The organism is Nocardioides endophyticus (assembly GCF_039543845.1).
Classification (GTDB): domain Bacteria; phylum Actinomycetota; class Actinomycetes; order Propionibacteriales; family Nocardioidaceae; genus Nocardioides; species Nocardioides endophyticus.
Genome location: NZ_BAABKN010000030.1, coordinates 55,052 through 111,948, shown reverse-complemented (window position 1 = coordinate 111,948; position 56,897 = coordinate 55,052). Strand labels below are relative to the sequence as shown.

Sequence of the window (56,897 nt, the reverse complement as noted above, 5' to 3'; positions counted from 1 at the left end):
GACGTCCGCGCCCGGCCGCGCCGGCGCTGCAGCTGGAGCTCGACCACCGGGCGGGGAGCGGCGAGGAGCAGGAACCAGGTGCCGACGTACGCCGCGGCCGACTGCAGCTGCCCGCTCCCCCACCAGCTCACGGCGACGACAGCGATCCCGGCGACCGCGACGACGTACAGGCCGAAGAAGTTGCGGATCTGGAGGAGCAGCAGCGCGAGGAGCAGGACGACGAGCCACAGCACGGCGAGCGCGTGCTGGCGCCCGAGCAGGAACGCCGCGCCGAGGCCGACCAGCGCCGGACCGGGATAGCCGGCGAAAGCGGTCGCGACCATGCCCGGCCCCCGCGGCTTGCCACGCGACACCGTCAGGCCGGACGTGTCGGAGTGCAGCCGGATGCCCTGGAGGGAGCGGCCGGTCATCAGGGCAGCCAGTCCGTGGGCGCCCTCGTGCGCGATCGTGACCACGTGCCGGCTGACGCCCCACACGACTGGGACGGCGACGAGGAGCGCGCCGACCGCCGCGGTCAGCATCACACCGCGTTCGGACAGCGGTTGCTGCGTCCCGCTGACGTCGCCCCAGATCGAGGACAGGACGTCGGAGACACTCACGCGCCAAGCCTGCCGGACGGGCGTGCACCGGAGCCGGAGTGGGTACGCCGACACCATGAGTGACGAGCGAATCGAAGCAGTCCAGGCAGTGGTCGACCGGGTCTCCTCCTACCAGGACGGCGCCCCCGAGCGCACCGTCGAGAAGGAGCTGCGCGCCGGGTTCGCCGAGTCCGGGGTGGAGGTGTCGGACGGCGAGGTCAAGCAGTTGGCGGAGGCGATCGAGGCCGAGCACGGGTCGGTCTCGGCGAGCGACGTCCTGTCGGCATGAGCCAGCGATGAGCGGGCCGGATCCCGCGCACCAGCGACCCGACGGCGTCGACGACGCGACCATCGAGGCGCTGGGCAAGGTGTCGGAGGCGCTTGAGGTCGTCGAGGAGGCACGCGGGCTTCTCTACGCCTTCCACCGACGGTGCGGCACCGCCGACCTGACCCTGGGCGAGGCCGTCGACCAGCTCCGCGAGGCCGGCCACACCGAGCTCGCCGACCGGATCGACCGCGAGCTGGTGGGCCGCAACATCATCGCGGGCCGGTGGAGCTTCCAGGTGGTCGAGGACTACGACGACGGCTACTACACCACCTTCCGCGACCTCGAACGGCAGGCACGCGACGAGCTCGTCGGTGGACGCCGGCACCTCTACGAGGCCGAGATGAAGGAGGACCGGCGCACCGACGGACTTCCCGGCCACGAGGCCACTCCGGAGGACGCAGCCGAGTAGGTACGTTGTGGGACATGGCGATCCCGACCCACACCCTCAACGACGGCTCCGTCCTCCCCGCGATCGGCTTCGGCACCTATCCCCTCAAGGACGACGAGGCCGTGTCCGGGATCGTGTCGGCGATCGAGGCCGGCTACCGGCTCCTCGACACGGCCGTGAACTACGGCAACGAGCGCGAGGTCGGCGAGGCCGTCCGCGTCTGCGGGCTGCCGCGCGAGGAGCTCCTGGTAGCGAGCAAGATCCCGGGCCGCGACCACGAGTACGACGCCGCGATCGCCAGCGTGCACGGGTCGCTCGAGCGACTCGGGCTCGACTACCTCGACCTGCACTTCGTGCACTGGCCGAACCCCAGCGTCGGCAAGTACGCCGAGGCCTGGCGGGCGCTGGTCGACCTGCGGGAGGAAGGACTCGTGCGCAGCATCGGCGTCTCGAACTTCACCGCTGCACACCTGGACCGGGTGATCGCGGAGACCGGCGTGACGCCGGCCGTCAACCAGATCGAGCTGCACCCCTACTTCCCGCAGGTCGAGATGCGCGCCGTCAACGCCGAGCGCGGCATCCAGACGGAGTCGTGGAGCCCGCTGGGCAAACGGCAGGCGCCGTTCGCGGAGCCAGCCGTCGCCGACGCAGCTGAGGTACACGGCGTCACGCCCGGGCAGGTGATCCTGCGCTGGCAGGTGCAGCTCGGGTCGATCCCGATCCCGAAGTCGGCCGCTCCCGATCGCCAGCGGGCCAACCTCGACGTCTTCGGCTTCGAGCTCACCGACGCCGAGATGTCGGCCATCACCGCCCTCGGAAGATCGGACGGCCGGCTCTTCGGCGGTGACCCTGACACGCACGAGGAGATGTGAGTCAGTCACCGGCGACGCCGTACCTCCGGATCGACGTCGCCCGCCTGGGCGCCAACATCGAGCGCACCGCTGCCCGAGCGGCGGCCGCAGGCGTCTCCCTGCGACCGCACGCCAAGACGCACAAGAGCCCGGACATCGCGCGGTTGCAACTGGAGGCCGGGGCGATCGGGCTCACCGTGGCGACGATCGGCGAGGCGGAGGTGTTCGCCGAGCACGGGGTCGAGGATCTCTTCATCGCCTATCCCCTGTGGCTCTCCGACGATGCCGCCCGGCGGCTGCGCGACCTCGCCGGACGGGCGGACCTGGCGATCGGTGTGGACTCCGTGGGCGCTGCGCAACGGACGGGGGCGGCACTCGAGGGCACCGGAGTCGCCGTACTGGTCGAAGTCGACTCCGGCCAGCACCGCACCGGGGTGGCCCCGGGCGATGCCGGTGTCGTCGCCGCTGCGGCGGCCGAGGCGGGGTTGCCGGTACGCGGTGTCTTCACCTTCCCTGGCCACGGGTACTCCCCCGAGCTGATGGGCTCCGCCGCGGACGACGAGGCCGCGGCGCTGGCGGCGGCGGTCGCGTCTTTCCGTGACGTCGGGCTCGAGCCCGATGTCGTCAGTGGCGGCTCGACGCCGACGCTCACGCAGACCCACACCGACGCACTCACCGAGATCCGCCCCGGCGTCTATCTCTTCGGCGACGCCCAGCAGTGGGAGCTCGGGGCGATGCCTCCCGACACGATCGCCCTCACCTGTCGCGCCACCGTCGTCAGCCACGCAGGCGGACGCCTCGTCCTCGACAGCGGAAGCAAGGTGCTCGGCGCCGATCGCGCGCCGTACGCCACCGGCGGCGGGCGACTCCTCGACCACCCCGCGGCACGCATCGTCCAGCTCTCCGAGCACCACGCGGTGGTCGACCTGGCCGGGGAGACGCTGCCCCCGCTCGGGTCAGAGGTGGCGGTCGTCCCCAACCACGTCTGCGCTGCCGTCAACCTCGCGGACACCCTGTGGGCCGACGACGGTACGGCGCTCGTCTCGTGGCCCGTGGCCGCCCGGGGACGCAACGGCTGAGGCCTCTACGATCTGCGCATGCGCTCCCGTCACCTGGCCGGTCTGGCCGGTCTCACGCTCGCCGCCGCCCTCGCCCTCACCGGTTGCTCCGGATCGGACTCCGACTCCGGGACGGCCACCGACCCCGGGCCGTCAGCGAGCTCGTCAGCGAGCTCGTCGACGGGCACACCGTGCGAGTACGTCGACGGCGGCTCGGCCGCGAAGGAGGTCGACCCGCCGCCGGCGGCGGCCACCTCGACCGAGACCGTCTCGGTCACGATCGCGACGAGTGCAGGTGACCTCGCTGCCGAGCTCGACGCCGACGCCGCCCCGTGCACGGTGAACTCGTTCGTCTCGCTGGCACAGCAGGGCTACTTCGACGGCACGAGCTGCCACCGCCTCACGACGGCCGGGATCCTGGTCCTCCAGTGTGGCGACCCGACGGGCACCGGCTCGGGCGGCCCCGGCTACTCCTTCCCCGACGAGCTGTCCGGCAGCGAGACCTACCCGGCCGGCACCCTGGCGATGGCGAATGCGGGCCCCGACACCAACGGATCCCAGTTCTTCGTCGTGTACGGCGACACCCAGCTGCCGCCGAGCTACACCGTGTTCGGCCAGATCGACAAGGCGAGCGTGAAGGTCGTCAAGAAGGTCGCCGACGCCGGCACCGACGACGCGAACGGTCCCGGGGACGGGCACCCCAAGACCCCGGTCGACATCACCAAGGTGACGGTCGCCGGCTGACTCACTCGTTGCGGAAGGACGTCCCCGTCAGCTTCTCCGACACCACCCACAGGTCGTGGGCGAGCTCGGGGTCGGTCGCGTCCCGGCTGCGGCCGACGGCCGTCGGCCAGCCCTTGAACTCCTTGAAGCCATCCGGCCCGATGAAGGTGTTGCCCGGGACGTCCATCGTCGCGGCGTACAGCGTCGTCAGGGCGCCCTTCCAGACCGGCATCCCGGCCAGCTTGTGGCCCCAGCTGCCGACCCAGGTCTTGAACGCGTTCCCGGTGTTGCCGGTGATGGAGGTAGCCGTCGACCCGGGGTGCGAGCCGATGGCCCGCAGCGTCGAACCGGACGCCGTGAGCCGTCGCTGCAGCTCGGCCAGGAAGAGCAGGTTGGCGAGCTTGGACGAGGCATAGGCGGTGAACGGCTTGTAGGTGCGGCGCTCCCAGTTCAGGTCGCTCAGGTCGAGGTCGGCCGACCGGTGCGCGTCGGACGAGATCACCACGACCCGGTCGCGGACCTGCGCCAGCATCAGGTTGGTGAGCACGTAGTGACCGAGGTGGTTGGTGGCCAGGTGCGTCTCGAAGCCGTCGACGGTGAGGGCATACGGCACGGCGAGCACGCCGGCGTTGTTGATCAGGACGTCGACGGGACCGATGTCTGCCGCGAACTCGCGCACCGACGACAGGTCGGCGACGTCGAGGCGGCGCACCTCCACCGAGCCGTGGATCTGGGCCGCGGCCGCTTCGCCCTTGGCGGGGTTGCGGACGGCCATCACCACGTCGGCCCCGCGCTGGGCGAGCACCCGTGCGGTCTCCAGCCCCAGCCCCGCGCTGGCGCCCGTGATCACGATGCGGCGGCCGTCCTGAGGAGGTACGGCGTCCCAGCGTCTGCTCACCCGTCAGGCCTCGACGTACTCGACGGGAGCACCGACCTGGATCGTCCGCCCCACGGTGCACAGCCGGTCCCGGGACTGGGCGATGGAGCGCGGCAGCACCTCGCGTGCCCGGTCGCCGTCCTCGCCATCCGGGAACCGGACCTCGAAGGTCAACCGGAGGTCGGTGAGCCGGTTGCCCTGGTCATCGCGGATCTTCTCGCCCTCGGCGGTCACCGTGAACGTCGTCGCCTCGGCCCGCTTGCCGGTGATCAGGTCGACGTCGATGGCGCCGCACCCGGCCAGCGCGGCCAGCAGCAGCTCGACCGGCGTGAAGTCGGGATCGCTCCCCGAGCCGACGGGGAGCACTCCCCCGCGGGCGTTGGTCGCCTTGTAGCGGCCCTCGCCCATCTTGGTCAGGTCGATGCGGCGCGCGCTGCTGCGCGGTGCGTCGGAGGTCGTCATGCGCACAGCGTGCCAGAACCCCGACACGCCCGGGCTGACCTCCCGACTTGTCTCGCGCCGCCGAATCGGCAACGGTGGTCTGGACCAGCAACGCCCATCGGAAAGGCGAGCATGCTCACCCTCACCGAGAACGCCACTGCCATCGTCAACGAGATCACCACCCAGCCCGGACTCAGCGAGGAGGCGGGCCTGCGGATCACCTCCGCTCCGACCTCCGAGCCGTCGTTCGAGGTCACCGCGGCCGCCCAGGGCGAGCCCGGCGACCAGGTCGTCGAACAGGGCGGCGCGACCGTCTACCTCGACCCATCAGCCGCCGAGCTCCTCGACGACAAGGTGCTCGACGCGGCCGTCGACCCGGCAGGCAAGGTCGAGTTCGCACTCGCCCTGCAGGACTGACCCACAGCACCACCCCCTCGGACGGGCCTCGGCACACACGGAAGCCGGGGCCCGTCGTCCTGTCCGGATGGCTGTCTGGATGCCCGTCGGGGCGCTGTCGGATGTGGCTGGAAGGATCGACACCATGACCACCGCGCGCGAGATCCACCTCGCGGCCCGCCCCCAGGGCTGGCCGACCCCCGCTGACTTCCGGACCGTCGACACCGAGCTGGCCGACCCCGGACCCGGCGAGGTGCTGGTCCGCAACACGTTCATCTCGGTCGACCCCTACATGCGCGGACGGATGAACGACGTGAAGTCCTACGTGCCACCGTTCGCCCTCGACGCGGTGATGGACGGCGGCGCCGTCGGCGAGGTCATCGCCTCCGGCTCGGACACGCTGCAGGTCGGCGACACCGTCCTGCACCACGCTGGCTGGCGCACGCACGCGCTGCTGCCGGACCGCGCCGTACGCAAGGTCGACGTCTCGCAGGTCCCCGCCTCGGCGTACCTCGGCGCCCTCGGCATGCCGGGCCTGACGGCGTACGTCGGGCTCACCCGGATCGCCGAGGTCCACGAGGGCGACACCGTCTTCATCTCGGGCGCCGCAGGTGCGGTCGGCTCGGCCGCGGGCCAGATCGCCAAGCAGCTCGGCGCTGCCAAGGTGATCGGCTCCGCAGGCTCCCCCGAGAAGTGCGCGTGGCTGACCGAGCTGGGCTTCGACGTCGCGCTCAACTACAAGGAAGCCCCCATCGGCCGGCAGCTGCGCGAGCACGGCCCGGTCGACGTGTACTTCGACAACGTCGGCGGCGACCACCTCGAGGCCGCGATCTTCGCGATGGCCGACCACGGGCGCATCGCCGCCTGCGGCGCGATCGCCGACTACAACGCCGACGCGCCCTCCCCCGGACCGCGCAACATGATGATGCTCGTGAGCAAGCGCCTCACCCTGCGCGGCTTCATCGTCACCGATCACGGCGACGCCGCGTCAGAGTTCTACCGCCGGGCCGGTGGCTGGGTCGCCGACGGCTCGCTCCAGTGGCGCGAGACGGTCGTCGACGGGATCGACCACGCGGTCGACGCGTTCCTCGGCCTGCACCGCGGCGACAACACCGGCAAGATGCTCGTGCGTCTCCAGCCCACTCCATGAGCGCCGGCAGCCGGAGCTGCCCGTCGTCCGCGCCGCGCGCAGCCAGTGGCGCGACGTGCAGGTCACCGGGCGTCTCGGGTCCGTGGAGGCCCACGAGGCGCAGTGGCGCTCGGTCCACTTCGTCGGCTGCAAGCTCAGCTTCGTCGACCTGCGCGGTGCCGAGCTGATCGACGTCGCCTTCACCGACTGCATCACCCACGAGCTCGGTCTCAACTTCGAGGACTGAGGCGGCCAGACCGCTACCCGATCGGAGGCAGGGTCACGACCTGGCCGGCATAGCTGAGCCCCGCACCGAACGCGATCAGCAGCGCCAGGTCTCCGGCCTTGGCTTCGCCGGACCGCAGCATCGCCTCGATCGCGAGCGGCACCGAGGCCGCCGAGGTGTTGCCGGAGTCGACGACATCCGTGGCGATCGCCACGGACTCGGGCAGCTTGATGTTGCGCGCCAGCGTCTGCGTGATGCGCAGGTTGGCCTGGTGCGGGATGAACGCGTCGAGCTCGTCGACCGACACCCCCGCGCGGTCGAGCGCCTGGTGGGCCACGTCGGCCATCGCGAAGGGCGCCCATCGGAAGACCGCCGTGCCCTCCATCTGTACGACCGGGTGGTGCGACTGGTGGCTGTCGAGGCAGCTGGGCGTCTGCGTGACGACCTGTGACTGCGAACCGTCCGACCCCCAGGCCGTCGGGCCGATGCCGGCCTCGGACGCCGAACCCACGACGACTGCTCCTGCTCCGTCGGCGAAGATGAAGGCCGTACCCCGGTCCGTCGGGTCCATGAAGCGGCTCAGCTGCTCCACCCCGATCACCAACACGTGGGTGCTGTCGCCGGAGCGCACGAGCGATGAGGCGAGGTTGAGACCGTGGCAGAAGCCCGCGCACCCCGCCGAGACGTCGAACGCGGCAGCCTTCGACCCCAGACGGTCGGCGATCTGGGGTGCGGAGGCAGGCGTGTGCTCCGGGTACGTCGAGGTCGCCACGATGACGCAGCCGAGCTGGTCTGCCGTGACGCCCGCGACGTCGAGGGCCCGCGCGGCCGCGGTGGTCGCCATCGTGATCAGGTCCTCGTCAGGGCCGGCGAAGCGTCGGGTCCTGATGCCCGAACGGGTCTGGATCCACTCGTCCGAGGAGTCGAGCACCTCGCAGACCTCGTCGTTCGTGACGATCCGCTCGGGACGGTAGACCCCCAGGCCCAACATGGCCGTGCTCTCCACGTTCGTCGTCTGCTGAATCGTCATCCTCGGCTCCGCTCTTCTCTCCCATGACGCCATGCACCCGTGCCCGGGCATCGTCGTCCGCGAGCATAGGCGCGCGGGGCTGAGCATCGCGGGCGGCGACCTGCCAGCCCGGCTACATCGTGATGGGCATGTCGGCCGAGACCTCCTGGGGCGGCGTACGACGAGCAGGTCGTCGCCTGCCGGAAGCCGACGACGCGGACGTGCGGGTCGCCACGGCATGAGGCCGGAGCGTCATGCTTCGATCGCGGCACCGGGCTTCCCGGCGTCGGCGTACGACCGCACCGTCGAGATGTTGAGCGGGAAGTCGATCGTCAGATCGCGGAAGAGCAGGCCGGCTGCGGTCGCGGCCGCCTCCGCGGCCTCCGCCGCGACCAGGTCGGCGAGCGCGGCCGGGGTGTGGATGACAACCTCGTCGTGGAGGAAGAAGACGAGGTGCGGTCGAGCGTCGAGCGGCCCGCTGTCGCCGAGGCGCCAGAGCCGGTTGCGCAGGTCGGCGATCCAGCACAGCGCCCACTCGGCGCCGGTGCCCTGGACGACGAAGTTGCGGGTGAACCGGCCGTATGCGCGCCGGTAGCGGGCCTGGCTGTCCGCGTCCGGCGGCGGGTCGTCGGGGTCGCGTTCCCACGCCTCGCCGAGCGCAGGTGAGCCGCGGCCGAGGAGGGTGCGCACGACCTGTCCGCGCTCCCCGGCACGGGCCGCCTCCTCGACCAGGCCGAAGGCGTCGGGATAGCGCCGGGTGAGCCCAGGGACCATGCGACCGCTCTCTCCGCTGGTGGCGCCGTACATCGCGCCGAGGAGGCCGAGCTTGGCGTCGGTGCGACTCGCCACTGCGCCGTCGTCGACCATCCCCTGGTAGAGGTCGGCACCGCGCGCCGACCTGGCCAGGGCACGGTCACCGCTCATCCCGGCGAGCACGCGTGGCTCGAGCTGGGCGACGTCGGCGACGACGAGCATCCAGCCGTCGTCGGCCACGGCCGCGGGGCGGACGATCGCCGGGAACGACAGCGCACCTCCCCCGTTGGACGACCACCGGCCGGTGGTAGAGCCCGCCGGCTGGTACGCCGGCCGGAACCGGTCGCCCTTCACCCACTCGTCGGTCCATGCCCAGCCGTTGGTCTGGAAGAGGTGCGCGAGCTGCTTGTAACGCAGCAGCGGAGCGATACCCGGGTGCTTGAGGGCACGCAGTGAGGACTTGCGGGTGTCCGTGGCCTCCAGCCCGGCCCGGCGCAGCGCCGCCAACAGGTCCGGCCGCGAGTCGGGGTTGAGACCGGGAGCGTCGAAGGCGCCGCGCACCTCCGCGACCAGCGCCTCGAGCTTCTGCGGACGGGCGCCACGCGGCGGGCGTGGGCCGAGCAGGTCCGTGAGCAGCCGTTCGTGGACGTCGGTGCGCCACGGCAGGCCGGCGTACGTCATCTCGACCGCGACCAGGGCACCCGCGGACTCTGCCGCGAGCAGCAGCCCGAGCTTGGGGGCATCGCTCGACGCGGCAACGGCAGCGAGCTGGCGCGCGTCCTCGAGGTCGGTGCGCAGGTGCTCGGCGGTGTCGTCGATCGAGAACAGCGCCGGATCAGACGGCACGCTCGGACCCAGACGGTCCCAGTGCGTCGACTGGTCCCCGACCAGCAGCTGTGCGTCGACCGCGGGCGCCCGCCGGAGCAGCTGGTGGCCGAGGCGCAGATCGTGGCACCGCTGCACCCGCACCCCGGCCGCCAGCAGCGAGGGGTACCAACGGACGGTGTCGTCCCACACCCACCGCGGCTCATCGGCCTCGCGCTCGCCGACGTACGACGCCAGGTCGGTCATCGGCAGCTCCCGTTGCCCATCGCCCTCGACGACCAGCACGCGGTCGCCCGGCAGACGCGAGAGCGAGACCCGGGTCATGAGGACACCTTGGCATCCGGCGGCGACAGCGCCGTCACCCGTGTCGGTCCTGTCTCGATACGCCGGTCGGCTACTCGACCTGACCTCCTAGTCGGCCTCGAGCAAGCTCGAAGCGGGGAGATCGAACCACCGCAGGTGCTCGAAGTCGGCGCTCACGTTGGCGGGATGGCCGGACAGGTCTGGGCCTTCGGTCGCGGCCAGCAGCGCGATGCCGTCACGGAGGTGCTCGGCGAGCAGCTCCTCTCCCCCGGTCGCCTCGTTGCTGGGCATCGAGACCCGCCCGCCGGCGTACGAGATGTCGCGTAGCGAGAGCGGCGGGGTGACGACGCCCTTGCGGTGCCGCCACAGGCCGGTGGCCGGGTCGAACCGGTAGTCGCCCAGCAGCCTCCAGCCGTCGCGGGCAGTCACCCGGACCGCCTCGATCAGGTAGTCGACGACGGCGTCGGAGACGAAGTAGTTGAAGTTGATCCGCACCCAACCCGGCTTGATGCCTTCACAGCCGCCGGCGATCTCGCGCTCGAACTCGTGCGAGCGCTCGAGGTCGATGCCGAGCAGGCGGTGGCCGTACGGGCCGGCGCACGAGCAGCCACCGCGCGACTGGATGCCGAAGAGGTCGTTGAGCAGCGCGACGACGTAGTTGTGGTGCAGGTAGCGGCCCGATGGCGAGCGCAGGACGAAGGAGACGATCGAGAGGCGATCGGCGTCGATGTTGCCGAGCAGCTCGATGCCGGGCTCAGCGCGCCAGGCCTCGACGGCGCGGCGCAGGTGTCGCTCCTCCTGCCGGCGGATGGTGTCGGTGCCGACCGCCTCCTTGAGCTGGAAGACCAGTCCCGCGCGGATCGACTCGATGATCGCCGGCGTGCCACCCTCCTCGCGCTGGGTGACGTCGTCGAGGTAGCGGTGGTCGTCGTCGTTCACGTACGCGACCGTGCCGCCGCCCGGCACGTCCGGCACCCGGTTGGCGAAGAGCTCGCGACGCGCGACCAGCACCCCGGGCGTCGAGGGCCCGCCGATGAACTTGTGCGCCGAGATGAAGACGGCGTCCTTGTAGGACAGCGGCTGACCCTCGGCGGCCTGCATCTCGACCGCGACGTACGGCGCGGCCGCGGCGAAGTCCCAGAGGCTCAGCGCGGCGTGCTCGTGCAGGAGCGTGGCGATCGCGCGTGTGTCGGAGACGATGCCGGTGACGTTGGAGGCAGCCGAGAACGAGCCGATCTTGATCGGACGGGCGGCGTACCGCTCCAGCTGCGCGCGCAGGTCGCCCTGGTCGACGCCGCCGTCGGCGTCCTGGCGGATCGTCACCACGTCGGCGATCGACTCGCGCCACGGGATCTCGTTGGAGTGGTGCTCGTAAGGACCGATGAAGACGACCGGTCGCTGCGCCGGCGGGATGTGGTCGGTCAGGGCCTGGGCGTCGTCGAGAGCGGACGGGATCCGCAGGCCCAGGACGCCGATGAGCTTCGCAATGGCGCCGGTGCAGCCGGATCCGGCGAACAGCACGATCGTCTTGTCGTCCCCGCCGACCGCCTCGCGGATGATCGCGCGGGACTCCTCGCGCAGGCGGGTGGTCTGCAGACCGGTGCCGCTGGACTCGGTGTGGGTGTTGGCATAGCTGGGCAGCACCTCGTCGCGGATGAAGTCCTCGATGAAGCTCAGCGCACGACCCGACGCGGTGTAGTCGGCGTACGTCACCCGGCGGGCGCCGTACGGCGTCTCCATCACGTGGTCCTCACCGATCACGGACTCCCGGATCAGGGCCAGAAGTGCTTCCTTCTCCTCCGCCACGAACCCACGATAGGGCTCGACATAGGGTGACCCGGTGAACAGCCCGTCCCAGAGTCTCCAGCGCGCCGAGGCGGTCGCCCGCCACGAGTGCCTGGCGGTGCACGACTACGACCTGCGCCTCGACCTGGCCAGCGACGAGAAGACCTTCGGATCGGTCACCACGATCCGCTTCGGCAGCCGGGGAGGCGAGACGTTCCTGGACCTGAAGCCGGTGCGCGTCAACGAGATCCGGCTGAACGGCGAGGTCGTGGATCCGGACCTGCTCGAGCGGGGTCGGCTGCCGATCCACACGGTTGCGGGCGACAACGAGCTCGTCGTGGACGCGGTGATGCCGTTCCGCAACGACGGCGAGGGGCTGCACCGCAGCACCGATCCGGCGGACGGCAGGTCGTACGTCTACGGGATGATGTTCATGGACGCCGCGCCATCGGTCTTCGCGTGCTTCGACCAGCCGGACCTGAAGGCGCCGTACACGCTGCACGTGCTGGCTCCTGCGGATTGGACCGTGGTCGCCAACGCCCCCGGGAAGTGTGTGGAGACGGGCCTGGGAAGTTCGGCGCTGTGGGAGTTCGAGCGCAGCCAGCCGCTCTCGACGTACTTCGTCACCGTGGTCGCCGGGCCCTACCACCTGATCAGCGACCATCACGACGGCATCCCGCTCGGGTTGTCGGTGCGCGCGAGCATGGCCGGCGCGCTCGACGCCGACGCGGACGAGCTGTTCACGATGACCAAGCAGTGCTTCGACGAGTTCCACCGGCTCTTCGGCATCCGCTACCCGTTCGGCAACTACCACCAGGCGTTCGTCCCCGAGTTCAACGCGGGTGCGATGGAGAACCCCGGGTGCGTCACCTTCCGCGACCCACTCGTCTTCACCAGCAGGGTGACGCGTGGGATGCGGATCCAGCGGGCGACGACCCTCGCCCACGAGATGGCGCACCAGTGGTTCGGCAACATCGTCACGCCCCAGTGGTGGGACGACCTGTGGCTCAACGAGTCCTTCGCGGAGTACATGGGCAACCGGGTCACCGCAGACGTCACGGAGTACGCCGACGCGTGGGTCGACAACGCCTACGCCCGCCGGCAGTGGGGTCTCAACGCCGACCAGCGCCCGAGCACCCATCCGGTCGCCGGCAACGGTGCCAAGGACGCGAGCGCGGCGCTCCAGGACTTCGACGGCATCTCGTACGCCAAGGGCTCGAGCATCCTCAAGCAGCTCAACACGAGCATGGGCGACGACGTGTTCTTCGCCGGGGTGATCGACCACTTCACCCGGCACCGCTTCGGCAACGCGACGATGCACGACCTCTTCGAGTCGTGGGAGCGCGCGGGCGCCGGCGACCTGTCGTCGTTCACCACCAACTGGCTGCGCACCGCCGGGCCCGACCGGATCGTGGTCGACCGCGCCGCCGGCGTGATCCGTCGTACGCCGCCGGCAGACCACCCGGCCGACCGGTCACACTCGTTCCGGATCGCTGTCGCCACCGACGCTGGCTGGAGCACCGAGTCGGTGACGCTCGACGGCTCCGAGACGCCGTACGAGCTCGACGGCCGGACGGTCGTGCTGGACCCGTACGAGGACACCTGGGCGGTCCTGGAGGCCGACCCGGTCAGCGCCGATCGGCTGGAGGCGTTGCTGCCGGCGATCGAGGATCCGGCCCTGCGGGCCGGCGTCTGGAACAACGTCCGCAGCGCCTTCCACAACGTCGCGCTCTCCCCCGGCGACGTGATCGACCTGGTCGTCGCGAGCGCGCCCGTGGAGTCGACCGAGGACGGCAAGCGCCGCCTCGGCACCTGGCTGCTCGGCGACGTGCTCCCGCTCGCGCCCGAGGGGTCCCTGGAGCGGGTCCACACAGCCGCGCTCGGGAAGCTCGAGACCACCGACGCGGGTTCGGAGCACCAGCTGTCGGCGTTCCGGATGGCGATCTCCACGGCGACCGACCCCGCCGACCTGCGCGGTTGGCTGGCTGTGACCCCCGGCGGGATCGATCTCGATCTCGACCTGCGCTGGCGGGTGCTCGTCCGGCTCGCGGCCCTGGGCGCGACCGATGCCGAGGAGCTGCGCGCCGCGCTCGACGCCGAGCCGACGGGCGAGTCCCGCGTCGCGCACATGCGTGCCGCGGTGTCGCTGCCCACTGCGGAGGCCAAGGCTCTGGCCTGGGGTGTCTTCACCGGCAAGCTCGACGTGCCCAACTACGAGCTCGAGGCGGCTGGCCTCGGCATGTGGCGCGGCGGCCAGGAGGAGCTGACGGCGCCGTACGTCGACCGCTACTTCGACGAGCTGCCCGACACCGTCCGGGTGCGGAGCGGCTGGGTGCTGGCCGACGCGACCGAGTTCTTCTTCCCCGTGACGTCCCTGTCCGAGACGACGCTCGATCGGGCCCGCCTGCTCGCCTCCGACACCGCGCTGGACCTGTCCGTACGCCGTCGCCTCGGCGACGCCGCCGACGACCTCGCCCGCAAGCTCGCCATCCGCAAGGCCTACCCGACGTCATGAGCCTCGACCGCGCCCGCCGACCCGGACCGACCGTCCGGACGCGCGTGCATGAGATCAGCGATGCGGGCGAACGCCGCCGCGAGGACCGGTTGGCGACCGAGGAGCCGCTGGAGATCCGGCTCACCTGGCCCGGCGCCCCGGCGCGGCGGGTGTGGGTGACGATGCGGACGCCCGGCCACGACTTCGAGCTCGCCGCCGGGTGGCTGGTGCACGAGGGGCTGGCCGGGCCTGGGACGATCCACGGAGTCGCCTACTGCACCGATGCCGACCTCGCGCCGGAGCAGGAGTTCAACGTCGTCACGGTGACGCTCGCCGCCCCTCCCCTGCGCGATCCCGGGCATCGGCACGTCGGGCAGTCGTCCGGGTCGTCGGCGTGCGGCGTGTGCGGGAAGGACAGCATCGCCGAGGCGCTGGCGGCTCCAGCGGCCGGACGCTGGCCCGGCGCCCTGCCCTCGTCTGAGGTCGTACGCCGGCTGCCAGACCTGGTCCGCGAACGGCAGTCCGTCTTCGATCGGACCGGCGGGGTGCATGCAGCCGCCCTGGCCACCGCGGATGGCGACCTGCTCGTCGTACGCGAGGACGTGGGGCGGCACAACGCCGTCGACAAGGTCACCGGTGCGCGCGTGCTGGCGGGCGCCGTACCAGCCGAGGCGTGCCTGGTCGTGAGCGGCCGGGCGGGGTTCGAGCTCGTGCAGAAGGCGATTGCCGCCGGTGTCGGCTCCCTCGTCGCCGTCGGCGCGCCCACCTCGCTGTCGGCGCGGCTGGCGGCGGAGTCCGGGCTGGTGCTCTATGGCTTCACTCGGCCCGATCGGTGTGTGCGGTACAGCTGAGGTCGTCGGCTGTGGGATCGCCGTTTGGTCACCAACCGCAGATTTCGGGCCGGATTTCTGCGGTTGGTGACCAATCCGCGCCCCCGACCGGCCCGCACCCGGCGTGGGGTCGAGCCACTGTCGGTGCCGCCTCATAGCGTTGCGGCATGCGCATCCTTCACACCTCCGACTGGCACCTGGGCCGGTCGTTCCACCGTGAAGGCATGCTCACGCACCAAGCGGCCTACGTCGACCACCTGCTCGACGTGGTCGAGCGCGAGCAGGTCGACCTGGTGGTCGTCGCCGGGGACATCTACGATCGCGCGCTCCCCCAGGTCGACGCCGTACGCCTGGCGGACGAGACGCTCGCCCGGCTGGCCGCCAGTCGCGCCCAGGTGGTGCTCACGAGCGGCAACCACGACTCCGCGCAGCGGCTCGGGTTCAGCTCGCGGCTGATCGACGCCGCCGGAGTCTTCATCCGCACCGACGCCGGCACCGTCGGCACGCCCGTCCTGCTCGGTGACGAGCACGGTGACGTCGCCGTCTACGGGATCCCCTACCTCGACCCCGACGCCGTCCGCGAGCCGTGGGGGCTGCCGGCCCGGTCCCACGAGGCGGCCCTCGACGAGGCCATGCGGCGGGTCCGCGCCGACCTGGGCGGCCGCGGCAAGAGCACCCGGTCGATCGTCCTCGCGCACGCCTTCGTGGCCGGCGCACAGCCGAGCGAGTCCGAGCGCGACATCAGCGTGGGCGGTGTCTCCCTGGTCCCGACCAGCACCTTCACCGGCGTCGACTACACCGCGCTCGGCCACCTCCACGGCCGGCACACGCTGACCGACGCCGTCCGCTACTCCGGCTCGCCGCTCGCCTACTCATTCTCCGAGGCCGATCAGCGCAAGGGCTCCTGGCTGGTCGAGATGGGTGCCAACGGCCTGAGCACCGCGGAGTTCGTGGAGGCGCCGGTCCCCCGGCCGCTCGCCCGACTGCGGGGCACGCTCGCCGACCTCCTCGAGGACCGGAGTCTCAAGGCTCACCAGGGAGCGTGGGTCCAGGCCACCCTCACCGACGTCGTACGCCCGCTCCAGGCGATGGAGCAGCTGCGCGCCCGGTTCCCGCACACCCTCGTCATCGCCTTCGAGCCGGTGGGCGCCAGCGCACCCTCGGTGCCGCTCGCGCGCCCCCAGGGACGATCCGACCACGACATCGCGCTCGACTTCGTCGCCGAGCTCCGGGGTGCTGCCGCGACCGACGACGAGTCGGCTCTGCTCCAGGCCGCGTGCGACGCCTGCTGCGAGGATCCGGAGGCCGACGTGCTCGTCTCCGCGGCAGGCACGGAGGGTCTCTGGTGAGGCTCCACCGGCTCCAGGCCACCGCGTTCGGGCCGTTCGCCGACACGATCGACGTCGACTTCGACCAGCTGTCCGCAGCGGGCCTCTTCCTGCTCTCCGGGCCCACCGGGGCCGGCAAGACCAGCGTCCTCGACGCCGTCTGCTTCGCGCTGTACGGCGACGTCCCCGGCGACCGCAACGCCGCCAAGCGGCTGCGCTCCGACCTCGCCGCCCCCGGCGTACGCCCCCAGGTGATCCTGGAGGCCACCCTGTCCGGCCGACGCTTCCGGATCACCCGCTCGCCCTCGTGGGAGCGAGCCAAGAAGCGCGGCGACGGCGTCACCACCGAGCAGGCGTCGGTCCTGATCGCCGAACGAGTCAGCGGCGCGTGGGTCACCCACTCCACCCGGCTCGACGAGACCGGCTACCTGGTCTCGCGCCTGCTGGGGATGAACGTCGCGCAGTTCACCCAGGTCGCGATGCTGCCCCAGGGCCGGTTCCAGGCGTTCCTCCGGGCCAAGTCCGACGAGCGGCACCGGCTGCTCCAGCAGCTCTTCCGCACCGGCCGCTTCGAGGACGTCGAGCGCTGGCTGCGGGACCGCCGACTGGACCTCCGGCGACGGGCAGACGCGGCCCGCGAGGTCGTCTCCGACCTGGTCAGCCGGGTCAGTGAGACCACCGGCACCGAGGCTCCCGAGGAGACCGCTCCCGACGAGTGGGCCCGCTCGATGCGCGACGCCGCTGCCACGGCCTGCGCCGAGACGGCCTCCGCGGCCGCCGAGGCGGCCGCTGCCGAGGCGGCTGAGCGGACCGATCTCGAGGCCGCCCGAGACCTCCACCAGCGGCACGCGCGCCTGGCCGCGGCTGCCGCCGAACGGGTCCGGCTCGAGGCAGCGGCCCCTCAGCACGCCGACGCACAGGACCGTCTCGAGGCCGCCCGCCGCGCGACCGCCGTCGTCCCGCTGCACCAGGTCGCCGTACGAGCCCGTCGTGCTCGCTCCGCGGCCGCCACCGGCGTCCAGAGCCTCGAGGTCGTGGACCGGGCAGCTCTGGACGCTGCCCTGCAGGAGGCGGTCAACGGAGCGGCCCGCGCCCGGGCGCTGCAGCCACGTGTGGACCGCCTCCGCGCGCTCCGCCGAGAGGAGCAGACCCTCGTCACCCGCCGGACCCGCCTCGCCGCATCCGCCGAGAGCGCGCTGGCCGACGCTCGCGCGCTCGTCGCGTCGCTCACCGAGCAGGTGGCGGCGGCCCGGACGGCCCACGATGTCGCCCGGGAGGCCACGCTCCAGGCCAGGACCCACGCCCTCGACGTCCGCGAGGCGCGCCTGCACGGCATGGCCGCCGAGATGGCCGGATCACTTGCCGTCGGCGGCTCCTGCCCGGTGTGCGGCTCCTGCGACCACCCGCACAAGGCCGCGGCCGCAGATGGCGCTCCGGACGAGTCGGTAGAGCGGGCCGCCCAGAAGGCTGCAGACGACGCGGCCGCCACCCAGCACCTGCGCGACGTGGAGGTGCGCACGCTGTCGGCGGAGCTCGTCGCCGCGACGGCTCGCATCGACGTGGTCCCGCCCGACATCGCCACCGAGACCGGCTCGGTCGAGGCCTCGCTCGCTGCCCTGAGCGCCGAGGCGGCCGCGCTCGACGCCGAGCTCGCTGACCACGATGAGACCCTCGTTGCGTCGTACGCCGCCCAGGAGCGCGCCGCCCGCGCCGGGCTGTCGGCACTCGACGCGCTGGCCGCGGCCGAGGCCGCACTCATCGAAGCCGAGCAGACCCTGACGACGGCCGTCGTCGAGGCCGGCTTCGCCACGCCCGACGACGCCATGGCTGCCGCGCTCGACCGCCGGGCGTACGACGAGCTAGCCGGCCGGATCGCCGAGCACGAGCGGCGGCTCGCTGCGGTCGCCGCAGTCCTCGCCGAGCCCGGCGCCGACGAGATCGGCGGCGCTGCGCTGCCGGACCTGCCGGCGCTCACCGCGTCCCATGCCCAGGCCTTGCGCGGGCTCGGCGACGCTCGGGCGCGGGAGGACGCGTGGGCCAAGCGAGCGAGCCGGCTCAGCCGTCTCGTCAGCGATCTCGACACCGCCGTCGCCGCCTGGCGCCCGCTCAGCGAAGAGCTCGACGTCGTGACCCGGCTGTCGGCCTTCGTCGAGGGGAAGTCCGCGGACAACCCGCTCCAGATGCGGCTCTCGGCCTACGTCCTCGCCTACCGACTCGCCCAGGTCGTCGCCGCCGCCAACGAGCGCCTCGATCGGATGAGCGACCGCCGCTACACGCTCGAGCACACCGGCAAGCGGGGTGCAGGCGAGACCCGGGGTGGCCTGAGCCTGCTCGTGCGCGACGACTGGTCTGGCGAGGCACGCGACCCCGCGACCCTGTCCGGCGGCGAGACGTTCGTGGTGTCCCTCGCCCTCGCACTCGGGCTCGCCGACGTGGTGACCCAGGAGGCGGGCGGCGCCGACCTCGACACCCTGTTCGTCGACGAGGGCTTCGGTGCCCTGGATGCCGACACCCTCGACGACGTGATGGACACCCTCGACTCCCTGCGCGACGGCGGCCGGGTCGTCGGCGTCGTCAGCCACGTCGCCGAGATGCGCGACCGGATCCCCACCCAGCTGCTGGTGACCAAGTCCCGCCTCGGCTCGGCCGTGTCGATCAGCCGATGACGCTCGAGATCCGGGCCGCGTCGGGTCTGGAAGCTCCACGTGGGCCGGACTGCTCGAGACGGTGTGGATGGAGCGTGCGGCCGATCGGGTCTAGCGTGGCCGGGTGACCTTCGACGTCCCGGCCGACGCGTATGCCCGCTTCATGGGCCGCTTCTCCGAGCCGCTGGGTGTCAGCTTCGCCGACTTCGCGGGTGTCGCCCCCGGGATGTCGGTCCTCGATGTCGGCTCCGGGCCGGGCGCACTGACCACCGAGCTCGTCGAGCGCGTGGGCGCGTCGTCGGTGTCGGCGATCGACCCCTCGCCCCCGTTCGTGGCGTCGCTGCTGGAGCGGTTGCCCGAGGTCGACGTACGAGCGGGCGCCGCCGAGCGCCTGCCGTACGACGACGACGTGTTCGACGCAACCCTCGCCCAGCTGGTCGTGCACTTCATGAGCGACCCGGTCGGCGGCCTGCGCGAGATGGGCCGGGTGACCCGGCCGGGCGGCGTCGTGGCGGCGTGCGTCTGGGACCACGACGGCGGCGACACCCCGCTCAGCCTCTGCTGGACCGTCGCCCGTGAGCTCGACCCGTCGGCAGTGGACGAGTCCGGCCTTGCCGGTGCCCGTCAGGGGCACCTCGAGCAGCTCTGCGCCGAAGCCGGGCTCACCGACGTCCAGGCGACCAAGCTCCACGTGGACGTGGAGTTCGCGTCCTTCGACGAGTGGTGGGAGCCCTACACGTTCGGCATCGGCCCGCTCGGTGCCTACATCGGCAGCCTCGACCACGACGGTCGTACGGCGCTGCGGACGGGCTGTGCCGAGCGCCTGCCCGCGGCACCGTTCACCGTACGCGCGTCGGCCTGGGCCGCACGCGCCCGCGCCTGAACCCTCAGACGTCGACCGATCCGTGGTCGGCGTCGTACGTGTCGCCGGTCAGCTTCGTCTTCGCAAAGCTGATCAGCGATGCCACCTTCCCGCCCGGGGTGTCCCAGTACTCCCCGTGATCCAGGTCCACCCGCAGCAGCGTCGCGTTCGGGTCCTCGGGGCCACCGGGCAGCCAGGCCTCGGCGAAGGTCGTCCAGAGCTCACCGAGCTTGTCGCGGTCTTCCACGACCTCGGCCCGGCCGTACGCCGCCACCCAGGAGTCCCGCGACGAGAACGTCAACGACACCTGGGGGGCCGCCTGGATCGCGCGGACGTGCGCCGTCTCGCGAGCAGTGATGAACCACAGCTCCGCGGACGGCTCGACCTCCTGGCGGGCCATGGGCACGCTCCGCGGCCCGTCCCCGCCGAAGGTGGTGAGCATGGCGATCGGGATGTCGTCGATCAGCTCGAGCAGCTTCTTCTGGTCTCCGTTGTCCGTCATGGTCGCGCGGTACCCAGGCTGTCGCCGCGAAACCCTCTGGACGCCATCCGATAGGTTCGCGCCATGGGCGATCGCGCGCTGGATCCGACGTTCACCTCACTCCCCTACCGCGGTCTCGGCGACGCGGCCCTGGCCCGCGCGGCGGACCTCGGGGCCACGCATGCCGACTTCCGGTTCGAGCGGGTGCGCTACCAGGAGCTGGTCGCCCGCGACGGCGTCCTCCAGGGGGCGAGTGACACCGAGGACCTCGGCTTCGCCGTCCGGGTGGTTCACGGTGGCGCCTGGGGCTTCGCCTCCGGGGTGGTGCTGACGACCGAGGAGGCGGTTCGGGTCGCCGAGACCGCTGTCGCGGTCGCGAAGGTCGCCGCCGAGATGACCAGCAGGCCCGTCGTGCTCGCCCCCGAGCCTGTGTACGCCGACGTCGAATGGGTCTCCACGTACGAGATCGACCCGTTCGAGGTGTCGGTGGCCGAGAAGTCCGCCGTCCTGATCGACTGGACCACCCGACTGCGCACCGGTGCCGCCGTCGACCACGCCTCGGCCCACCTGCTGCAGGTGCACGAGTGCAAGTACTACTCCGACCTCAACGGCACCCGCACGACCCAGCAGCGGGTCCGCCTGCACCCCGGCTTCGAGGCGATGGGCGCCGGCGCGGACACGTTCGACTCGATGGCGAGCATCGCCCCGCCGGTCGGTCGCGGCTGGGAGTACCTCACCGGCGGCCAGCACAGCTGGGACTGGGACGCCGAGCTCGACGAGGTCCCCGAGCTGCTCGCGCAGAAGCTCAAGGCACCCAGCGTCGAGGCAGGCACCTACGACCTCGTGATCCACCCGTCCAATCTCTGGCTGACCATCCACGAGTCGATCGGCCACGCCACCGAGCTCGACCGTGCACTCGGCTACGAGGCCAACTACGCGGGCACGTCGTTCGCGACGATCGACAAGCTCAACTCGCTGCAGTACGGCTCCCCGGTCATGAACGTCACCGGCGACCGCACCATCGAGCACGGACTCGCGACGGTCGGGTACGACGACGAGGGCGTCGCCACCCAGAGCTGGGACATCGTCACGGACGGACTGTTCACCGGCTACCAGCTGGACCGGTCGATGGGCGCGATGCACCCCGACCTCGCTGGGCCCGACTTTCCTGCTGGCCGCTCCAACGGGTGCGCGTACGCCGACTCCCCCGGCCACATCCCGATCCAGCGGATGGCCAACGTGTCGCTGCAACCCGCACCCGACGGGCCGAGCACGGAGGAGCTCATCGGGCGGGTCGAGCGCGGGCTCTATGTCGTGGGCGACAAGTCCTGGAGCATCGACATGCAGCGCTTCAACTTCCAGTTCACCGGGCAGCGGTTCTACAAGATCGCCGACGGCGAGCTGGTCGGCCAGGTCCGCGACGCGGCGTACCAGGCGACGACCACCGAGTTCTGGAACTCCATGGAAGCGGTCGGCGGCCCGGACACCTGGGTCCTGGGCGGCGCGTTCAACTGCGGCAAGGCCCAACCGGGGCAGGTGGCCGCGGTCAGCCACGGCTGTCCGACGTCGCTCTTCCGTGACGTCCGCATCCTCAACACGGTCGCCGAGGGAGGCAACTGAGATGGCCTCCCAGAAAGTCCGACTGAGCCCGCAGTCCTTCGTGGAGCATGCGCTGGCGACGTCGATCGCCGACGACTGCATCGTGATCGTCCACGACAAGACCAGCGCCAACCTGCGCTGGGCCAACAACACGCTGACCACCAACGGCGTGATGCACGGCGTCGAGGTCACGGTGATCTCGTTCGTGCGCACCAGCGACGGCGTGGCAACGGGTTCGATGGCCGGTACGGCGACCGACCAGGCCGGCGTGACCGCGCTCGTCGAGGCCGCCGACGCGGCGGCACGCGCCGGCTCCCCCGCCGAGGATGCCGCCGAGCTGGTCCGCGACGCCGTCTCCCCCGACTGGGCCGAAGCGCCGGTCCCGACAGACATCCACGTGTACGACGCATTCGCGCCGGCGCTGGGCGAGGCGTTCGGCCGAGCCTCCGCCGAGGACCGGGTGCTCTACGGCTTCGTCAACCACGAGATGACCACGACGTACGTCGGCTCGACCACCGGGCTGCGGCTCCGCCACGTCCAGCCGACCGGTCACTACGGGTGCACCGGCAAACCGACCGACCTCTCGACCAGCGCCTGGGTCGGCGGGGCCACCCGCGACTTCGTCGGGGTCGACCCGCTCGCCCTGGACGCCGAGCTGGCCCGCCGGCTCGGCTGGGCGCAGCGTCGGGTCGACCTCCCTGCTGGCCGCTACGACACGATCCTGCCGCCGAGCACCGTCGCCGACCTGATGATCGACGCCTACTGGAGCGCCGGCGCGCGCGTCGCGCACGAGGGGCAATCCGTCTACAGCCGCCGCGGCGGCGGGACCCGCGTGGGCGAGCGGATCGCGTCCGCCGGCGTCAACCTCTTCTCGGACCCGGCGTACGACGGACTCCAGTGCGAGCCGTTCGCCGTGGCCTCGCGATCGGGCAACGAGTCCTCCGTCTTCGACAACGGGCTGCCGCTCGGGCGCACCGACTGGATCCGTGACGGCGAGCTCACGTCGCTGATCCAGACCCGGCAGTCCGCCGCGATGACCGGGCTGCCGGTGACACCGGCCATCGACAACCTGGTGCTGTCCGTCGACAGCGGCAGCGGCACGGAGGACGACCTGATCGCCGGCACCGAGCGCGGGCTGCTGCTCACGTGTCTCTGGTACATCCGCGAAGTCGACCCGCAGTCGCTGCTCCTCACCGGCCTGACCCGCGACGGTGTCTACCTCGTCGAGGGCGGCGAGATCACCGGCGTCGTCAACAACTTCCGGTTCAACGACAGCCCGGTCGACCTGCTCCGACGGTTCACGCACGCCTCGGAGACGGTGCCGAGCTTCAGCCGCGAGTGGGGCGACGACTACTTCTCTCGTACGGCGACCCCCGCGCTGCGGGTGCCGGACTTCAACATGTCGAGCGTCTCCCAAGCGCAGTAGGAATCTCTCGCTCTCGGATGCAACCGGACCTCCGGCCCGGGCGTATCCCGTGTGTTCGTCAACCGACGACCGACCACACACAGAAAGCGACTCCGTCATGCGCAGCACCCAGCTCGTCACGGGCGCCCTGGCCGTCGCCGCGACCTCCGCCCTCATCGGGCTGGGCGCGGCACCGGGCAATGCCCAGATCCTCGATGGTCAGCTCCCCGACCCGATGACCCCCGGCGTCACGCACGAGAGCGGCATCATGTTCGACTGCACCGGCAGGCTCGGCAAGCAGCCGATCCGCGTCAACCTCTACCAGAACCGGACCTACGGCAACTACATCGAGGCGCAGTACGGCGAGGGCGACCGGCACGAGGTCAGCATCGCCAAACAGGTCAAGCGCCCGTTCCTGCGCGACGGCAGGATCCGTGGCAAGGTCACCCTTGCCGGCAAGCCGCTGGCCGTCACCGGTACGGCCACCCCGACCAAGAGCGTCAAGAGGATCCACGACGTGGTCGAGGACGCCGGCCTGCGGATCGTCTCGCGGGGCACGCACCGGCGCTATGCCCACGACCTCACGGTCAGCTACCGCAAGCGCTCGACGACCCTGGTCTGCGACCCGGCCGTCGCGTTCCGGTTGAAGGTCACGAAGACGTCAATCGTCGATTGACGGATTTCCCCTCGGACGAGGGTGTTGGTGCCTTAGGTTCTGCCCGACACTACTGCTCGGAACGGAGCCCCATGCGCACCAGCGCCCTCGCCCGATTCACCGGCGGCATCGCCGCCTCAGTCCTGGGCCTCACGCTGCTCGGAGCCGCTCCGGCGATCGCCGACGAGCCGCCGCTCCCGGTCGTCGTCGACGACACGGTCACGCTCTACCCCGGTCAGTCGGCCCAGGTCGACGTGCTGGCCAACGACAGCTCCCCGACGGGCGACTCCCTCGCGCTGTGCCGGTTCCCGGAGCTGAACCTCGACAAGAAGCCGCCGGCCGTCATCGTGGCCCATGACTCGATGTTCTTCTCCGACGAGTCATCCGATCCCGGTGACGTCATGATCCTGGTGACCCCGCGGGCTCACGGCACCCACGTCATCGACTACTACGTCTGCGACCACACCCATCTGGTCCCCGCGAAGCTGACCGTGGTGGTCGGCGAGGTCGCGCCGGTCAAGGTGCACAAGATCGCCGGCAAGCCTGGCCGCCTCCGGGTGACCAACACCAACACCAAGACCATCCGCTTCTGGTTCGGACACCCGAAGGCGCTCCGTCCAGACGGCCGGATCAAGATCCCGGCCGGCAAGACCCGGACCGTGCGCGTCCAGCGTCACCGGATCGTGTGGATCGCGCTCATCGGCGCCGGATCCGGCAAGGCGAGCATGTTCGCCTCGCCGGGCATCGCCGACATGGGGACGGTGAGCAACATCAAGCTCAAGGGCAAGCCGCTCCCGAAGCCGAAGGAGCCGGACTTCGCGATCGACGAGGACGTCGAGGACCTGATCGGCCGCTGGCGCGCCTGACCCCGTCAGCCCGGATGTCCCCCTGGGACGGGGGCGTCCGGGTCGTACGGCGTCCGCGTGTAGATGAACGTCGCGACGTCGAGGTGGCTCACGCTGCCGTCGGCACGTCGTACGACGTGGAGCTCCTCTCCGGCGTGGTAGCCGGAGAGACCGACGGCGCGACCGTCGCGCACCGCGAACCGGTAGAGCTCGACACCGTTGCGCCGCCCGACCAGGTCGGCCGCCTCCATCGCGAACACGATGGGCGTGTTCCCCCAGTGCCAGACGCCGGGGACGCCGGCCAGCTCAGCCGGCAGCGCCGGCGACGGAGTCCACGGCAGCGGCATCGACGGCTCGCAGCGCTCGAGCTCGTCGAGCAGCTCGGTCACGAGCGCGGCCGGTGAGTAGCCGACCGTCGCGTTGGCCAGCACGACCCCACCGACGCGGCGGCCGCGGTCGACCAGGCAGGTGGCGAGGAAGCCCGGCATCGATCCGGTGTGCCCGGCGAGCGTCCCGGAGCCGCCCGGGAAGAGCTGGAACCCCAGCCCGTGCGCGTAGCGGACGCCGTCCTTCGGGTTGCCCGACTGCGGACCGAAGGCCTGCGCCAGCTCATCAGCCGAGAGCACCTCCGGGTGACCCTCCAGCAGGAACGTGGCGTAGCGCGCGAGGTCGGTGATCGTCGCCCAGACCTGACCCGCCGGCGCCATCGCGCCGGTGTCGGTCGCCGGCTCCGCCACCAGGGTCGACGCGTAGGGATGCACCGACCAACCCTGGGCCGCCGCGCCGTCGGGGAGGTACGACGTCCGCGTCATGCCGAGCGGGGCGAGCACTCGTGTCTCGACCGCCTCCCACCAGGTGGTGCCGAGCAGGCGGGCCGCGACCTCGCCGAGCAGCGCGTAGCCGAGGTTGGAGTAGTGGAACTCCTGGAGCGCCGGGAAGACGGCTCCCGATCCGTCGTTGGCGGCGGCGAGGTCGTCCCAGGACAGGCCCGCCGAGCGTTCCCACCACGACCCGACCGGCTCGGACTGCATCCCGGAGCTGTGGGCGAGCAGGGTGCGCAACGTGCGGTCGGCGTACCCGACCTCACCGAGCACGACCGAGGCCGGGTCGTCGAGACCGATGCGTCCGTCGCGGACCAGCTGGAGTACCAGCACGGCCGTCATCGTCTTGGTGATCGAGCCGATCCGGTACTGCACGTCGTGCGGATCGTGACCGGGCACCGCCGGCCCGCCGTACGAGTCGAACCACACGGGCTCCCCGTCGCGGACCAGCCCGGCCACGACCGACGGCAGCCGGCCGGTCGCTTGCGCGTGGGTGAGGCGCGCACGCAGGCGCCGGGCCGTCAGGTCGGCGACGGGTGCACTCACTCGTTCAGTCACTCAGCGAACGCTTCCAAAGGCGGGCACGCGCACACCAGGTTGCGGTCGCCGTACGCCTGGTCGATGCGGGCGACCGGCGGCCAGTACTTGTCCGGGTCGATCCCGGTCGGGAACACGGCGACCTCGCGCGAGTATGCGCGGTCCCACTCGCCGACCAGCGCGCGCGAGGTGTGCGGGGCGCCGCGCAGGGGCGAGTTCTCGGGGGTCCACTCCCCCGACGCGACGCGATCGATCTCGGCCCGGATCGCGATCATCGCCTCGATGAAGCGGTCGATCTCCGCGAGGTCCTCGGACTCCGTCGGCTCGACCATCAGGGTGCCGGCGACCGGGAACGACATCGTCGGGGCGTGGAAGCCGTAGTCGACCAGGCGCTTGGCGACGTCGTCGACCGTCACGCCGGTGTCCTTGGTCAGGCCACGCAGGTCGAGGATGCACTCGTGCGCGACCAGGCCGCCGTGGCCGCGGTAGAGCACCGGGTAGGCCTCACCCAGTCGAGTCGCGATGTAGTTGGCCGAGAGGACCGCGGCAGCGGTCGCACGGGTCAGGCCGGCGGCGCCCATCAGCCGGATGTAGGCCCACGAGATCGGCAGGATGCCCGCGGAGCCGTACGGCGCCGCACTGATCGGCCCGATGCCCGCGCGCTTGTCCTGCTCGGGGTGCATCGCATGCGAGGGCAGGTACGGCGCGAGGTGCGCGCGCACCGCGACCGGGCCGACGCCGGGTCCGCCGCCACCGTGCGGGATGCAGAAGGTCTTGTGCAGGTTGAGGTGCGAGACGTCGCCGCCGAACTCACCGGGCTTCGCAAAGCCCAGCAGGGCGTTGAGGTTCGCGCCGTCGACGTACACCTGGCCGCCGTGGTCGTGCACGATCGCGCAGAGCTCGGTGATGGTGTCCTCGTAGGCACCGTGCGTCGACGGGTAGGTCACCATGATCGCGGCGAGGTCGTCGGCGTGCTTCTCGCACTGCGCCCGCAGGTCGTCGAGGTCGACCTCGCCGCCGTCGCCGGACTTCACCACGACGACCTTCATGCCGGCCATCACGGCGGACGCGGCGTTGGTGCCGTGCGCGGAGCTCGGGATCAGGCAGACGTCACGGTGGGTGTCTCCGTTGGCGCGGTGGTATCCGCGGATCGCGAGCAGGCCGGCCAGCTCGCCCTGCGAGCCGGCGTTGGGCTGGATCGAGACCTGGTCGTAGCCGGTCACCTCGGCCAGCCAGCCCTCCAGGTCGTTGACGAGCTGGCGGTAGCCGGCAGCGTCCTCGGCCGGGGCGAAGGGGTGCAGGTCGGCGAAGCCCGGCAGCGAGATGGGCTCCATCTCGGTGGTCGCGTTGAGCTTCATCGTGCAGGAGCCCAGCGGGATCATGCCCCGGTCCAAGGCGTAGTCGCGCGCCGAGAGCTTGCGCAGGTAGCGCAGCATCGCGGTCTCGCTGTGGTGCGTGCTGAACACCTCGTGCGTGAGGTACGGCGTCGCACGCCGCAGTGCCTCGGGCAGGGCGTCGGCCGTGGCGGTGTCGACGGCGTCGAGGTCGACGCCCGCGATCGAGAACGCCTTGAGGACGCTGCTGATCGTCGAGCGCGTGGTGAGCTCGGAGGTCGTGATGCCGACGTGGTCGGCGTCGATCAGCCGGAGCTGCAGGCCGTAGCTGCGTGCGGTCGTGACGACGTCCGCCGCCCGGCCCTCGACCGGCACGGTCAGGGTGTCGAAGAAGTCGGCGTGCTCGACGGTGATGCCACCCTCGGCGAGCGCGGCGGCGAGCACCGCGGCGTACCGGTGGGTCCGCGTCGCGATCGACCGCAGGCCCGCCGGGCCGTGGTAGACGGCGTACATCGAGGCGACCACGGCCAGCAGCACCTGGGCGGTGCAGATGTTGGACGTCGCCTTGTCGCGTCGGATGTGCTGCTCGCGGGTCTGCAGGGCGAGGCGGTACGCCGGGCGGCCCTCGGCGTCGACCGAGACGCCGACCAGCCGACCCGGGAGGTGCCGCTCGAGGCCGGCGGCGACGGCCATGTAGCCCGCGTGCGGGCCGCCGTAGAACAGCGGGACGCCGAAGCGCTGGCTGGAGCCGACGACGACGTCAGCGCCCAGGGCACCGGGCGCCTCCAGCACGGTCAGTGCGAGCAGGTCCGCCGCGACGACGGCGAGAGCGTCGCGCTCATGCGCCTGCTCGATCACCGGGCGTGGGTCCAGCACGCGGCCGGACGTGCCGGGGTACTGCACGAGGACGCCGCACAGCCCGGACTCGAGCACAGCGGCCGGCAGGCCGTCTGCCAGGTCGGCGACGACGACCTCGATCCCCATCGCCTCGGCGCGGGTGCGCACCACGTCGATGGTCTGCGGCAGCGCGTCGGCGTCGACGACGAACGGGCCGGACGCCTTCCGGTTGCCGCGGCGTACCAACGTCATCGCCTCGGCCGCGGCAGTGCCCTCGTCGAGCAGCGACGCATTGGCGGTCGGCAGGCCCGTGAGGTCGCCGATCACGGTCTGGAAGTTCAGCAGCGCCTCGAGGCGGCCCTGCGAGATCTCCGGCTGGTACGGCGTGTAGGCGGTGTACCAGCTCGGGTCCTCGAGCACGTTGCGGCGGATCACCGGCGGGGTGATGGTGCCGTGGTAGCCGAGGCCGATCATCGCCTCACCGGGACGGTTGGCGTGGGCGATCGCCCGCAGCTCGCGAGATGCCGCCTGTTCGCTCAGCGGAACCGGCAGGTCGAGCGACTCCGCGGCCCGGATCGCGCCGGGCACCGCCGCGTCCATCAGGGCGTCGAGCGAATCGAACCCGAGCCGCCCGAGCATCGTCGCGATGTCGTCCTCGCGCAGGCCGATGTGGCGTTCGACGAACGGCAGCGCGCCGTCGAGCTCAGTGAGAGAGGGGTGATCTGACATCTGGTGGGCTCCTCGAAGATCGTTCGGGTGCCTCCCCCTCTGTCGCACCGCCGTTGGCGCTTCAGAGTGCCTGACCCGCACGGTCCGTTGGCCTGAGAGGTTCCGGGGAGGAATTGCCCCTTCGGCGCCCCGGGCCCCGCTAGTACCTGCGAGTTCCGGGGACTCTCCCGTGCAGGAGTGTCAGCGCGCCCAATCTACCCGGCGCTGGGGTGCGGACGCGAAAGCGGCCCGCCGCCACGAGGGCGACGGGCCGAATCTGATGTCGAAAGTCAGCTGATCTTGCGCGCCGCACGCCGGGCGGCGAGCTCGTCGCTCGCCAGTGGCGCCGCCTCGACCTCGGCGGTGCGCTCGGACGGTAGCTCCGCGAGGGTTCCCTCGATCTCGTTCCAGACGCCGCCGATCGCGATGCCGAACACACCCTGGCCACCCTGGAGCAGGTCGATGATCTCTTCGTTGTTGGTGCACTCGTAGACCGAGACGCCGTCGCTCATCAGCGTCACGCGGGTCAGGTCGTCGGTCCCCCGCTCACGCAGGTGCTGCACCGCCGTACGGATCTGCTGCAGCGAGATCCCGGCGTCGAGCAGTCGCTTGACGACCTTGAGCAGCAGGATGTCCTGGAAGGAGTAGAGCCGCTGCGACCCGGAGCCCTTCGCGCCGCGCACGGTGGGCTCGATCAGGCCGGTGCGGGCCCAGTAGTCGAGTTGGCGGTAGGTGATCCCGGCCGCGTTGCACGCCGTGGGACCCCGGTAGCCGGTGTCACTGGGCAGCGGAGAGACATCGTCGGTGAAGAGCAGACCCTGCTCCTCGGCCTCCTGGGCAGCGAGCGCCGAGTCGACGTCCGGCTGCTTCTCGATCTCTTTCACGCGGTCCTCCGGGGGCTACTCCGTCGATCGTAACTCTCCGGGGAAGGTGCCGGTCGGCCCGACGAACGGGCGTCACAGCGTTGGAGTTACAACAGAGACAGTTCAAGGTAGGCCGCGACCGCCCACCCGTCAAAGACGCTGGCGGCGTGTCGGAACCCTCAACCTCAGGTTGAGGGTGAGGTGTCAGTCGCGGTTGGTTTCCCCGGCCGACCGGGGAAACCGGTCACCCCTGGGGCGCGTCGAAGTCTTCGGGGGTGACCTGGTCGAGGAACTCGCGGAACTTCTCCACCTCGTCCTCCTGCTCAGCGGGTACGGCGAGGCCGGCCTCGTCGAGCACCTCGTCGGCGCACACGATCCGGGTGCCGGTGCGCAGCGCCAGCGCGATCGAGTCGGAGGGGCGTGCGCTCACCTCGGCGCCGGAGCCGAAGACGAGGTTGGCGAAGAAGACGCCGTCCTTGACCTCGGTGATCTGGACCTCGGTCAGCTCGTTGCCGGTCGCCTCGAGCACGTCCTTCAAGAGGTCGTGAGTCAGCGGGCGTGGCGGCACGACGCCCTGCTGGGCGAAGGCGATCGCGGTCGCCTCGACGGCGCCGATCCAGATGGGCAGGTAACGGTCACCCGACACCTCCCGCAGCAGCACGATCGGCTGGTTGGAGGGCATCTCGACCCTGACTCCCAAGACATCGACTTCGCGCACGACGCCCACCCTACTCCGGCCCGGTCGGGCGCCGAACCGCCGTACTTCTCGGGCTATCCCTGAGGTTCTCGGGCGTTGCAAAGCCCGAGAACCTCAGGGATACCCGGTCCACCGGGTATCCCTGGGATGAGCAGGTCAGAAGGTGCGCAGCCCGGCCTTGACCAGGGTGGCGTGCAGCCGGACCGAGAGCGCAGCAATCTCGCTGACCGTCTCCTCGGCCCGCGCCTTCGCGGCGGCGTCCCGGCCGCGCTTGTGGGGCGCTACGACCTGCTCGACTAGTCCGACCTCGCGGTCGGCGGAGGTCTTGAACGCCCGCAGGTGCCGAGGCTCGAAGCCGAAGTCGGCCAGCTCGCTGGCCGTCTGGGCGATCACGAGGGCGTCGGTGTCGTAGTGGCCGGTGCGTGAGGGCGTCACCAGCCCGTACTGCTCCAGCTCGCCGAGCAGCTCCTCGGAGATGTCCGCGATCTTCAGCAGCTCGCGCCGCGAGAGCCGCACGTTGTCGCGGCGCAGGAACGACTCCGGGCTCGGCATGCCGTCGGCGGCGAGCGCCACCTTCGGCACCGTCGGGACCACCGGCTCGATCGGCGGCGGCTCCAGGCCCCGGTCGATCGCGTCGAGGTGCTCCCCGATCACCCGGAGGGGCAGGTAGTGGTCGCGCTGCATCCGCAGCACGTAGCGCAGCCGCTCGACGTCCTCGACCGAGAACTTCCGGTAGCCGGCGGCCGTCCGCTCGGGCTTGATCAGCCCCTTGTCCTCGAGGAAGCGGATCTTCGGGATGGTGATGCCGGGAAAGTCCGGGCGGAGTCGGTCGAGGACCTCGCCGATGTTCATCCGTGCCCGCGACGGGACCGGGCCGGCAGCCGAGCCAGCGACGGTGCTCACCCGTCCGTGTGCCCCGAGAAGAAGACCAGCCGGAACTTGCCGATCTGCACCTCGTCCCCGTCGTTGAGCCGGACCCGGTCGATCCGGTCCCGGTTGACATAGGTGCCGTTGAGGCTGCCGACGTCACTGACCGTGAACGAGTCGCCCTGCCGGTGGAACTCCGCGTGCCGGCGCGACACCGTCACGTCGTCGAGGAAGATCTCGCTCTCGGGGTGCCGTCCGGCGCTGATGACGTCCTGGTCGAGCAGGAACCTGCTGCCTGAGCCGGGACCACGCTGGACGACGAGCAGGGCGTGGCCGGTCGGCAGCGCATCGACCGCGGCCGCGTCGACCGGGTTGAGCTGACGGTCGGAGGTCTCGGACTTGTCGGCCGCAGCGATCGAGATAGTCGCCGTCGACTCCCCCGACGGCTCACCCGCGGGGAGCGGCGGCTCGGCCTGCAGGCGGTTGCCGCACTGCGCGCAGAAGCGCGCGTCGTCGGGGTTCTGCGTGCCACACACTGTGCAGAACGGCATCGTCAGTCCTTCGTCTGTCGGCAAACCCTCTAGCCAGTCCTCGAGGCAGAACCCTCAGGGGTCGGTTGAGGGTGAAGGTTGCCCCGAACCTATCAGCCTGTCCAGTCCGATCAAGGGCAATCGCGGCGGGTCAGCCGTCGAGGGACGCCTGGTACGTCGAGGCGTCCATCAAGCCCTCGGGAGCGCCGCCCGCGCTGGGCACGACCTCGAAGAGCCAGCCCGCGCCGTACGGGTCGGTGTTGACCAGCTCAGGCGTCGCGTCGAGGGCGTCGTTGCGCGCGACGACCTCACCGGTGATCGGCGCGTAGACGTCGCTGACCGACTTGGTGGACTCGAGCTCACCGCAGGTGGAGCCGGCTTCGACGGCCGCCCCGACCTCGGGGAGCGAGACGTAGACGATGTCGCCGAGGGCGTCTTGGGCATACTCGGTGATGCCGATCCGCACCGAACCGGCGTGCTCCCCGGGCTCGCGGACCCACTCGTGCTCGCTGGTGTACTTCAGGTCGTCGGGGTACACGGGTCTCCTCGGGTCGGGTGCGGATGCGCCACCCGTGAGGTTACTGCGACGAGTCGGGCTCGGCGTACTCAGGCTTGCGCGGCTTCACCACGGACTCGATGTCGAGCGAGTCGAGCTCGTCGACCTCGACCGTGGCGCCGTCCTGCTCGAACTGTTCCCGCGGGCCTTTCGGGAAGTCAACGGCGCCGTGCAGCGCGCGTGGCTGCCCGATCACGTCGATGACGTACGGCGAGGTCACCAGCTGGCCGCCGACCTCGATGCCGCCGACGGCGTCCTCGAACGACGTCTGCGCCACGACCCGGACCTGCTCGTTGATCTGGATCGCCTCGGCACCGGCGGTGCGGAGCTCCTGAACCAGGTCGACCATCGAGTCGACGTCGACCGTGCCGTCGGTCTCGGTGACCGTGACCCGGATCCCCGGACCGGTGACGGGCACCAGCCCGGCCATGATCGACAGGTTGTCGGACTGCTTCTGGGCCTGGGCCAGCGCCGCCTCGCGGGCGCCGGTGCTCGAGCGCAGGTCGTCGCGGGTGCGCTCGAGCCGGGCGATCTCCGACTCGGCGCGCTGCGAGGTGTTGGTCAGGCCGTTGAGCAGGTCGATCAGGTCCTGTTCGCGCAGGCTCGCATAGGTGTCGTCGACGTTGGTGAAGCGTACCTGCGTGACCGCGGCGTAGCCCAGCAGCGCCAGCAGCACCGCGACGACGACCTGGCCGCGCGAGGGGCGCAGCATCGCGCGGCGCAGCCGCTCCCGCCCGGTCGGCTGGTCGGGCGTGGTCGGCTGGTCGGGGGTGGGCTCAGGCGCCAGCTCGTCGGGCCCGTCGACGTCAGGCATGGAAGATGTGCCGGCGGATCGCGGCCACGTTGGAGAAGATCCGGATGCCGAGGACGACGATGACGCCCGTCGAGAGCTGCCCGCCGACGCCGAGCTTGTCGCCCAGGAAGACGATCGCCGCGGCGATGACGACGTTGCTGATGAACGAGACGACGAAGACCTTGTCGTCGAAGATGCCGTCGAGGTAGGCGCGCAGGCCGCCGAAGACGGCGTCGAGGGCCGCCACCACGGCGATCGGCAGGTAGGGCTCCAGCCAGAGCGGGATGTCTGGCTGGAACACCACTCCCAGCACGATGCCGACCAGTAGCCCGAGTGCGGCGATCACGGCGCGGTCTCCTTCCCGTCGGGGCGACGGTTCTCCTCGGCGGTGCCCATCACCGCGTCGTGCGGCGGTCGCAGCTCGGCCGCCGGCAGGTCGATCTCATCGCGCCTGTCCGTCGTCACCTGGAACCCGAGCGCGTCCGCGGCGTTGCTGAAGGCGAGTCCGGTCGAGGTGTCGAGGAGGTTGGCCTCCAGCGCCTTGTTGTCTCCGATCGCCGACACGACGTACGGCGGCGAGAGCGGCGGGGTGAACCTGATGTTGATCGCGGCCCCGGAGTTGAAGATCGCCGAGCGCGCCGTCAGCCGCCTGTCGTTGATCGCGATCGCCTCGGCGCCGGCCGCCCAGAGACCGTTGGCCAGCAGGGCGAGGTCCTCGGCGCGGACGGCCTCTCCGTTCGGCGCATCATCGACGGTGATCACGATCCCGGGCCCCCTGACGGGGCCGTAGCCGGCCTGCGCGGCGAGGCGGTCGACCCGGTTGGCGGTCGTGCGCTCGGCGTCGGTCACCTCGTTCAGGGCGTCCTGGAGCCCCACGTTGCGCTCGCTCAGCCGGAGGATCCGGCCCTGGAGTTGGGCGGACTGGTCTCGGCGTTGGTCGATCTGGTGGAGCAGCGACTCACGGTTGGCGTCGGCGACGCCGGAGCCCTCCGAGGTCTGCACCGCTGCGACCGTGACGAGCATGCCGAACGCCGCGACGACTGCCGCCGCGACCCAGTGCCCCCGCCTGCCGGAGCCGCCGGCGCCGTGGTCCTCCACGCCCTGTCGGGCTCGCGCGGCCGCGCGCTGCTCGGCGACGTGCTGGTAGTCCTCGTCGAGCGACTCCTGGGTGATCAACGTCAGCAGCGGCGTGCGAGCCCGGTCCGGGACGGTGGGTGCGTCAGGCATCGGGCACCATCCGGCGACGTTCGGTCGTGCGCAGCAGCGTGCGCACCTGCCAGGCGTAGAGGATGCCGGCCCACCAGTAGAGCCCGATGCCCCACAGCGCGAACGCCCAGCCGAAGACCTCGGCCAGGGTCGCGACGGCACCGTCACCGTCGCCCAGGAGCAGCAACGGGAAGGCGTAGAGCAGGTTGAAGGTCGCGGCCTTGCCGAGGAAGTGCACCGGTAGTGCGCTGTAGCCGCGGGTGCGCAGCAACGGGACGAGACCCCAGAGCAGCAGGTCGCGCAGCGGCAGCGACAACGCCGCCCACCACGGGATGATGTCGCGCATGGCCAGTCCGACGACCACCGCGAGGATGTAGAGCCGATCGGCGACGGGGTCGAGGATCTGGCCGAGCACCGAGGTCTGGCCGAGCTTGCGCGCCAGATAGCCGTCGAGGAAGTCGGTGATGCCGGACAGCATCAGGACGCCGAGGGCGAGCCAGTCGGCTTCGGGGCCGAGGACGAGCCACAGGAAGAGTGGTACGCCGGCCAGCCGCAGCATGCTCAGCAGATTGGGCAGCGTCCACACGCGACTGCGCGTCGAGTCGTCTCCCACGTGTGCCTGCGCTTCTCCCTGGGTGTCTGCCGAGCACACCTTAACTGCCGGATCACGGCGTCCCCGATTCGCCGCTCGGGGCAGCCGCAACTCGACCGTCAGACCGGTTCGTCCAGGTGTGCCGCGTCGCGGATCTCGCCCACCAGCTCCTCGATCACGTCCTCGAGCGTGGCCAGGCCGAGCGTCGTACCCGATGCGTCCACCACCCGCGCCATGTGGGCGCCGCGGCGCTGCAAGGTCTCGAGCGCGTCGTGCAGCTGCGCATCGGTGGAGACCGGCGCGAACGGCCGGATCCACTTGTCGTCGACGGCGCGGGTACGCAGGTCGGGGTCGGTCTCCAGCACGTCCTTGATGTGCAGGTAGCCGACCAGCTCCCCGTCCTCCGCGGCCACCGGGAACCTGCTGTATCCCGTGGTCGCGCAGACCGCCTCCACGTCGGCGACCGACGCGCCACGCCGCACCGTGGTCAGCGACTCGGGTGTCATCAGCACCGCCGCGATCGTCTTCTCGGTGAAGCCGAGCGCACCGGTCAGACGGCCGTACTCGTCGGCTTCGAGGAGTCCCTCGCCGTGCGACTCCTCGACCAGCGCGGCGACCTCCTCACGGGTGTACGTCGAGCTCATCTCGTCGGTCAGCCGCGCGCCCAGCAGCCGGAGCACCACCGATGCGACGGCGTTGATCACGACGACGATCGGGCGGAGCACGGTCACGATGCCCCAGATCGGCGGTCCGAGCACGAGTGCGACCCGGTCCGGCCCGGCCAGGGCGATGTTCTTCGGGATCATCTCGCCGAGCACGACGTGCAGGTAGACGACGACGGTCAGCGCGATCACGAACGACACCGGGTGGAGGAGTCCCTCCGGCACGTGGACGGCGTGGAGCAGCGGCTCGACCAGGTGCGCGACCGCCGGTTCGCCGACCGCACCCAGGACCAGCGAGCACACGGTGATGCCGAGCTGGTTGACCGCGATCACCAGGGAGATGTTCTCCATCGCCTTGATCGTGGTGCGCGCCATCCGGGACCCGGCCTCGGCACGGGGCTCCAGCTGGGTACGGCGGGCCGACACGAGCGCGAACTCGGCGCCGACGAAGAACGCGTTGCCGAGCAGCAGGAAGACCGCCAGTGCGACGGCGGTGGCGCTGTTCACTTGTCCACCTCCGTCGCGGTGTCGAGCAGGCGGAGGGTGAGCCGGTCGATGCGCAGCCCGTCCATCCCGGCGACGGTGAGCACCGCCAGCTGCTCGCGCGGGTCGTCGGGGTCGGAGCGGTCAGGCACTCGGATCTCGGCGAGATCGCCGACGGCCGGCACGCGGCCCAGCTCTCGCATCACGAGGCCGCCGATCGTGTCGTAGTCCTCGTGGTCGGGCAGCTCGATCCCGGTCAGGTCCTCGACCTCGTCCGGGCGCAGCAGGCCGGACAGCGACCAGGTGCCGTCGCGGCGCCGGGAGTTGGCGCTCAGCCGGTCGTGCTCGTCCGCGATATCGCCGACGATCTCCTCGACGACGTCCTCGAGGGTCACGATCCCCGCGAACCCGCCGTACTCGTCCATCACGACCGCCATTTGGAAGCCGTCCGCGCGCAGCAGGGCGAGGAGCGGGTCGAGGCGCAGCGAGTCCGGCACGATGATGGGCTTCGCCATCAGATGCTTCACCTTGGTGGTCGCCCGCTCCCCGACGGGCAGCGCGACGGCGTGCTTGACGTGCACGGTGCCGACGATGTTCTCCTCTGCGTCGAGCACCGGGAAGCGGGAGTGTCCGGTCTCGCGGGTGCGCTCGATGAGCGCGGTCGCGCGGTCGTTGACGCCGAGGCTGGTCGACCGCACTCGGGGAGTCATGATCTCGCCGGCGGTGCGCGTCCCGAACTCCACGGAGCGCTCCATCAGCTCGGCCGTTTCGACGTCGAGGGTGCCGAGGATGGCCGAGCGCTGGATGAGCGAGGCGAGCTCGGTCGAGCTCCGGGCCGACCGCAGCTCCTCCTGGGGCTCGATGCCCAGGCGCCGTACGAAGGCGTTGGCGGAGCCGTTGAGGAGGCGGATCGGGCCGCGCATGACGGCGGTGAAGCCACGCTGGAAGCGCTGGGTCGCGCGAGCCACCTCCATCGGCTTGGCCAGGGCGAGGTTCTTGGGCACCAGCTCGCCGAAGATCATCGTGAGGATGGTGCCGAGGGTCAGGCCGATGCCGACCGCGACCGGGGTGATGGCACCTTCGGGGACGCCGGCGCTCGCGAGCGGGCCATCGATCAGGTCGGAGATCGCCGGCTCGGCCAGGTAGCCGATGGCCAGATTGGTGATCGTGATGCCGACCTGTGCGCCGGACAGCTGGGTGGAGAGCGTGCGGAGCGCCTGCTGGAGCCCCTTCGCGCTGGAGTCACCGGCCGCGGCGGCGTGGTCGACCTTGTTGCGGTCGACAGTGACGAACGAGAACTCCGCGGCGACGAAGACACCGCAGGCGAGGATCAGCAGCAACGCTGCGACCAGCAGTAGCCATGCAGTCATGTGTGCTCTCCCCTCGCGAGCTGAGCTGACTCGTCATGCAGTGGGGAGAGCTGGGGACTTTGAGAGCCGTCCATGGCTGGAGCGTCGGGTCCTCACGGGTGATGGGCTGGACCGGAGCATCGTACCGGCGACACGGCGGTGTCGACATTCCTCGCCGCTGTGCTCAGCCCAGCGTGAACGTCTAAGGTTCTCGCGTACTGCGGACCGCGCTCCTTCTCGGGAGGGCACCGCGCCACCGCGACGACGTGGAGACGCCCCGGCGATGTCCGTCCTCAGCGCACGCGACCGCCACCTGGTCGGCAGATTCTCGTACGGCGTGACGCCCGCGCTCGCCCGCGACGTACGCCGCGCCGGCGGCGGCGCCGCCTGGTTCGAGCGCCAGCTCTCGCCCGGCCGGGTGCCGGACCGGGCCGCCGACCGGATCCGTCGCTGGTGGCCCAGCCTGGACCGCGGCCCCACCGACCTGTGGCAGCGCAACGTCAAGGAGATCGAGGGCGGCTGGGAGGTGATGGCCGACTACCAGCGCTGGGTGCTGCTCCGCCGGATCCACTCGCGCCGCCAGGTGCACGAGATCATGACCGAGCTGTGGGAGCACCACTTCAACGTGCCGGTCAACGGCGATGCCGCCTTCACCTGGCGTGCCGACTTCGGCAACGTCATCCGCGCCCACGCAATCGGTCGCTTCGACCAGCTGCTCCGCGCGGTCGTCACGCACCCGGCGATGCTGATCAGCCTCGACAACGTCAGCTCGACCAAGCAGTTCCCCAACGAGAACCTGGGCCGCGAGCTGCTCGAGCTGCACACCGTCGGCCGCGCGGCGTACGACGAGAAGGACGTCAAGGCCTCGGCACGGATCCTCACCGGGTGGACCGTGGACATGTGGCAGACGTTCCGGGCCGAGTACGACCAGGAGCGACACAGCCGGGGCCGGGTCAAGGTGCTGGGCTTCCAGCACCGCAACGCGCGCGCCGACGGCCGCGAGGTCACCCGCGAGTACCTGCACTACCTGGCCCACCACCCCGCCACCGCTCGCCGCGTGGCGCGCCGGATCGCGGTGAAGTTCGTCCGCGACGAGCCGTCGCCCGAGCTGGTCAGGCAGCTCGCGCGGGTCTACCTGCGCAACAACACCGAGATCCGTCCGGTGCTGCGCGCGCTCGTGGAGTCGCGCGCGTTCCGGAAGTCGGTCGGCACCAAGGTCCGCGATCCCGGTGAGGACCTGGTCGCGACGTACCGCGCCCTCGGCGTGCAGATCGCCCGTCCGCCGGCCGGAGACCGTGGCGACAGCTACGCCGCCAACCAGATGCTCTGGCAGGTGGCCGGCCTGGGGATCACGCCGTTCGCCTGGCCGCGGCCGGACGGTCAGCCGATCGACAACGCCTCCTGGGCGTCACCCGGCCGGCTGATCGCGTCGATGTCCATGCACCAGAGCCTGGCCGGGGGCTGGTGGCCCAAGGACGGCGCGCACTACCGGCGGCCGGAGGCATGGCTCCCGAAGCGGTCGATCCGGTTCGACGACCTCGTCGACGACATGTCGCGGCGGATCCTGCACCGGCCCGCCACTCCGCGCCTGGTCGAGGCCTGCTGCCAGGCGACCGGCTGTCGGCAGCGCGAACGGATCACGGCCGACCACGCACTGGTGCGGTGGCAGATGCCCCGCCTCCTGTCCACCATGCTCGACTCCCCCGCCCACCTGACCCGGTGACGACGATGACCTCACAGACTGACCAGACCCCCGCCGACGCCTGCTGCGCCGAGTTCGCCGCCGTGTCGCGACGCGGCCTCTTCTCCGGAGCGATCGCGCTGGCCGGAGCGACCACGTTCGTCGGCTCTGCAGCGATCACGACCTCGGCCTCGTCTGCTGCTCCTGCCCCCTCGGTGCTGGTCGTGGTGTCCCTGCGTGGGGCCGCCGACGGGCTCTCGCTCGTGGTGCCGCACGCCGACCCCGCCTACCACCAGGCCCGACCCGGCATCGCCGTACCCACCGACCGGCTGCTGGCCCGTGACGGGATGTTCGGCCTGCACCCCGAGCTCGCGCCGCTGCTGCCGCTGTGGACCAACGGCACGCTGGCCGCCGTACACGCGACCGGACTGCCTGCCCCCAACCGCTCGCACTTCGCCGCGATGGAGGCGGTCGAGGACGCCGACCCGGGATCCGCCGCGCGCAGCGGCTGGCTCAACCGGCTGATCGGGACCACCGCGGGCAGCTCACCGCTGCAGGGCTTCAACCTGGCGGGCGGGGTGACGCCGACGTCCCTCTTCGGGCGGTCGGCGACCATGTCGGCCGGCAAGGTCGACGACGTCCGGCTGCCCGGAGAGGGCGACGACGACCAGGGCCGGCGCCGCCGGTCGCTACGCACGATGTGGGACCACGACAGGTCGGTGCTGGCGCGCGGTATGCGCGCGACGTACGCCGCCGTCGACGAGTTCGGTCCGGCGAAGCAGGCGGTCGACAACACCGCGAGCTATCCGGCGACCGACCTCGGCAAGGCGCTGGCCCAGGTGGCTCGCGCGATCCGCGGCAACGTCGGCATCGAGGCGGTGACCGTCGACCAGGGCGACTGGGACATGCACTCCGGCATGGGGACGGCCGACCGCGGCTGGATGGTCGACAACACCCGCGAGCTGGCGGGCGCGATCGCGGCGTTCTTCGGCGACCTCGGCGACCAGGCCGGCAAGGTGACGCTGGTGACCATCAGCGAGTTCGGCCGTCGGGTCGTCGAGAACGCCAGCCAGGGGCTCGACCACGGCTACGGCAACGTCATGTTCGTCGCCGGCGCGGGCGTCCGCGGCGGGCAGTACTACGGCACCTGGCCCGGACTCGGCAAGACCGACGACGCCGACCTCCTGGTGACGACCGACTACCGCAGCGTCCTCGCCGAGATCGTGTCGAAGCGGTTCGGGGCGTCGACCGCCACGGTCTTCCCACGCTTCTCCCCCGAGACTGTCGGCGTGATGACCTCGCTGTAGGCCATGGACAAGAACACGTTCTAGTTGCCACAGTGGCGCCGTGCGAGTCATCCAGTGGGCAACGGGCAGCGTCGGCAAGGCCGCGATCGAGGGCATCCTGCTCCATCCCGATCTCGAGCTGGTCGGCTGTTGGGTCCACTCCGACACCAAGAACGGCGTCGACGTCGGCGAGATCGTCGGGATCGCGCCGCTCGGCGTCGCGGCCACCAGCAGCGTCAACGAGATCCTGGCGATGGACGCCGACTGCGTCCTCTACGCGCCGCTGATCCCGAACCGCGACGAGGTCGCCGCGATCCTGCGCTCCGGCAAGAACGTCGTGACGCCGGTCGGCTGGTTCTACCCCACCGAGCGCGACGGCGCGCCGCTCGCCGCGGCCTGTGCCGAGGCAGGGACCAGCCTGCACGGCACCGGCATCAACCCCGGCGGCATCACCGAGCTGCACCCGCTGATGTTCTCGGCGCTGTCGTCGGCGGTGACCTACGTCAGGGGCGAGGAGTTCTCCGACATCCGCACCTACAACGCGCCTGACGTCGTACGCCACATCATGATGTTCGGCGGCCAGCCCGACGAGGCGATGGGTGGTCCCATGCTCGGGCTGCTCTCGGGCGGCTTCATCCAGGCGGTGCGGATGTGCCTGGACACGCTGGGCTTCTCGGCGGACGCCGAGATCCGCACCTCGCAGGAGGTCGCCGTGGCCACGGCTCCGATCGAGACTCCGATCGGTGTGATCGAGCCGGGCCTGGTCGCCGGCCAGCGGTTCGTCTGGGAGGCGTTCGTCGGTGAGACCTGCGTCGTCCGCATCGCCGTCAACTGGTTGATGGGCGAGGAGCACCTCTCACCGGCGTGGCCGTTCGGCCCCGAGGGCGAACGGTTCGAGATCGAGGTCCAGGGCGACCCCAACACCTTCGTCACCATCAAGGGCTGGCAGCCCGAGACGGTCGAGGAAGGTCTCATCCGCAACCCGGGTGTGGTCGCCACCGCGATGCACTGCGTGAACTCGATCCCGTACGTCGTCGCCGCCGACCCGGGCATCCAGACCTACCTGGACCTGCCGCTCATCGCCGGTCGGGCGCATCCGGACCTGCGCTGAGCTGGACGCGCCACACCCGTGGTGTGGTCACCAACCGCAGAAGTCCGGTCCCCGGCATGCGATTGGTGACCAAACGACAGGTCAACGGCCGCCCCGCAACCCAGCGGTGACCCAGCAACCAAATCGGCCCGGTCAAGACCCTGATTCGGTTGCTCACGCACCGCCGCCCGGCGTGCGCCCGCGGTTTGGTCACCAACCGCAGAGATCCAGGCCCCGGGACATGCGGTTTGTGACCAATCGGCACGTGCACACAGCCGACCGCCCCCGGCGGTGCGCCAGCAACCGAGTCCGCCCAGACACCGGTTGCTGACACACCGCCCCCGCGGTACGCCGAACGGGCGCCCTACCGGATCTTGTTCAGCCGGTCGACGGCCTCCTCGAACTCCGCGATCAGCGACGCCATCACGTCGGCGACGGGGCGGACCTCGTTCATCCGGCCGACAATCTGACCGATCGGCATCGAGATCACGTCCGGGTTGTTGGAGGCGCTGATCCGGTTGTGTGCCTCGGCGACGAGCAGGTTCTGCAGCGGCATCGGCAGTGGCGTCGGTGCGCCCTCCTCGGCCCAGGCCTCGGTCCACTTGGTCTTGAGCAGGCGAGCGGGCTTGCCGGTGTAGACGCGGGTCCGCACGGTGTCGGACGACGTCGCGCGGGTGAACGCGGTCTCCCACGCCTCGGAGTTGGCGGCCCCCATCAGCTGGTACTCCGCCGTGCCGAGCCAGATGGAGCCCATCCAGGCACCCTGGGAGCCGAGCGCGAGCGACGCGGCGATCTGGCGACCGGAGCCGATACCGCCGGCGCCGAGCACGGGTACGTCGGGGCCGACCGCGTCGACGATGTCAGGCTGCAGCACCATGCTGGCGACCTCGCCGGTGTGCCCGCCGGCCTCGTAACCCTGGGCCACGATGATGTCGACGCCGTTGCGCACGTGCGACAGCGCGTGCTTGGCGGCCCCGGCGAGGGCGGCGACCTTGATGCCGTGCTCGTGGCACTTCTCGATGACGTCGACCGGCGGCGAGCCGAGCGCGTTGGCGATCAGCACCGGGCGGTGCTTGAGCGCGACGTCGAGGTGCGAGCGCGCGACGGAGTGCAGCCAGCCGAGCACGCCCTCGCGCCCCTCGCCCTCGGGGAGCGGAGGTACGCCGAGTCTCAGCAGCGTCTCGTCGACGAACTTCTTGTGCTCCTCGGGGATCATCGCGCCGAGGTCCAGCGACGTGCCCTCGGTCGGGATCTTCATCGGCATCACGATGTCGACGCCGTACGGCTTGCCGTCGGTGTTGTCGTCGAGCCAGCTCAAGGTCTTCTCGACCTCGTCGGCGTCGTTGAACCGAACGCAGCCGAGGACGCCGAGCCCACCGGCGCGCGACACGGCGGCCGCGACGTGCTCGGACGGGGTGAACGCGAAGATCGGGTACTCGATCCCGAACTCTTCACACAACGGGGTGCGCATGGGTGCCTTTCAGACGGAGGTCGGGTCGACCGTGGCTGCCTTTGCGGCGAAGCCTGCCAGAGCCAGCTCCTTCGCCGCGGGGTACTGCGCCTTGCCGGTGGCGTTGCGCGGCACCTTGTCCACGATCGTGAGCGAGCGCGGCAGCTTGTAGCCCGACAGGTGCGCGCGCAGGAAGTCGCGCAGGTCCTCGAGCTCTAGCGTCGCACCCTCACGGAGCTCGACGACGGCCGCGACGGCCTGGCCGAACTTGTCGTCCGGGATGCCGACCACCAGCGTGTCGTAGACGGCAGGGTGGCCCTTGATCGCCATCTCGACCTCCTCCGGGTAGACCTTCTCGCCACCGGTGTTGACGCAGTTGGAGCCGCGTCCGAGGAGAGTCACCCGCCTGCCCTCCTCGATCCGGGCGAAGTCACCCGGGACCGAGTAGCGCTCGCCGTCGATGACCAGGAAGGTCGCGGCCGACTTCGCGGGGTCCTTGTAGTAGCCGACGGGCACCGAGCCGCCGCGACCGAGCCGGCCGACGACCCCGATGTTCGTGTCGGGGTCGAGGACGTTGTTGTCCGCGTCGATGACGACGCTGCCCGGGCCGAGGCCGACGACCGGGCCGTCGGTCGAGATGTTGTTCGCGTCCTGCATGCCCATGCCGGAGAACCCGGTCTCGGTCGCGCCGACGGAGTCGGTGAAGATCGAGTTGGGGAACGCCGCCATCCAGCGCTCCTTCACCGGCTTGCTGAAGATCGCGGCACTGCTGGAGATGGCGACCAGGTTGGAGCAGTCGTACGCCGTACCGGTCGCCTCGAGCTTCGCCTCGTACGCCTCGATCAGCGGCCGCGCCATGGCGTCACCGGTCATGAAGATCAGCTGCACCTTGTCGCGCTCGATGATCTCCCAGGTGCGCACCGGGTCGAACTTCGGCTCGAGCACCGTGAGGTGGCCGGCGAAGAGGTGCATGAGCAGGCCGGCCTGGGCGCCGCCGTGCATCAGCGGGCTCAGTGGGAAGGTGACCATCCGCGGGTCAGTGGCCTGCTTGGACTGGTCGAACTCCTCCAACGGGACGCCCGTGTAGAAGTCGATGCCGCCACCCAGCACCCGCCAGAAGTCCTCGTGGCGCCACATGACGCCCTTCGGGAAGCCGGTGGTGCCGCCGGTGTAGATGATGTGGATGTCATCGGGACTGCGCTCCCCGAAGTCGCGCTCGGCGCTCTGGCCGGCCAGCGCCTCGTCGTAGTGCACGCCGCCGTACGACGAGTAGTCGGACTGGTCGCCCGGGTCGAGCGCGTCGTCGACGACGACGGCGACCTTCAGCTTCTCGTGCCTGGGCCAGCACGAGGCGACCAGTGGCGCGTAGCTGCGCTCGTGGATCAACGCGACCACGTCGGCGTTGTCGAAGAGGTAGTCGAGCTCGCCCTCGACGTAGCGGTAGTTGACGTTGATGGTGGTCGCCCGGATCTTCACCACCGCGAGGGTCGCCACGACGTGCTCCACGCTGTTCTTCGCGTAGATCGCGACGTGGTCGCCGGCCTTCACCCCCTGCGCCTGGAGGTAGTGCGCGAGCCGGTTGGCATCAGCCTCCAGCTCGGCGTAGGTCACGACGCGGTCCCCGAACTTCACGGCAGGGTTGTCCGGCGCGACATCGACGGCGTGTTCGAAGAGGTCAGCGATATTGTGAGCCACACTCGCGAGACTAGAACACGTTCTCGTTTTTGGCTAGCATCCCGGCTATGACCGATGCCGCGACTGTTCCCACGACGGAATCCGCCCCGCACTGCCTCGTCGAGCAGGACGGCCACAAGCTCATCGTCACGATGAACCGGCCCGAGACCCGCAACGCGCTCTCCGGCGAGATGATGGCGATCATGGAGGAGGCCTGGGACCGGGTCAACAGCGACGACTCCATCCGGGTCTGCATCCTCACCGGTGCCGGCGGCTACTTCTGCGCCGGTATGGACCTCAAGGCCGCCACCAAGCGGTCGCCGAGCGAGAGCTTCGAGTCCGGCTTCGACCCGCGGGTCATCAAGGGGCTGCTCAAGGGCTTCCGGCTGACCAAGCCGCTGATCGCCGCGGTCGAGGGACCGGCCATCGCGGGCGGCACCGAGATCCTCCAGGGCACGGACATCCGGATCGCCGGCGAGTCGGCCCGGTTCGGGGTGGCCGAGGCGAAGTGGAGCCTCTACCCAATGGGCGGCTCCGCCGTACGCCTCCCCCGCCAGATCCCGTACACGATCGCCATGGACCTGCTGCTGACAGGCCGCGCGATCAAGGCGCCGGAGGCCAAAGAGATCGGCCTCATCGGCACCGTCGTGCCCGACGGCGAAGCGCTCGCCAAGGCGCACGAGATCGCGGACCTGATCTGCGCCAACGGACCCCTCGCCGTGCAGGCGATCCTCAAGACGGTTCGCGACTCCGAGGGCAAGCACGAGGACGACTGCTGGGCCGACGACGCCGTGGTCGGCAAGGCCGTCTTCGCCTCCGACGACGCCAAGGAAGGCCCACGGGCGTTCGCCGAGAAGCGCGCCCCTCAGTTCCAGGGGCGCTAGAGGGCCGCGAGCCACTCCAGTTGACGGGAGCGGTGGTACGCCGCACCACCCTCGTGGTCGTTGAACTCGTAGACCTCGATCTCCTTCGGTCCGCCGTAGGAGTTGTACGCCGCGAACACCGTCGACGGCGGGCAGGTGAGGTCCATCTGGGCGACCGACCACAGCGCCGGCGCGGTGGCCAGCCGGCCGAGCACGGCGACGTCGAAGTAGGACAGGGTCGAGAACGCTCGGTCGACCTGGTCGCGGTGAGCGGCCAGGTAGCGCACCAGCTCGAGGTAGGGGTCGGTCTGGGCGACGGCCGCCGCGCGCCGGAAGTCGCAGAGGAACGGCACGTCGCACAGCACCGCGGCCACGGAGGAGGGAGCCAGGGCAGCGACGGAGGTCGAGATCCCGCCGCCCTGGCTCCCTCCCGCCACGACCACCCGAGACGGGTCGACCAGGTCGTGGCCGCGCAGCACCTCGAGCGCGGCCACGGCGTCGGCGTACACGCGCCGGTAGTAGTAGGTGTCCGGGTCCCCGATGCCACGGGTGAGGAAGCCCGGCTGAGCCGGCCCGGATCCGACAGGGTCGCCGGTGGCGCCGGTCGTCCAGCCACTCCCCTGTCCCCGGGTGTCGACGACGAGGTGCGCGTAGCCGGCGCTGGCCCACAAGACGTGCTCGTGCGCCAGCCCGCGGCCACCGTTGTAGCCCTGAAACTGCACCACCCCGGGCAGCGGACCGGACCGCAGCACCTCGGCCGGCAGGTGCAGCCACGCGCGCACAGGATGACCGTCGAACCCGGCCAGCGCGACGTCGTACGACTCCACGGTCACCAGCCCGGAATCGACCCTGGTCAGCATCGGCGGCGCACCACCGATGCGCGCGAGCGTGCGCGCCCAGAAGTCACCGAGGTCCTCGGGCACCGCCAACGGCGGGCGGTAGACCCGCGCCTCCTCCAGGGGCAGGTCGTAGTGCATCAGGCGATCTCGACGGTCACGGCGGGCTCCAGCGCCCGCTCCACCCCGACCATCCGGACCGGACCGACCAGCTCGAGCGGCAGCACCTCCCGGATGTCCGTGCTGGAGGCGCCCACCCATAGCTCGACCTTGCCCGGCTCCACGATGCGCACGAGGTCGCGCCCGGTGAACGACGTCAGATCCGCGGACAGCGCGAAGCGGACGCTCGCGCTCTGCCCGACCTCGAGGTCGACGCGCACCGCACCGACGAGCTGCTGCACCGGGCGCACCACCGAGGCCGACCGGTCGTGCAGGTAGACCTGCACCACCTCTGACACGTCTCGGTCGGCCTCGTTCGCGAGCTCCACCACGAGGTCGCAGGTGCCGTCGGTCCCCCACCGCGGACCGGACGGCGTGGACACCGCGCCCCAGGTGGCGGCGGCGTACGAGAGTCCGTGACCGAACCCGAAGAGCGGTGTCGGGTCCACCACGCTGACCTCGTTGCGCCGGCCCAGCGGCGAGGCGAGGTACGTCGAGGGCTGGGTCGAGCCCGCACCCGGGAAGCTGACCGGCAGCCGACCGGACGGGTTGACGCGACCGCTGAGCACGTCGGCGATCGCCTGCGCTCCCTCCTCGCCCGGGAAGAAGCCGCACACGAGCCCGGCGAGGCGATCCACCTGGCGGCTCAGGTCGTACGGTCGTCCGACGAGCAGCACCGCCACGACCGGCGTACCGGTCCCGATCAGCGCCTCGAGCAGCTCCTCCTGCCGACCGGGGAGGTCGAGGTCGGCGACGTCGCAGCCCTCTCCCGACGTGCCCTTGCCGAAGAGCCCCGCCTGGTCTCCGAGCACGACGACGCACACCTCGGCGTCGGCGGCGACCGCGGCAGCGGCCTCGATGTCCGCGTCCTCGCCCCCGAGCACCGGGCAGCCGAGCGCGTAGGAGACGTCGAAGGTGTCGGCCAGAGCCTCTCGGACGGTGCGGATCTCCACGCCGTCCTCGACACCGGGGTGGTGCACGAGCACGTGCATCGGGAAGGAGTAGCAGCCGAGCATCGCCTGGGACGTGTCGGCGCGCGGTCCGACGATCGCGACCGTCGCCCCGGCCGAGAGCGGGAGGCTGCCGTCGTTGGCCAGCAGCACGACAGAGCGGCGCGCGAGCTCGAGCGCGAGCGCCCGTGACTCGGCGTCGTCGAGGTCGACGTCGGTGACCGCAACCGGCGCCCAGCCCGGGTCGAGCAGGCCGAGCTCGCACTTCTGTCGCAGCACCCGGAAGAGGGCGCGGTCGATGACCTTCTCCTCCACGCGACCCGCGGCGAGCACCTCGAGCAACGGGGCACCGAAGGCGTTCGTCGACGGCAGCTCGACGTCGATCCCCGCCTCGAGCGCCAGTCCCGCTGCCTCGCCGAGGCCGTCCGCGACGCGATGCAGCGTCTGCAGGAAGGCGACCGAGAAGTAGTCGGAGGCCACGGTCCCGGTGAAGCCCAGCCGCTCGCGCAGCAGGGTGGTCAGCAGCTCGGCATCGGCGGCGGCCGGCACCCCGTCGAGGTCGGTGTAGGAGTTCATCACCGACCTGGCCCCGGCCCGCAGGGCCATCTCGAACGGCGGCAAGATCACGTCGGCGAGCTCGCGCGGCCCGATCGCCACCGGCGCCAGGTTGCGGGCGGCGCGGGACGCGGAGTAGCCGAGGAAGTGCTTCAGTGTCGAGACGATCCCACCGTCCTCCAGGCCGCGCACGTAGGCGCTGCCCACGAGGCCGACCAAGAACGGGTCCTCGCCGAGTGTCTCCTCGACCCGGCCCCAGCGGAGGTCGCGGACGACGTCGAGCACCGGTGCCAGACCCTGGTGGATGCCGAGGCTGCGCATGGTGCCGGCGATCTGGGCGGCCATCCGCTCGACCAGCACCGGGTCGAAGGAGGCCGCCCAGCACAACGGCGAGGGATAGATCGTGGCACGCCAGACGGCGAGCCCGGTGAGGCACTCCTCGTGGGCCAGCGCCGGGATGCCGAACCGGTTGGCCGCCATCACGTCGCGCTGTCGGTCGGCCAGGATCTGGAGTCCCTCGGCCGGCTCCAGGGGTGCGGTGCCGAACGTGCGGGTGAGCTGGCCGAGACCGTCCTCGACCACCTCTGTCCACGACGGCAGCGGACCGACGCTCTCACGCAGCATCGGGGCCATGCCGCCGGCGTCCGGGTCGAGCCACCAGACCCCGGACAGCTGGGCGACCTTCTCGGTCAGGGTCATCCGCGAGACCAGGTCGGCGACCCGGTCGTCGACGTGGGCGCTGGGATCGCGCCACAGCTCGGTCATGAAGTCGCTCCTGGAGCTGCGGTCGTGCGCCGGGGCACGAGAGTCGTCGCGAGGGTCACGTGCGTCTCGTCGACCACGTGGCCGGCGATCAGCGCGACCAGCATCGCGATGGCGTCGTGCCCCATCTGGCGCATGGGTTGCTGGACGGTGGTCAGCGGCGGGTGAGCCAGCGCCGACTCGGGGATGTTGTCGAAGCCCACGACGGACAGCTGCCCGGGGACGTCGAGGCCCAGCTCGCTGGCGACCTCGAGGGTCGACAGGGCCGAGATGTCGTTGGCCGCGAAGATCGCGGTCGGCGGCTGGGGCAGGCGCAGCAGCGTCCGGGCGGCGTCCCGCGCCTGCTCGGGGTCGAACGCGCCGTTCGCGAGGAGCGACTCGTCGACCGGTACGCCGGCCGCCTCGTGCGCCGCGCGGTAGCCGAGCTCACGCAGCTGCGCGGACACGAGGTCCTCGCGGCCGGTGACCATGCCGATGCGGCGGTGGCCCAGGCTCAGCAGGTGGTCGACGCCCATCCGCGCGCCCTGCAGGTTGTCCGATGCGACCGTCGGCAGGCTGGACCGGCCGGTGTGTGGGTCGACCGCGACCACCGGACCGTCGTACTGCACGTCGGTCACCGTCGGCGTCACCAGGACGGCGCCGTCCACCAGGGTGCCCATGACTCGCGACAGGTAGCGCCGCTCCCATCCGACGTGCTCGTCCACGCGGCCGCCGGCGGAGTAGGCGACCAGCTCGTAGCCGGTGCCCCGGATCGCGTCGGCCGCGCCCTTGAGCACCTCGGTGCTGAACGGCTCGAAGTCCGCGACCAGCACGCCGATCACGTTCGTCCGGGTGTTGCGCAGGCTGCGCGCCACCAGGCTGGTCTCGTAGCCGAGCCGGTTGATCACCTTGCTGACGTGGTCGAACGTCTGCGTCGAGACGCCGTACCGGCCGTTCATCACCTTCGAGACCGTCGAGATGGACACGCCCGCCTCGGCCGCCACCTGCTGCATGGTCACCCGGCTCCCGGACCGCTGGCTGCTCGGCTCCACCACGGCGTCCTCCTCCACGTTGCCCGTCATCCCTTCACCGCGCCCTGCAGCCCGCTGACGATCCGCTTCTGCATCGCGAGGAACAGGATCAGAGCGGGGATCATTGCGAGCGTCGTGAACGCGAGCACGCCGGCGGTGTCGGACGAGTGCTCGCTCGAGTAGTCGGCGACACCGAGCGGCAGCGTACGCATGTCGTCCTGCAGCAGGAGCAGAGGCAGCAGGTAGGCGTTCCACGACGCCACGAACGCGAGCACTCCGACGGTGACCAGCGCCGGCACCGACAACGGCAGCACCAGCCGCCAGAAGATCCCGATCCGAGACGCCCCGTCGATCAGCGCCGCCTCCTCCAACTCCTTGGGGATGGCCATCAGGAAGGGCCGCAGGATCACCACCGTGATCGGCAGCGCGAAGGCCGCCTGCGGCAGCGCGACCCCCCACCAGCTGTTGGCCAGGTGCAGGTCACGGGTGACCAGGATGAAGAGCGGGATGATCGCCACGGCGGCCGGGAAGAGCAGCCCGAGCACGAACACCATGAACAGCGGTTCGCGCCCGCTGAACTGGTAGCGGGCCAACGGGTACGCCGCCATCACGCCGAACATCACGGCGACCACGGTGGTGATCACGGCGATGATCGACGAGTTCAAGGCGTAGCGCCAGAAGGCCTCGTTGGTCAGAACCGCCGTGTAGTTCGAGAACACCCAGGGGTCCGGCAGACCCGAGGGATCGCGGGCCAGCTGCTCGTTGCTGCGGAAGCCGCCGAGCGCGCCGTACACGACGGGGCCCAGCGTGATGATGACCGCGGTCAGGGCCAGCAGGTAGACCAGCAGGCCACCTGAGCCGAACGGTCTCGCGCGTCGGATCATGTCTCCTTCACCTCTCCACAGCGGTGTCGCGCCGCAGCACGAACACCTGGTAGACGAGCGCCATCACGAACCCGATCGCGAAGAGGATCACGGAGGCCGCGCCGGCGATGCCGTAGTTGTGACGGCCGGTGCCCTGGTTGATCAGGTAAGTCGCCATCGTCGTCGTCGCGTTGGCCGGACCGCCGCCGGTCAGGATCCAGACCATGTCGAAGAGCTGCAGCGACCCGATCATCGACAGGAAGCACCAGGTGCGGATCGTCGGCCCGAGCAGCGGGATCGCGATCCGTCGCTGCACCTGCCACCAGCTCGCCCCGTCGAGCTGCGCCGCCTCATAGAGGTCGGTCGGGACACCCTGGAGGCCGGCGAGGAAGAGCAGGATCGCCAACCCGAGGTACTTCCAGGTGAGCACCACGAAGACGGTGGCGAGCGCCAGGTTCGGCGTACCGAGGAAACCCTGCTCTGGCGGGGTGAGCCCGACCGCCTTGATCAGCGCGTCGATGACGCCCGACTCCGGCTGTAGCAGCTGGTACCAGACGACGCCGGCGATGACCTCGGCCAGCACGTACGGGACGAACACGATGGTCCGCAGCAGCCCCCGGCCGCGGATCTTGCGGTCGAGCAGCAGAGCGACCGCCAGCCCGAGGGGCAGCTGGATCAGGATCGACGCGAACACGATGATGAAGTTGTGCGTCACCGCGCCTCGGAAGACCTCGTCGGTCAGCACGTAGTGGTAGTTGTCGATCCCGATGAAGTCGTCCATCGGGCCGAAGCCCTTCCAGCGGTCGAAGGACATCCGGACCGCCGAGACCACCGGCCAGACGACGAAGACCGCCATCAGCGCGAGAGCCGGGGTCACGAAGAAGGCGATCTCCAGTCGCTGCCGCCAGCCGCCCCCGACGGGCCGTGGGGCCACCCGGCGCTGCTCGCGCCGGGTGGCCTCCCCGAGAGTGGGGGGCGCCGTGGAGGTGGCGACGCCCTGGTCCGCCACGATCAGCTCACTGCTCCCGTCACTGCCGTGGTCGTCACTGCTCGGCGTCCGCGGCCTGCTGAGTTGCGTCGACGACGTCCTGCGGGGACGCATCGCCGGCGAACAGCAGCGCGATCTCGTCGTTCATCGCTCCACCGACCGAGGCGCCGAAGGCCGTGTCGAAGTACAGCTGGACGTACGGCGCGTCGTCGCGAGCCTTGAGCACGCCGGCGAGTGCCGGGTCCTTGACCGAGCCGTTCGCAGCCGGGTTGGTCGGCAGGCCCATGTCGTTCTCGGCGAAGCCCTGCTGGACCTCGTCGGAGAGGAGGTACTTCACGAAGTCGACGGCTTCGTCGGGCGCCTCCTCGGAGACCGCCCACGCGTCGCCGCCGCCGAGGGCGTCGGTCGGGTCGCCCTGACCGTCCTCGACCGCCGGGAACGGGAACCAGCCGGTCTTGTCGCCCAGCCCCTTGCCGTCGTCGGTGAGGCCCTGCATCACGCCCGGCTCCCAGTGCCCCTGCATCTCCATCGCGACCTTGCCGGTCGCGAGCAGGCCCGACGCCGAGGTCGCGCCCTCCTGCGCCTTGGTGGTCAGGAAGCCCTTGTTGAAGGGGTCGGCGCCTAGGATGTCCTGGACCACTTCGCCGGCCTTCTCGAAGCACGGGTCGGAGAAGTCGAGGCTCGTGACGGCCTCCTTGAGTACGTCCTCGGGGCAGGACCGCAGCGCCGTGTAGTACCAGTAGTGCGCCGCCGGCCACTTGTCCCCGGCACCGACGGAGATCGGCGTGATGCCGGCGTCCTTGAGCTTGGCGATGTCGTCGTACCACTCGTCCATCGTGGTGGGGGGCTCGGTGATGCCGGCCTGCTCGAAGAGCTCGGTGTTGTACCAGACGCCCACGACCCCGAGCGAGAGCGGCAGGGCGTAGGTCTTCCCGTCGATCTGCCAGCCGGCGACCGAGCCACCGACCTTGTCGATCTCCTCCGACGCGTCGTCGGAGATGTCGCGGACCATGCCCGCGTCGACGTGGTCGGCCAGCTCGCCGCCGCCGCGCTCCATGTAGATGTCGGGGATGTCCCCGCTCTGGAAGGCGGCGTCGAGCTTGTCGACCATGTCCTCGTGGGCCATGGCGCTGATCTCGATCTTCACGCCCGGGTGGTCGGCCTCGTAGTCCTGGGCGACCTGCTCGTAGTAGCCCATGCCGGGCTGGTTGTTCGAGTTGTGCCACCAGGTGATCGTGGTGTCGCCACCACTCTCCTCCGACGAGTCGTCGCTGCCACAGGCCGCGAACGTCAACACGCTGGCGCAGAGGACGGCAAGTGCCGCGCTGCGAGTCTTCGACCTCATTGGGAAACCCTTCCGTTCGGCGGTGGGCCGGGTGCGACGTCCGTCACACATGCCGGAAAGGTGTCACTCGCCGGTGAGTGTGTCAATCGTTGTCGATAACGTTTTCCACGGTTTCGGCATTTTCGAAACAAAAGGCGCGCCAGAGGGGTCAGAGCGTCCGCGGCAGCAGGTCGTCGTCTCGCCGCGTCCGTGACCCAGTGCAGGGGCATGGTGACAAAGCCGTACCCGTGGGTGCCGTTGCGCAGACGCATGGCAACGTCGTACCCGTGCAGATCATCACGACAGGCATCACCGCCGAGCTCGTCCGGGGCGCCCTCGAGCTCGAGCAGACCGACCGCGGCCTGCTCCCGCACCGGCTCCCCGCCTGGGCCCGGGCGCAGGTGCCCGACCCGCAACTGTTGATGGCCGAGAGCCAGCCCTCCGGCGTACGCCTCGCGTTCCGTACGGCGGCGACCGCCATCGAGCTGGACACCCTGCCGACCAAGCGGGTGTACGTCGGCGCCCCGCCCCGACCCGACGGGATCTACGACCTGGTGGTCGACGGGAGACTCGTCGACCAGGGCAGCGTGCCGCAGGGTCGAGCCGTCGTGATCGACATGACGACGGGCTCATTCGAGCAGCGCGAAGGCGAGCCCGGCACGCTGACGTTCGACGGCCTGTCCCCCGAGCCGAAGGACGTCGAGATCTGGCTGCCGCACAGCGAGACGACCGAGCTCGTCGAGCTGCGCACGGACGCCCCCGTCGAGCCGCTGCCCGGCCGCGGACGACCGGTGTGGCTGCACCACGGAAGCTCGATCAGCGCCGGCTCCGAGGCCGGCAGTCCCACCACCACCTGGCCCGCCCGCGCTGCCACACTGGGCGGCGTCGACCTGGTCAGTCTGGGCTTCGGCGGCAGCGCGCTGCTCGACCCGTTCGTCGCCCGGACCATGCGGGACACCCCCGCCGACCTCATCAGCATCAAGATGGGGATCAACATCGTGAACGCCGACGTGATGCGCAAGCGAGCGTTCACGGCAGGCATGCACGGCTTCCTCGACACCGTGCGTGACGGCCACCCGGACACCCCGCTCCTGGTCGTCTCCCCGATCTGGTGCGGGCTCCACGAGGCCACGCCGGGGCCGCTCCTGCCCGACACGAGCGGGATGAAGGACGGGCAGCTGCGTTTCGCGTCCACCGGCGACCCGGCCGAGGTCCCGTTCGGCAAGCTCACCCTGCAGGTCATCCGTGCCGAGCTCGCGCGCATCGTCGAGCAGCGCGCCGCCACCGACCCGCACCTCCACTACCTCGACGGCCTCACGCTGTACGGCGAGGCGGACGCGGCCGAGCTGCCGCTGCCGGACGACCTGCACCCGGACGCCGCGACCCACCTGCGGATCGGCGAGCGGTTCGCCGCGTCGTTCAAACCGGGTGGTTCGTTGGGTCCGGCCTGACAGAATCTCCCCGTGCCGTGGCCGACCTGGGATCAAGCCGCGGTAGCTGCGTTGGTCAGCGCCCTCGTGTGGCTCGTCGTACGTCTGCGGCCGTCCCGGCTGACCCCGCACATCGAGCCGGCCGCCGCTGAGTTCACCCTGATCGCGTCCCTGTACGCCGTGTGGCGGCTCGCCCGGATGCTGCCTCTCGCCTCCACCCACGGAGCAATCGCGCGCGCCCACGACATCGCGTCGTTCCAAGGCCGGCTGCACCTGCCGTCGGAGCTGACGCTCCAGCACTTCGTGCTGGCGCACGCCCGCCTCGCCGACCTCACGACCAAGTACTACGCGGTGGTCCACGTGCCGGCGCTGATCGCCTTCCTGGTGTGGATGTTCTACCGCCACCGTGACCGGTACCCGCACTGGCGCAACGGGCTGGCCCTCGTCACCGCCTGCTGCCTGGTGATCCGGTTCGTCCGGGTCGCGCCGCCGCGCTTCCTGCCCGACCTGGGCTACGTCGACATGGGCCAGCAGTACGGGATGTCGGTCTACGCGGCCGACCCGACGACCGGTGTGTCGGACCAGTTCGCCGCGATGCCGTCGATCCACGTGGCCTGGGCTGCGGTCGTCTCCTTCGGCATCGTCGCAGTGAGCACCAGCAGGTGGCGCTGGCTCTTCCTGTCGCACGTCGTCCTGACCATGCTCGTCGTCTCGGCGACCGGCAACCACTGGTGGATGGACGGCATCGTCGCGATCGGCCTGCTGGCTGGTTCACTCGCGATCGACACCGCCATCCGCAACTACTTCAGGCGCCGGTCAGCCGACAGCGCGGTCACCGGTCCAGAACTGGGCCCGCAGGGCCTTCTTGTCGGGCTTGCCGAGCCCGGTCAGCGGCAGCGAGTCGGCGACGATCACCTGCTTGGGTGACTGCACGGACCCCTTGCGCGCCTTGACCATCTCCTGGATCTCGGCGGTCATCGCGGCGATCGACTCGTCGTCACGAGGCGCGTCGGAGCGGAGGACGACGATCGCCGTCACGGCCTCGCCGAACTTCTCGTGCGGCGTGCCGATCACGCCGACCTGAGCGATCGCAGGGTGCTCCGCGACGACGTCCTCGACCTCACGCGGGAACACGTTGAACCCGCCGGTGACGATCATGTCCTTGGTGCGGTCGACGATGTACCAGAAGCCGTCCTCGTCCTCGCGCGCCACGTCACCCGTGTGCATCCAGCCGTCACGGAAGGTGTCGGCGGTCTCGTCCGGCAGGTTCCAGTAGCCACCGGCCAGCAGCGGGCCGGCGACGCAGATCTCCCCCGGCTCCCCGACCGGGACGGGCTTGCCGTCCTCGCCGAGCAGCGCCGTACGGGTGAACGCCGACGGGCGGCCGCACGAGGCGAGACGACGCTCGTCGCCGCCCTCGGCCACGGCCTCCGCGTGGTCGGCGCGGGACATGTAGCTGATCGCCATCGGCGCCTCGGACTGGCCGTAGTACTGCGCGAAGATCGGGCCGAAGCGCTCGATCGCCTCCTTGAGCCGCACCGGGTTGATCGCCGACGCGCCGTAGTAGACGGTCTCGAGCGACGACAGGTCGCGGGTCTTCGAGTCGGGGTGGTCCATCAGGGCGTAGAGCATCGACGGCACCAGCATGGTCGCGGTGATCTTCTGCTCCTCGATCGTCCTCAGCACCTCGGCCGGGTCGAACTTCGAGAGCACGTAGAGGCAGCCGCCCTTGAGGACGGTGGGGACGAAGAAGGCCGCGCCTGCGTGAGACAGCGGGGTGCACATCAGGAAGCGCGGCGACTCCGGCCACTCCCACTCCGACATCTGGATCTGGGTCATCGTGTTCATCTGCCGCGAGAGGCCGATGACGCCCTTCGGCTTGCCGGTCGTGCCGCCGGTGTAGGTGATCGACACGATGTGGTCGGGGTCGAGCGTGACCGCCGAGAGCGGCTGCGGGTCGAACGACGCAGCGGCGGCCGACAGGTCGTGGCCGACGTGCGCGAGCTCGTCGGGCACCGGCCCGATCGTGAGCACCTTCTCCAGCTTCGGGCACTTCTCGAGAAGACCCACCACGCGCTCGACGAACATCGGCACCGGGTCGATGGTGATCGAGGTGATCTCGGCGTCGTTGATCACGTAGGCGTGGTCGTCCAGGGATCCGAGCGGGTGCAGCGACGTACGCCGGTGGCCCTGGGTCTGGCCCGCGCCGAGGATGAAGAGCACCTCGGGCCGGTTGAGCGCGAGCAGCGCGCCCGCGGTGCCGCGGCCGGCGCCCAGCGCCTCGAACGCCTGGATGTACTGGCTGATCCGCTCGGCGGTCTGGCCAC

52 protein-coding genes and 1 riboswitch (2 of these 53 running past the window's edge) are annotated in these 56,897 nt (G+C 70.8%); of the genes, 23 read left to right on the top strand and 29 right to left on the bottom strand.

Going from position 1 to position 56,897, the window contains the following annotated elements; all coding sequences use genetic code 11:
* Positions 1-599, bottom strand: partial view of a M50 family metallopeptidase gene (locus ABEA33_RS22755; RefSeq protein WP_345529362.1) — the 5' portion only. It extends 121 nt beyond the left edge of the window; 599 of the gene's 720 nt are visible here — the first part of the coding sequence; its start codon is at positions 597-599; its stop codon lies off the left edge, out of view.
* A gap of 55 nt (positions 600-654) precedes the next feature.
* On the opposite strand from ABEA33_RS22755, the gene ABEA33_RS22750 reads away from it, so the two are divergent.
* The 5 genes from ABEA33_RS22750 to ABEA33_RS22730 are packed head-to-tail and all read left to right on the top strand — an operon-like array spanning position 655 to position 3,947.
* Entirely contained in the window at positions 655-867 is a 213-nt protein-coding gene (locus tag ABEA33_RS22750; RefSeq protein ID WP_345529361.1) for a hypothetical protein, read from the top strand.
* A gap of 7 nt (positions 868-874) precedes the next feature.
* On the top strand, positions 875-1,315 hold the full coding sequence (locus ABEA33_RS22745; RefSeq protein ID WP_345529360.1) for a hypothetical protein: 441 nt from the start codon (positions 875-877) through the stop codon (positions 1,313-1,315).
* Between the two features lie 14 nt (positions 1,316-1,329).
* The gene (locus tag ABEA33_RS22740) at positions 1,330-2,166 is read left to right on the top strand and encodes an aldo/keto reductase (RefSeq protein ID WP_345529358.1); all 837 of its coding nucleotides are present in this window, start codon (positions 1,330-1,332) and stop codon (positions 2,164-2,166) included.
* A complete protein-coding gene (locus tag ABEA33_RS22735) occupies positions 2,163-3,224 on the top strand; it encodes an alanine racemase (RefSeq protein ID WP_345529357.1) in 1,062 nt (353 codons plus the stop codon). Before ABEA33_RS22740 ends, ABEA33_RS22735 begins: the two co-directional genes overlap by 4 nt.
* 18 nt (positions 3,225-3,242) lie before the next feature.
* Positions 3,243-3,947 carry a peptidylprolyl isomerase gene (locus ABEA33_RS22730; RefSeq protein ID WP_345529356.1) on the top strand — a complete coding sequence of 235 codons (705 nt, stop codon included), beginning with the start codon at positions 3,243-3,245 and terminating at the stop codon, positions 3,945-3,947.
* Between the two features lies 1 nt (position 3,948).
* On the opposite strand, the gene ABEA33_RS22725 is transcribed toward ABEA33_RS22730, so the two are convergent.
* Together ABEA33_RS22725 and ABEA33_RS22720 are read right to left on the bottom strand one after the other, a co-directional pair.
* Complete coding sequence (locus tag ABEA33_RS22725; protein WP_345529355.1) at positions 3,949-4,824, bottom strand: oxidoreductase; 876 nt, start codon at positions 4,822-4,824, stop codon at positions 3,949-3,951.
* A gap of 3 nt (positions 4,825-4,827) precedes the next feature.
* Positions 4,828-5,265, bottom strand: coding sequence for an OsmC family protein (locus ABEA33_RS22720; RefSeq protein ID WP_345529354.1), 438 nt, complete (start codon positions 5,263-5,265; stop codon positions 4,828-4,830).
* 111 nt (positions 5,266-5,376) lie between these two features.
* Here ABEA33_RS22720 and ABEA33_RS22715 point away from each other — a divergent pair, with 111 nt between their 5' ends.
* The 3 genes from ABEA33_RS22715 (at position 5,377) to ABEA33_RS22705 (ending at position 7,016) form a co-directional block, all read left to right on the top strand.
* On the top strand, positions 5,377-5,661 hold the full coding sequence (locus ABEA33_RS22715) for a Fe-S cluster assembly protein HesB (RefSeq protein WP_345529353.1): 285 nt from the start codon (positions 5,377-5,379) through the stop codon (positions 5,659-5,661).
* A 124-nt stretch (positions 5,662-5,785) separates the two neighbouring features.
* A complete protein-coding gene (locus ABEA33_RS22710; protein WP_345529352.1) occupies positions 5,786-6,790 on the top strand; it encodes an NADP-dependent oxidoreductase in 1,005 nt (334 codons plus the stop codon).
* Positions 6,791-6,845: 55 nt separating this feature from the next.
* A complete protein-coding gene (locus ABEA33_RS22705; protein WP_345529351.1) occupies positions 6,846-7,016 on the top strand; it encodes a hypothetical protein in 171 nt (56 codons plus the stop codon).
* A gap of 13 nt (positions 7,017-7,029) precedes the next feature.
* Here ABEA33_RS22705 and ABEA33_RS22700 read toward each other — a convergent pair whose 3' ends face one another.
* The 3 genes from ABEA33_RS22700 to ABEA33_RS22690 form a co-directional block, all read right to left on the bottom strand.
* Positions 7,030-8,025: a beta-ketoacyl-ACP synthase III gene (locus ABEA33_RS22700; protein ID WP_345529350.1), complete on the bottom strand. Its 996-nt coding sequence runs from the start codon at positions 8,023-8,025 to the stop codon at positions 7,030-7,032.
* Between the two features lie 231 nt (positions 8,026-8,256).
* Positions 8,257-9,906, bottom strand: coding sequence for a bifunctional 3'-5' exonuclease/DNA polymerase (locus ABEA33_RS22695; RefSeq protein WP_345529349.1), 1,650 nt, complete (start codon positions 9,904-9,906; stop codon positions 8,257-8,259).
* Between the two features lie 87 nt (positions 9,907-9,993).
* Positions 9,994-11,691: an aminotransferase class V-fold PLP-dependent enzyme gene (locus ABEA33_RS22690; RefSeq protein WP_345529347.1), complete on the bottom strand. Its 1,698-nt coding sequence runs from the start codon at positions 11,689-11,691 to the stop codon at positions 9,994-9,996.
* Positions 11,692-11,725: 34 nt separating this feature from the next.
* Here ABEA33_RS22690 and pepN point away from each other — a divergent pair, with 34 nt between their 5' ends.
* From pepN to ABEA33_RS22665, 5 genes are all read left to right on the top strand, one after another.
* Positions 11,726-14,185: an aminopeptidase N gene (pepN, locus tag ABEA33_RS22685; protein WP_345529346.1), complete on the top strand. Its 2,460-nt coding sequence runs from the start codon at positions 11,726-11,728 to the stop codon at positions 14,183-14,185.
* On the top strand, positions 14,182-15,015 hold the full coding sequence (locus tag ABEA33_RS22680; protein WP_345529345.1) for a formate dehydrogenase accessory sulfurtransferase FdhD: 834 nt from the start codon (positions 14,182-14,184) through the stop codon (positions 15,013-15,015). The genes pepN and ABEA33_RS22680 overlap by 4 nt, the downstream gene beginning before the upstream one ends.
* A 146-nt stretch (positions 15,016-15,161) precedes the next feature.
* The gene (locus ABEA33_RS22675) at positions 15,162-16,343 is read left to right on the top strand and encodes an exonuclease SbcCD subunit D (RefSeq protein ID WP_345529344.1); all 1,182 of its coding nucleotides are present in this window, start codon (positions 15,162-15,164) and stop codon (positions 16,341-16,343) included.
* On the top strand, positions 16,340-18,988 hold the full coding sequence (locus ABEA33_RS22670) for an AAA family ATPase (RefSeq protein ID WP_345529343.1): 2,649 nt from the start codon (positions 16,340-16,342) through the stop codon (positions 18,986-18,988). Before ABEA33_RS22675 ends, ABEA33_RS22670 begins: the two co-directional genes overlap by 4 nt.
* A gap of 103 nt (positions 18,989-19,091) precedes the next feature.
* Positions 19,092-19,850: a class I SAM-dependent methyltransferase gene (locus ABEA33_RS22665; RefSeq protein WP_345529342.1), complete on the top strand. Its 759-nt coding sequence runs from the start codon at positions 19,092-19,094 to the stop codon at positions 19,848-19,850.
* A 4-nt stretch (positions 19,851-19,854) separates the two neighbouring features.
* On the opposite strand, the gene ABEA33_RS22660 is transcribed toward ABEA33_RS22665, so the two are convergent.
* On the bottom strand, positions 19,855-20,331 hold the full coding sequence (locus tag ABEA33_RS22660; protein ID WP_345529341.1) for a pyridoxamine 5'-phosphate oxidase family protein: 477 nt from the start codon (positions 20,329-20,331) through the stop codon (positions 19,855-19,857).
* 63 nt (positions 20,332-20,394) lie between these two features.
* On the opposite strand from ABEA33_RS22660, the gene ABEA33_RS22655 reads away from it, so the two are divergent.
* The 4 genes from ABEA33_RS22655 to ABEA33_RS22640 all read left to right on the top strand — a co-directional run bounded on the left by ABEA33_RS22655 (position 20,395) and on the right by ABEA33_RS22640 (position 24,835).
* Positions 20,395-21,930, top strand: a complete 1,536-nt coding sequence (locus ABEA33_RS22655; protein ID WP_345529340.1) for a TldD/PmbA family protein — start codon at positions 20,395-20,397, stop codon at positions 21,928-21,930.
* A 1-nt stretch (position 21,931) separates the two neighbouring features.
* Positions 21,932-23,335, top strand: coding sequence for a metallopeptidase TldD-related protein (locus tag ABEA33_RS22650; RefSeq protein ID WP_345529339.1), 1,404 nt, complete (start codon positions 21,932-21,934; stop codon positions 23,333-23,335).
* A gap of 97 nt (positions 23,336-23,432) precedes the next feature.
* The gene (locus tag ABEA33_RS22645; protein ID WP_345529338.1) at positions 23,433-23,990 is read left to right on the top strand and encodes a hypothetical protein; all 558 of its coding nucleotides are present in this window, start codon (positions 23,433-23,435) and stop codon (positions 23,988-23,990) included.
* Between the two features lie 71 nt (positions 23,991-24,061).
* Positions 24,062-24,835, top strand: coding sequence for an Ig-like domain-containing protein (locus tag ABEA33_RS22640; RefSeq protein ID WP_345529337.1), 774 nt, complete (start codon positions 24,062-24,064; stop codon positions 24,833-24,835).
* 5 nt (positions 24,836-24,840) lie between these two features.
* On the opposite strand, the gene ABEA33_RS22635 is transcribed toward ABEA33_RS22640, so the two are convergent.
* The 13 genes from ABEA33_RS22635 to ABEA33_RS22575 all read right to left on the bottom strand — a co-directional run bounded on the left by ABEA33_RS22635 (position 24,841) and on the right by ABEA33_RS22575 (position 37,670).
* Positions 24,841-26,181, bottom strand: a complete 1,341-nt coding sequence (locus ABEA33_RS22635) for a serine hydrolase domain-containing protein (protein WP_345529336.1) — start codon at positions 26,179-26,181, stop codon at positions 24,841-24,843.
* Between the two features lie 8 nt (positions 26,182-26,189).
* Positions 26,190-29,072: an aminomethyl-transferring glycine dehydrogenase gene (gene gcvP, locus ABEA33_RS22630; RefSeq protein ID WP_345529335.1), complete on the bottom strand. Its 2,883-nt coding sequence runs from the start codon at positions 29,070-29,072 to the stop codon at positions 26,190-26,192.
* 70 nt (positions 29,073-29,142) lie between these two features.
* Positions 29,143-29,252, bottom strand: a riboswitch (glycine riboswitch).
* Between the two features lie 89 nt (positions 29,253-29,341).
* The gene (locus ABEA33_RS22625) at positions 29,342-29,935 is read right to left on the bottom strand and encodes a MerR family transcriptional regulator (protein ID WP_345529334.1); all 594 of its coding nucleotides are present in this window, start codon (positions 29,933-29,935) and stop codon (positions 29,342-29,344) included.
* Between the two features lie 223 nt (positions 29,936-30,158).
* Positions 30,159-30,632 (bottom strand): bifunctional nuclease family protein, encoded by a 474-nt coding sequence (locus tag ABEA33_RS22620; RefSeq protein WP_345523794.1) that lies wholly within the window; start codon positions 30,630-30,632, stop codon positions 30,159-30,161.
* A gap of 135 nt (positions 30,633-30,767) precedes the next feature.
* Positions 30,768-31,514 (bottom strand): transcriptional regulator FtsR, encoded by a 747-nt coding sequence (gene ftsR / locus ABEA33_RS22615; RefSeq protein ID WP_345529333.1) that lies wholly within the window; start codon positions 31,512-31,514, stop codon positions 30,768-30,770.
* Positions 31,511-32,029, bottom strand: a complete 519-nt coding sequence (locus tag ABEA33_RS22610; RefSeq protein ID WP_345529332.1) for a zinc-ribbon and FHA domain-containing protein — start codon at positions 32,027-32,029, stop codon at positions 31,511-31,513. Before ABEA33_RS22610 ends, ftsR begins: the two co-directional genes overlap by 4 nt.
* A gap of 130 nt (positions 32,030-32,159) precedes the next feature.
* Positions 32,160-32,546, bottom strand: a complete 387-nt coding sequence (gene gcvH, locus ABEA33_RS22605) for a glycine cleavage system protein GcvH (protein WP_345529331.1) — start codon at positions 32,544-32,546, stop codon at positions 32,160-32,162.
* 40 nt (positions 32,547-32,586) lie between these two features.
* A complete protein-coding gene (locus ABEA33_RS22600; RefSeq protein WP_345529330.1) occupies positions 32,587-33,378 on the bottom strand; it encodes a DUF881 domain-containing protein in 792 nt (263 codons plus the stop codon).
* Complete coding sequence (locus tag ABEA33_RS22595; protein WP_345529329.1) at positions 33,371-33,703, bottom strand: small basic family protein; 333 nt, start codon at positions 33,701-33,703, stop codon at positions 33,371-33,373. Before ABEA33_RS22595 ends, ABEA33_RS22600 begins: the two co-directional genes overlap by 8 nt.
* The gene (locus tag ABEA33_RS22590) at positions 33,700-34,584 is read right to left on the bottom strand and encodes a DUF881 domain-containing protein (RefSeq protein WP_345529328.1); all 885 of its coding nucleotides are present in this window, start codon (positions 34,582-34,584) and stop codon (positions 33,700-33,702) included. Before ABEA33_RS22590 ends, ABEA33_RS22595 begins: the two co-directional genes overlap by 4 nt.
* On the bottom strand, positions 34,577-35,176 hold the full coding sequence (gene clsA, locus ABEA33_RS22585; protein WP_345529327.1) for a cardiolipin synthase ClsA: 600 nt from the start codon (positions 35,174-35,176) through the stop codon (positions 34,577-34,579). The genes ABEA33_RS22590 and clsA overlap by 8 nt, the downstream gene beginning before the upstream one ends.
* Positions 35,177-35,274: 98 nt before the next feature.
* Complete coding sequence (locus ABEA33_RS22580; RefSeq protein ID WP_345529326.1) at positions 35,275-36,324, bottom strand: hemolysin family protein; 1,050 nt, start codon at positions 36,322-36,324, stop codon at positions 35,275-35,277.
* Positions 36,321-37,670 carry a hemolysin family protein gene (locus ABEA33_RS22575; protein WP_345529325.1) on the bottom strand — a complete coding sequence of 450 codons (1,350 nt, stop codon included), beginning with the start codon at positions 37,668-37,670 and terminating at the stop codon, positions 36,321-36,323. The genes ABEA33_RS22580 and ABEA33_RS22575 overlap by 4 nt, the downstream gene beginning before the upstream one ends.
* A gap of 262 nt (positions 37,671-37,932) precedes the next feature.
* Here ABEA33_RS22575 and ABEA33_RS22570 point away from each other — a divergent pair, with 262 nt between their 5' ends.
* From ABEA33_RS22570 to ABEA33_RS22560, 3 genes are read left to right on the top strand one after another with little or no spacing between them, the layout of a single operon-like run.
* Positions 37,933-39,372: a DUF1800 domain-containing protein gene (locus ABEA33_RS22570; RefSeq protein WP_345529324.1), complete on the top strand. Its 1,440-nt coding sequence runs from the start codon at positions 37,933-37,935 to the stop codon at positions 39,370-39,372.
* A gap of 5 nt (positions 39,373-39,377) precedes the next feature.
* Complete coding sequence (locus ABEA33_RS22565; protein WP_345529323.1) at positions 39,378-40,637, top strand: DUF1501 domain-containing protein; 1,260 nt, start codon at positions 39,378-39,380, stop codon at positions 40,635-40,637.
* 40 nt (positions 40,638-40,677) lie between these two features.
* Positions 40,678-41,727, top strand: coding sequence for an NAD(P)H-dependent amine dehydrogenase family protein (locus tag ABEA33_RS22560; RefSeq protein ID WP_345529322.1), 1,050 nt, complete (start codon positions 40,678-40,680; stop codon positions 41,725-41,727).
* A gap of 343 nt (positions 41,728-42,070) precedes the next feature.
* Here ABEA33_RS22560 and ABEA33_RS22555 read toward each other — a convergent pair whose 3' ends face one another.
* The gene (locus ABEA33_RS22555) at positions 42,071-43,177 is read right to left on the bottom strand and encodes an NAD(P)H-dependent flavin oxidoreductase (RefSeq protein WP_345529321.1); all 1,107 of its coding nucleotides are present in this window, start codon (positions 43,175-43,177) and stop codon (positions 42,071-42,073) included.
* 9 nt (positions 43,178-43,186) lie between these two features.
* Positions 43,187-44,851, bottom strand: a complete 1,665-nt coding sequence (locus ABEA33_RS22550; protein WP_345529320.1) for an acyl-CoA synthetase — start codon at positions 44,849-44,851, stop codon at positions 43,187-43,189.
* A gap of 47 nt (positions 44,852-44,898) precedes the next feature.
* Here ABEA33_RS22550 and ABEA33_RS22545 point away from each other — a divergent pair, with 47 nt between their 5' ends.
* Complete coding sequence (locus ABEA33_RS22545; protein ID WP_345529319.1) at positions 44,899-45,714, top strand: crotonase/enoyl-CoA hydratase family protein; 816 nt, start codon at positions 44,899-44,901, stop codon at positions 45,712-45,714.
* Here ABEA33_RS22545 and ABEA33_RS22540 read toward each other — a convergent pair.
* From ABEA33_RS22540 to ABEA33_RS22515, 6 genes are read right to left on the bottom strand one after another with little or no spacing between them, the layout of a single operon-like run.
* Positions 45,711-46,670 carry an acetylxylan esterase gene (locus ABEA33_RS22540; protein WP_345529318.1) on the bottom strand — a complete coding sequence of 320 codons (960 nt, stop codon included), beginning with the start codon at positions 46,668-46,670 and terminating at the stop codon, positions 45,711-45,713. The two genes, ABEA33_RS22545 and ABEA33_RS22540, sit on opposite strands and share 4 nt — an antisense overlap.
* Entirely contained in the window at positions 46,670-48,958 is a 2,289-nt protein-coding gene (locus ABEA33_RS22535) for a beta-glucosidase family protein (RefSeq protein WP_345529317.1), read from the bottom strand. Before ABEA33_RS22535 ends, ABEA33_RS22540 begins: the two co-directional genes overlap by 1 nt.
* Positions 48,955-50,016, bottom strand: coding sequence for a LacI family DNA-binding transcriptional regulator (locus tag ABEA33_RS22530; protein WP_345529316.1), 1,062 nt, complete (start codon positions 50,014-50,016; stop codon positions 48,955-48,957). Before ABEA33_RS22530 ends, ABEA33_RS22535 begins: the two co-directional genes overlap by 4 nt.
* Positions 50,013-50,849 carry a carbohydrate ABC transporter permease gene (locus ABEA33_RS22525; protein ID WP_345529314.1) on the bottom strand — a complete coding sequence of 279 codons (837 nt, stop codon included), beginning with the start codon at positions 50,847-50,849 and terminating at the stop codon, positions 50,013-50,015. The genes ABEA33_RS22530 and ABEA33_RS22525 overlap by 4 nt, the downstream gene beginning before the upstream one ends.
* Before the next feature lie 7 nt (positions 50,850-50,856).
* Positions 50,857-51,837, bottom strand: coding sequence for a carbohydrate ABC transporter permease (locus ABEA33_RS22520; protein ID WP_345529313.1), 981 nt, complete (start codon positions 51,835-51,837; stop codon positions 50,857-50,859).
* 34 nt (positions 51,838-51,871) lie between these two features.
* Positions 51,872-53,161: an ABC transporter substrate-binding protein gene (locus tag ABEA33_RS22515; protein WP_345529312.1), complete on the bottom strand. Its 1,290-nt coding sequence runs from the start codon at positions 53,159-53,161 to the stop codon at positions 51,872-51,874.
* Positions 53,162-53,388: 227 nt separating this feature from the next.
* Here ABEA33_RS22515 and ABEA33_RS22510 point away from each other — a divergent pair, with 227 nt between their 5' ends.
* On the top strand, positions 53,389-54,591 hold the full coding sequence (locus ABEA33_RS22510) for a GDSL-type esterase/lipase family protein (RefSeq protein ID WP_345529311.1): 1,203 nt from the start codon (positions 53,389-53,391) through the stop codon (positions 54,589-54,591).
* Between the two features lie 12 nt (positions 54,592-54,603).
* Positions 54,604-55,497, top strand: coding sequence for a phosphatase PAP2 family protein (locus ABEA33_RS22505; RefSeq protein WP_345529310.1), 894 nt, complete (start codon positions 54,604-54,606; stop codon positions 55,495-55,497).
* Here the strand turns inward: ABEA33_RS22505 and fadD8 are convergent.
* Positions 55,387-56,897, bottom strand: partial view of a fatty-acid--CoA ligase FadD8 gene (gene fadD8 / locus ABEA33_RS22500; RefSeq protein WP_345529309.1) — the 3' portion only. Its footprint extends 127 nt past the window's final position; only the last 1,511 of its 1,638 coding nucleotides appear in the window; the start codon falls outside the window, past its right edge; it ends in the stop codon at positions 55,387-55,389. The two genes, ABEA33_RS22505 and fadD8, sit on opposite strands and share 111 nt — an antisense overlap.

Coding starts and splice junctions, on each gene's coding strand:
- ABEA33_RS22715 (WP_345529353.1), top strand. CDS start 5,377: ATGCTCACCCTCACCGAGAACGCCACTGCCATCGTCAACGAGATCACC.
- ABEA33_RS22555 (WP_345529321.1), bottom strand. CDS start 43,177: ATGCGCACCCCGTTGTGTGAAGAGTTCGGGATCGAGTACCCGATCTTC.
- ABEA33_RS22740 (WP_345529358.1), top strand. CDS start 1,330: ATGGCGATCCCGACCCACACCCTCAACGACGGCTCCGTCCTCCCCGCG.
- ABEA33_RS22570 (WP_345529324.1), top strand. CDS start 37,933: ATGTCCGTCCTCAGCGCACGCGACCGCCACCTGGTCGGCAGATTCTCG.
- ABEA33_RS22650 (WP_345529339.1), top strand. CDS start 21,932: ATGGCCTCCCAGAAAGTCCGACTGAGCCCGCAGTCCTTCGTGGAGCAT.
- ABEA33_RS22710 (WP_345529352.1), top strand. CDS start 5,786: ATGACCACCGCGCGCGAGATCCACCTCGCGGCCCGCCCCCAGGGCTGG.
- ABEA33_RS22655 (WP_345529340.1), top strand. CDS start 20,395: ATGGGCGATCGCGCGCTGGATCCGACGTTCACCTCACTCCCCTACCGC.
- gcvP (WP_345529335.1), bottom strand. CDS start 29,072: ATGTCAGATCACCCCTCTCTCACTGAGCTCGACGGCGCGCTGCCGTTC.
- ABEA33_RS22530 (WP_345529316.1), bottom strand. CDS start 50,016: ATGACGGGCAACGTGGAGGAGGACGCCGTGGTGGAGCCGAGCAGCCAG.
- ABEA33_RS22700 (WP_345529350.1), bottom strand. CDS start 8,025: ATGACGATTCAGCAGACGACGAACGTGGAGAGCACGGCCATGTTGGGC.
- ABEA33_RS22515 (WP_345529312.1), bottom strand. CDS start 53,161: ATGAGGTCGAAGACTCGCAGCGCGGCACTTGCCGTCCTCTGCGCCAGC.
- ABEA33_RS22575 (WP_345529325.1), bottom strand. CDS start 37,670: ATGACTGCATGGCTACTGCTGGTCGCAGCGTTGCTGCTGATCCTCGCC.
- ABEA33_RS22600 (WP_345529330.1), bottom strand. CDS start 33,378: ATGCCTGACGTCGACGGGCCCGACGAGCTGGCGCCTGAGCCCACCCCC.
- ABEA33_RS22695 (WP_345529349.1), bottom strand. CDS start 9,906: ATGACCCGGGTCTCGCTCTCGCGTCTGCCGGGCGACCGCGTGCTGGTC.
- ABEA33_RS22750 (WP_345529361.1), top strand. CDS start 655: ATGAGTGACGAGCGAATCGAAGCAGTCCAGGCAGTGGTCGACCGGGTC.
- ABEA33_RS22680 (WP_345529345.1), top strand. CDS start 14,182: ATGAGCCTCGACCGCGCCCGCCGACCCGGACCGACCGTCCGGACGCGC.
- ABEA33_RS22545 (WP_345529319.1), top strand. CDS start 44,899: ATGACCGATGCCGCGACTGTTCCCACGACGGAATCCGCCCCGCACTGC.
- ABEA33_RS22675 (WP_345529344.1), top strand. CDS start 15,162: ATGCGCATCCTTCACACCTCCGACTGGCACCTGGGCCGGTCGTTCCAC.
- ABEA33_RS22565 (WP_345529323.1), top strand. CDS start 39,378: ATGACCTCACAGACTGACCAGACCCCCGCCGACGCCTGCTGCGCCGAG.
- ABEA33_RS22660 (WP_345529341.1), bottom strand. CDS start 20,331: ATGACGGACAACGGAGACCAGAAGAAGCTGCTCGAGCTGATCGACGAC.
- ABEA33_RS22535 (WP_345529317.1), bottom strand. CDS start 48,958: ATGACCGAGCTGTGGCGCGATCCCAGCGCCCACGTCGACGACCGGGTC.
- ABEA33_RS22730 (WP_345529356.1), top strand. CDS start 3,243: ATGCGCTCCCGTCACCTGGCCGGTCTGGCCGGTCTCACGCTCGCCGCC.
- ABEA33_RS22610 (WP_345529332.1), bottom strand. CDS start 32,029: ATGCCGTTCTGCACAGTGTGTGGCACGCAGAACCCCGACGACGCGCGC.
- ABEA33_RS22640 (WP_345529337.1), top strand. CDS start 24,062: ATGCGCACCAGCGCCCTCGCCCGATTCACCGGCGGCATCGCCGCCTCA.
- ABEA33_RS22645 (WP_345529338.1), top strand. CDS start 23,433: ATGCGCAGCACCCAGCTCGTCACGGGCGCCCTGGCCGTCGCCGCGACC.
- ABEA33_RS22525 (WP_345529314.1), bottom strand. CDS start 50,849: ATGATCCGACGCGCGAGACCGTTCGGCTCAGGTGGCCTGCTGGTCTAC.
- ABEA33_RS22590 (WP_345529328.1), bottom strand. CDS start 34,584: ATGCCTGACGCACCCACCGTCCCGGACCGGGCTCGCACGCCGCTGCTG.
- ABEA33_RS22720 (WP_345529354.1), bottom strand. CDS start 5,265: ATGACGACCTCCGACGCACCGCGCAGCAGCGCGCGCCGCATCGACCTG.
- ABEA33_RS22745 (WP_345529360.1), top strand. CDS start 875: ATGAGCGGGCCGGATCCCGCGCACCAGCGACCCGACGGCGTCGACGAC.
- ABEA33_RS22540 (WP_345529318.1), bottom strand. CDS start 46,670: ATGCACTACGACCTGCCCCTGGAGGAGGCGCGGGTCTACCGCCCGCCG.